We start from the raw sequence: 57,671 nt of genomic DNA on the forward strand, positions 1-57,671 counted from the left end.
ATGGGCTTCGAACAACTGGCAACCTTGAAGGCCGAATTGGCCGCACAGGCCGAGGAGGCCAAGCGCACGGCACGCGCCCAGGCGCCCCGCCGCACCACCCCCTCCGCGACTGCAGCGACTCCGGTCGACCCCGTGGTGCGGACCATTGGCAAGCTGCAACAGCGCTTCCCGCTGGCGTTCCCCAAGAACCCGGCGCCCAAGGTGCCACTCAGGATCGGCATCTTTGCCGATCTGCAGGCCCAGGCGCCGGATCTGAGCGAAGCCGAACTGCGCGACGCGCTGCGAACCTGGTGCCGGGGCGCCCGCTACTGGGCCTGCCTGACCGAGGGCGCGCCGCGCGTGGACCTCGCCGGCCAAGCCGCCGGGCACGTCACGGCCGCCGAGGCGAGCCGGGGACAACAGCTGCGCGTCGGCCGCCCGAAACAAGACGCCGCGCGGCTGAAGAAACACCCACCGCGTTGAACGGCCGCCGTCGTGCCGAGCACCGTGCGGATTTATACAAAATCTTGTATAGTTGCAACTGTAAGAAAAGGGATGCCGAATGACTGCGACGAAGCCCGTCGAGTTTCGCGGCAGCGCCTTGGATGACTTGCGCGCGTTTCCGGAAAGCGCGCGGCGCGAGGCGGGCTACCAGCTCGATCGGCTCCAGCATGGGCTCACGCCCGACGACTGGAAGCCGATGCCGACGGTGGGCGCGGGCGTGCAGGAGATCCGCATCCAGGACGCCGCCGGCGCCTTCCGGGTCATCTATGTGGCCAAATTGGCGGACGCGGTCTATGTGCTGCATTGCTTCCAGAAGAAGACGCAGAAGACCGCCAAAGGCGATCTGGAGTTGGCCGCCAAGCGCTACCGCGACCTGATGAAACAAGGAGGCTGAATCATGACAACACAACGGTTCGCCAGTGTCTGGGAGGCCATCGAGGACACGCCCGTGCAGGCCGAAAACATGAAGCTGCGCTCGTCCCTCCTCATGGCGCTCAAACGCCACCTCGAGGCGGCGGGCCTCAGCCAAGCCCAAGCGGCCGTGCTGCTGGGGGTGACGCAGCCGCGTGTGTCGGACCTGATGCGCGGCAAGATCAATCTGTTCGGGCTCGATGCGCTCGTCAACATGGCGAGCGCGGCGGGCTTGCACGTCGAATTGCGGGTCTTGGAAGCCGCCTAAGCGGTGCGCCTGGCTCAGCACAACCAAACCGCCTGATTTGGGCATTGATTGCCATGACCACCCGCTGGCTGGCCTGCCCCACCTGCGACCGCCTGTGCGACCACACCCGGTCCACGGCAGATACCGCCCTTCCCTACGCCACCGCGTCCACCTGGATCTGCACGCGCTGTGGCACGGCCCACCTCGTGGCCGACCTGCACAGCGACCAGGCCGCACGCGAGCAGCTCGAAGCGGTGTACGGGCAGCAACGCCTGTTCGACTAAGCGCGCGGCGCACACCCCGCCCCGTCTCCTCCCGCTGCATCGGCGTCCTTGGCGCGGTCCAACGCGTTCAGATGCGCACGCAGGGTCACGCTCTGGGCCGCATCGGCAATCACGCCCGCCGGCTGGGTCGCGCTGTACGCCCACAAGGCATCCAGGCACGCGAGCGCTGCCTGCACCCCCGCTTCCGTCACCGCTCCCGTGTGGATGTCCAGGGCGGCGCAGCGCAAGGGCTCGACATCGGGGCACTGGGGGTCACGCATGCGCAGGACGGCAAAGACCTCCGCATACGCGCGCAGGGTCGCCGGCACCTCGTAGGCCCGGCGGTGCGTGGGCGACACGTAGATCCACGCCCCCTGCTCCGTCGCATGCAGCTCACCGCCGCGGGCCACGTGTTCGAGGATGGCCCGCAAGGGGCCAAAGGAATTTTCGAGCCGCCACGGCTGCGTGCGCAGCGGCGTGGACGTGCTGGAGGCTTTGGGGCGGTACGGCTTGCGCGGGGGACGACTGCGACCCATGCAGAAAACTCCTAGTTGAGGGCGAGGCTGACCGGCAAGGAGTGGCGCCCGAAGGCCCGTTCGACCTCGGCAGTGGCCAGACGCAGGTCGCCGCTGCGCAGCCGTTCGATCCACGGTTCGGTTTCCGTCAGCGGCCCCGTCGCGCTGCGGCCGGCTTCTACCACCTCGACAAAGCGGGCGCGCTGGTCGATCACGTAGAGCTTGGTCTGCGTGCGGTTGGTCAGCGTCGTGCCAGCAAAGCGCTGGCGGAACAGCTTGGCGCGGCGCTTGACGCGTTGCTCTTCGGCCGCGCGTTGCTGGCGCCGGCGTTCATCGGCGGCCGCGACCGAGAAGTCAGTGGGGCCGCAGGCGAGGGCGGCCAGGTAGGCGAACAGCTTGCCGCCCTTCAGGTCCTGCAGATAACCGGCCACCACCGTCACGATGTCGGACAGACGCTTGCCGTGTTGTTTGGCCTGGCCCATCAGCTTGAAAACACCCGCCCGCGACAACCCTTGGCCAGTGAGCCAGGCCAGATCTTGGGGTAGGGCTCCGACCAGGGTGGGGCGTTGATTCTTTGAGAGAGTGGGTTCAGTTAACGTATGGCCGTCTGACATTTTGTCGTGCGGTGGCGTGTGGATAACGTCCTCTGGCACGTCGATCAGGCCCACCAGTTCACAGGCTTTGCGGGTCAGACGCACACGTGCCACGGCAAAGCGGCCGCTGCGGCTTTTACGCTCCTGGGGCAGGACTTCGATGAGTTCGAGTTGGCGGAGCGTGGCAAGGTGGCGATAGACCGTGCGTTGGTCAGCGCCAATGCGCTCGGCAATCACATCCTTGTGGGCAAAGATCGGTGCAAAGGGCTCGTTTTGGGGAACGAAGCGGCACAGTTCCGCGAGGGTCGCACGGGCGGCCCGAGGGACGCCGGTCACGTGCTTTGCAGAGTCATAAGCGCGCAGGATGCGGTTGGGTAAATTGCGGCGTTTGGGGGGCGCGAGGGTAGGGACGCGGTCAGCGAGCCCATGCTCGTCGAATGAGGTTTTTCGAGGGCGAAAGACTTCCTCGCCTGCAACCGAGCGTTGCGCGATAGACATAGCCACGTATCCATTTCGAAAAATGGTCAGACATCGCTTGACGTGGTTGCCTTATCCGCTACACTCCGAAGTGTCGATGCTCTTCCGGTTCCAGCCGGGGAGTGTAGCGGGCGAGGTTCCAGCCAAGCCCAATTTGCAAAAGCCTTCGGTTCCAGCCGAAGGCTTTTGTCTTTCCGGGTCTACTTAATTCATATTCAAGGCCTGAAAACACAAGACCTGGTGTTGATTCGTAATACCAAGTCGTTGATTTTTAAGGAATTATTTCTCTTTCTCGGCGACAACTGCTTCTGCCCGTCGTTCGAGCAGTGCTTTCAGCTCGTCCTGCACGGCCTTTGCTTCTTGTTCGTTGCTGAACTCCAGGCGTACAACATTCCGAGCGGTCCGTAAGTCGCAATACACCGTCCGGCCCGCACGGATCTTGAAGCCAGAAGCCCTCACGGTTGGTTTGGCTTTCTGCGGTTCTTGGCTCGCAAGCCTCACAGCCTGAGTTTGGTCGAGCTCCCCTTTCGCAAGACGCTGGACTGCCTCGACCACTTGGTTTGCGCGCCCCTTACGGGTCAGTGCTGACAGGTCCGCTCCTGCGTTCGCACCGAGCAAAGCTGGTATCTCGTCAAGCAAGTCGAGAACGGCTGGCGGGAGGTGCTCAAACGCCATGAGCGCTGATACAACTGAAGCCGGTGTCCCCGACTGCTCGGCCATCCTAGCCTGGGTGATGCCAGGAAACCGCTTCTGGATGTCACGGAAGCCGAGGTACTTCTCATAGTCCGTGAGGTCGGACTGGAGCAAGTTGGCGTAGAACGCGCCTAACGAAGCCTCCTCCTCCGTGACGTTCTCAAGCACGCAACGGATTGAATCTCGTCCCAGCTCCCGATAAACATCGCACCGGTGATGACCGGAAACAATCTCGAACCCCCCTTCTGCGCGAGGGCGAACAACCACGGGGTGGATCAACTTGTTGTTGCGGAGGTTCTCACGCAGTTCGACGAATTTCTCCGCAGGCATATGCCGGCGCCGGCCGGGAACCTCATGCAGCTCGGACAGTGGAATCTCCGCAGCCCCGCCGGCCTTCCTCGCCTCTTCCAACTCAGCAGTCAATTGTGCGATGCGCACTTCCGCCGAGTTGATGCGGTTTTGCGCATCCATCAGCCGCCCGGGCGAAGTTTTCGCCTCGGACGTACTGGGTTGACCTATTGGCCTAGGCTTGGCTTCGACGTTGGCCGTCTTCGCAAGCAACTTATCACCAATGCCCATTTAGACTCCTTCTTGCGACCAAGCCCGGACGAACTGAGCATCCAAGTGCTCAGCGAGCCGATCGAGCGGGTCCTTGTATCGATGGTACGCGGCAGCGCTGCCGTCAGGTTTCGACAGGTCGTAGACCGTTGAGAGCTGGGCTGACGCTCCTTTGGGGACCGTCGAATCGGGAATCTCAAACGGAAGCACGCGGTCACCGTATGCCTTTTGCAACCAGCCCTTCACCACGCGCGAGACGTCATCACTCTTTGATTTGGTGAGTACCACATTCACAAAATCGAACCGCTTGGAATCGGCTACGCCAGGAAGCTTCTTTGCAATGTCCGAGAACAGATGCCAAAACTGCGTTGAGCTCGCAAAGTCGAGGCCTTCCGGCGGACAAGGGAGTAGAATCGCATCGGACGCCAGTAGGGCGTTGATGGTCAAATAGCTGAGTGCGGGTGGCGTATCGATGACCACCACGTCGTAAGAATCCAGCAGAGGGCGCAGGCCCGCATTCATGATGTCCCAGAATGCGAAGGTGCTATCCCTAAGGACCTTTGCGGGAATTTCGAACTCAGCATCGAACAGTGAGGACGACGCAGGTACCAGATCCAGATTGTGCCAGTAGGTACTTTGCACCGCATAACTCAGGTCGGCCTGATCACCATAGATCAATGGTAATAGTGTCTGCTCGTCCGTAATTTCCGCATCTGGAGCCCATCCGCACAATTGAGTCGTAGTTCCCTGCGGATCGCAGTCAATGACGAGGACTCGCCGACCGAGGAGAGTCAGTGCTTGTGCTGCCGACACGGCGGTAGTGGTTTTCGCCACCCCCCCTTTGAAATTAGCAACCGTGAGAACCCGCCCACGTGCATGGGCAGGGCGGTGCATGCGCGTCGTGGTACTCCTGACCCAGGTGATCGCTTCCTCTAGCGTGAACTCCTTGCTTCGGCCGCTGCCTCGCGACTTGCCTGCTGGTAGATCACCTTTCGTAGTAAGGTATTGGAGGCGCTGCTTGTCGAGCCCACACAGTGACGCGACTTGAGCACTGGTAAAGGTGGGCGGATGCTTGCGAGGGTACGGCTCGAGCATTGCATCCCGGATCTGAGCCAAAATATCAGTTGCCTGAGCAGCTACACCCAATAAGGTATCAATGGACACCGACTGGTCAACCTCTGGCAGTCGAGTACTGATCAAGGCGTTTGTGTTCACGGCTCAGGCCCCGGTATCTGGTGGATTCTTCGGTTTTCGCAAAAATGCGCGCTGACCGAAGAATACGGGGCCTCCTCGTTAACTTCAAGTAAACTCTGAAGAATCCCAGGGGCGCACACCCAACTGCGGGGCAGGACGCCGCAGCTCCTACCCCCGCAGCGGGAAGCGTGCACATTTGCTGGTTGCCTTTCGTCGATGAGTTACAAGCGGCATCGAAGCGAGGGGACGGCTATCCCTCAGTAGACAAAGTTGTCAGGTGCCCGTTGATCGCACTGATAACCTCTTGTGCCGCACGCGGTAGAGGGCGGTTTTCTTTGACCAGAACACGGGCATACTGGTTTTCCGTGAGTGGATGAGCGATGGGTACGGCGACCAGTTGGCCTGCGTCTACTTCTTTTCGAATCGAAAAATCGGTGACAAACGCCACGCCACCGGCATGTTGCGCATAGGCGCGCAACGCCATCAGGGTGTTTGCATTGAAGCTCGGCCTGAGCATCAAGTTTTCCGCTTTGGCGATAGTGCGAATCAACAGGCCCAGACCGTACGTCTGCGGCATGATGCCAACCGGATAGCTGAGGGCGGTTGCGAGCGAGACAGGTCTTGCGCTTTGTGCAAGCGGATGGTCTGGATGCACTGCGGCCACGATGTGGTGGACGGCACTTGCAAGGAACTCAACGCCCTGTGTCGTGGGCGGGTTATAGGCCAAGCCGATGTGCGCGTCATTGGATAACACGTCGCCGATAATCTCGGCGGTGGCCCGCATATTCAAGACGATTTCAACGCCGGGGTATTTCTTCGCGAAGTCAGCCAGCACGTCTTCGATCAGCGTATCGATCAAACCTTCGCTCAAAGAGATCAGAAGGTTGCCGGTGTGCAAGCGCTTGAGTTGATTGACTCCATCGAGCAGCTTCTCGTGGGAAGCCTCCACGCTGCGCGCGTACTCGAGCAGGTAGGGCACCGCATCCGTCGGCATCAGTCCGGTGGCAGCTCGATCGAAGAGTCGTTCGCCGATCATCTCTTCAAGTTCGGTCAAATACCGACTCACCAGCGTTCGGCTCAGAGCTAACTGATCTGCCGCTTTGCGGACCGATTGGTGTTCGAGCAATGCTTGGAAAACGCGCATCTTGGCGCGCGTGATGTCGTACATGCGGTCTCCCTCGGATAACGTGGTCCTCTTTTTTATTGTTATCGGGTCTCGCAGGTGGCTTCATCCCCCGATGGAGTGAAATTAAGGTGTCCACATTTTTAGGCCACCCCGTCCACAAAATCGCGGACACCTACAGTATGTGTTTCGTGTAGAGTCCCGCCACGTTTCGCATAATGGCAGGGCGGTCGATGGTAGCAAACGCAACAGAGCATGTGTTGGGCAGCCGAGAAAATGAGGCGGCCGTGTACCGCCGGCTGAACCGGCGGGTCTTGCCGTTCTTGGCGGTCTGCTACCTGTTTGCGTACCTGGATCGCATTAACATCGGCTTCGCCAAGCTGCAGATGCAAAGTGACCTCGCGCTGAGTGACGCCGCCTATGGCCTTGGCGCTGGCGTCTTCTTCTTGGGGTACGTGCTGTTCGAGGTGCCGAGCAACCTGTTGCTCGCCAAGATTGGCGCTCGTCGCACGCTCAGCCGCATTCTGCTGCTTTGGGGTATCACGTCAGCGGCCATGCTGTTCGTCACCAATGTGGGGACGTTCTACTCGCTGCGCTTCCTGCTTGGTGCCTTCGAAGCTGGCTTCGCGCCAGGCATGATCTATTACCTATCCCAATGGTATCCGGGCGCTCGGGTGGCGCGTGCCATGGCGATCGTGCTATGTGCCGCACCGATCGGTGGTGCCATCGGCGCTCCCGTGTCGACCTGGATCATGGCGCATCTGGCAGGCACCAGCGGGCTCGCCGGGTGGCAATGGATGTTTCTGCTCGAAGGAGCCCCTTCCATTCTTCTCGGGGTAGCGGCGTATTTCTATCTGGTCGACAAGCCTGCCGACGCGACTTGGTTGACCGAGGCGCAGAAGGCCTTCATCGCAAGCCTGGTCGAACGATCCAACACCGGTCGGTCCGAGTCGTTCGCCAAAGCGCTCACCGATCCAAACATGTACGTGTTGGCGGCTGCCTATTTCTGCCTCATCTGTGGCTTGTACGCCGTCAGCTTTTGGTTGCCCACCATCCTCAAGTCCGCTGGGCTCACCGACTTGTTGAAGATCGGCCTGTACTCGGCGGTGCCATACCTGGTGTCAATCGTGGCCATGTACGCGCTCGGCCAGAGTTCCGATCGACGTGGTGAACGTCGGTGGCATAGCGCGGTCACAGCGATGCTGGGCGCAGGCTTCCTGGCCGCCGCTGCCTATTCGACATCATTCCCTGCTGCGTTGGCTAGCATCACGCTTGCCACGGCGGCTGTCTTTGCGTCGTACACCGTTTTTTGGGCCATTCCGCAAGAACATCTGAAGGGCACCGCTGCTGCGGGGGGCATCGCCTTCATCAATTCGATTGGTCTGTTTGGCGGATTCTTCAGCCCGACCATCGTCGGCTGGACGAAAGCCGCGACGGGTTCGCTGCAGGCTGGTTTGCTGGTGATCGCTACGTTGCTGGTCATTGGCGCAATCCTGCTGGCGGTCCGCCGCAGTGCAGCGGCTTCGAAACTGGTGACGCTATGAAGATTCTCGTTGCAGGTTTCCATCACGAGACCAACACCTTCGCACCGTCCCGTGCGACCTACGACATGTTTGTCCACGGGGATGGGTGGCCGGCAATGAAGCGGGGTAGCGATGTGCTGTCGTTGCGTAGCGCAAATGTACCCATTGCGGGTTTTCTCGCGGCCATGGAGGCCTCCGGACACGAGCTGGTGCCGGTGCTGTGGGCGGCCGCGAATCCGTCAGGGCCTGTCACAGAGGAAGCGTTCGAGCGGATCGCGAGCGAGATCGTAGCGGGAGCTCTGCTGCCGAACTTGGACGCCATCTACCTCGACTTGCATGGCGCGATGGTGACCGAGCACTGCGACGATGGAGAGGGAGAACTGCTGGCCAGACTGCGCGCAGCGACAGGCACCAATGTGCTGATTGTTGCGTCGCTCGATCTGCATGCCAACGTGACCGCGCAAATGCAAAAGAGTGCGGACGGGCTCGTTGCGTATCGAACCTATCCTCACGTGGACATGGCCACCACAGGTATGCGAGCAGCACAGCTACTCAAAGATCTGATGTCGGCCAAGGCGCCGGTTGCCAAAGCGTGCCGGCGCCTGCCGTTCCTGATTCCGATCAACGGCATGTGCACGAGTGAAGAACCTGCGCGCGGTGTCTACATGCGGTTGGCACAGGCGGAAACGGGCGGTGTGCTCTCACTCTCGTTTGCGCCTGGCTTTCCCGCAGCCGACTTCCCGGAGTGCGGGCCGACCGTTTGGGGCTATGGCGTAGATGCGGCAGAACTCGACAACGCTGTTCAAGCGCTGTACCGAGACATCCTCGATAGGGAGCAACAGTGGGGAACCACGTTCCTGTCGCCCGATGAAGCCGTGCTTGCCGCAATGCAGATTGCAGGGCCCGCGCAAAATCCGGTAGTGATCGCGGATACGCAAGACAATCCCGGCGCGGGCGGCGACTCAAATACGACGGGCATGCTGGCTGCCCTTGTGAGGCACAACGCTAGGCGGGCCGCAATTGGTCTCATCTACGATCCTCAAGCCGCACAGGCAGCCCATGCCGCAGGGCTTGGAGCGCAGATCCGACTTGCGATTGGAGCGGATTCTGGTGAGCCCTTTGAGGGGACATTCACGGTGGAGAGTTTGTCCAACGGCGAGTGCGTCTTTGACGGTCCGATGATGAACGGCCTGCAATTGCACCTGGGCCTGTCGGCCTGCCTACGCATTGGCGATGTCCATGTCGCAGTGTCGTCCGCACGTGCGCAGATGATGGATCGGAATCAGTACCGCATGGTGGGCATTCAGCCCGAGCTGATGAAGATTCTGGTGAACAAGTCCTCGGTACATTTCCGGGCAGATTTCGAGCCGATTGCCGAGGCGGTGCTGGTGGCCAAGGCGCCAGGTGTTGCGCTGGCCGATCCCGGCGAGCTTCCATGGACACGGCTGGCGCCTGGAATGCGCGTGCGACCGGGTGTGTAGAAACAAAGCGAAATAGAACGCTCGCCGGCGCGGTCATGCCGCCGCCGTCGTATAGCGCCGTTCGCAACGAATAGACACGGGGAAGGCGGAATTTTCCGCAAGCGTCTGGCGCTGATGAAGCGCGAAAACGGGCAACCGCACGAGCCAACAAATGAAGCGTCGGCCGTGTTTCTAAAATAGCCCGAACTGGGGGAATTACGCGCTTCGTCGCGCCAAACACGAGCGGGTTGCCATGGGCAACTTCAAGTTCGTTCGGCGTCGGCGGGCGGCATTGTGTGTACCACCAGTACTGCGTATGTCATGCTAACCAACGCCATTGAACGCTGCATTGTCGCTGCAGAAGATGTTCATTCTATTGCCGACTTCAAAGCTTGGGTCCGCCATGATGTTGGCCTTGTCTTGAGACACGAGTGCTTGGCATGTGGGCACGGGCGGATCACGTCTGCCGGGGTTTCCATGGACCACGTCGTCCTGGTCGATTACCCAATCGCGCATCTGCGGGCGATCGAGAATTCCGCCGGGGGCATCGATACCCCGTTAATGCGTCGATGGCTGGCTACGCACCGGCCGGTCTACTTCGATACGCACGCCCCGTGGCCTGGCATCGATACTGCCTGGCTCGCCAAATTCACGAAGCATGACCTGCGCAACGCTGCAGCCGACGCGGTCTTTGACGAGAAGAACTTTGTCGGCACCTATTTCAGCTTCCACCGGTTGCCAGAGATTGATCCCCCAGCACTGGATGCGACTCTGCATGACTTGACACCGGTCCTCCATGCAGCACTTGTACGAGCAATCTCCAATGCCGAGCAGCAGTGGATTCTTGCCGCACGAGGCCTTTCGGACATGACAGAGAAGGAGCGCGAAATTGCGGAATGGATCGGGAAGGGTAAGAGCAATGCGGAGATCTCTGCGTTGATGGGCACAACAGAGAGCACGGTCAAGCATCACCTGAGCCGGATCATGGACAAGATGGGCTGCTCGAATCGGGCCGGAGTTGCTGTGTTTGCGTCCCGATGGTTCGCGTCGCCGCTAAGCCTCGGGACGAAAGTGCTATAGCAAGAGTTGGGTGGCGGCCGATATGCTCGACGCTCTTTAGTCAGCGGATTGCAAGGACAACAACGACAGCTCGCGTGTCGGTTTGCCGTGTCAGGGAATTCTGGTGCACTAGCTGTGTGTTCCCGGCCGCAGGCAGAGAGGTTCCGATGGAACTCATTACGGAGTGACCTGACCGGATTGTGTCAGAGGGCTGAGCGATAAAATCGTTCTGAAATCAAAATAATCGTTTTGATTTCACGGTCGCGAAAACGGTGTATGATTTGCTCAATGCAGCGACGAAAGTCCCGTTCTGCGGTCCAGGCCATGGAAAATACGCCTGTGCAACTGGCAGAGGGGATATGTACTTCACATTTAGGGAACTGGCGGCTGTGGCGCTTACCGGCTCGAACAACTACTTCCTGAACCTTCAAAAGGACGAGGGGAAGTGGATCATCGCCGTCAGCGTACTTGATGCCGACAAGAGAGCAACGAAGCAGTACCAGGTGCAGACAAATCGGGGCAAGACCAAGACTTGGCGGTACCTAGAGGATGCACTGCTGTTCGTGAATGAGTATTGCGAGAACTGCCAGAACTTGTCGATCGCGATTGAAGGCAAGGTCTGGGGACTGAAGGCAGAAGGAGAGGACCGAGCGGTCCAATCGTAAAAGCGGCCGGCACCAGTGTTACGAGCACCGATGCCAGCCTGACCATCGTAAAACCCGTGAGAGGCTCAAATGGCTGCGCCCATTATAGCGTTTGCTCGCCTTGTGAAAACGTGTGTGCGTAAGTGAGGTCACATGGTTGACTTCAATGCGCTCGCGCAGCAGTGCGCTCCCGGCGTCCATCCGACGACGCTGCAGGCCGTTGTCCGCACGGAATCCGGCTTCAACCCCTACGCGATCGGTGTCGTCGGCGGCCATCTGACTCGCCAGCCGAAAACGCGCGCAGAGGCGGTTGCAACCGCCAAGGCCCTGGCCGCCCAGGGTCTGAACTTCAGTATGGGCTTGGGCCAGGTCAACAAGGCCCACCTGCCACGCCTTGGCCTGAGCTACGAAACGGTTTTTGACGCCTGCGCAAACCTGCAGGCCGGCGCTCACATCCTCCAGGAATGCTATCAGCGCGCTCACGCGCAACTCGGCCCTGATCGCGCGTTGAACGCGACCATCAGCTGCTACTACAGCGGCAATTTCAATCGCGGCTTTCAGGTGGAACGCGCGGGCACGAGCTACGTGCAACGCGTGGCCGCCAATGCGACCACAGCTAATCCGCCTGTCGATGTAGTCCCGGCCATTCCCGTTGTGTTGGATCGGGCCGCCCCCCGCGCGCCCAGTGCCCCAACGCCTGTTCGCTCCGCTCGACAGGCGAAAAGCGCCGCGCCCGAAGCAACCACCGCGACAGCACAAGACCAAGACGAGCGCGCCAGAGCGCGCGCGAAGTGGGACGCCTTTGGCGATTTCCGCCCGCAGTGAATTCCCCCCGGATTCAAACCAGCCGCATCGTCGGCATTCCCGTAGGAGAACGCAGTTGAAATCCCTCCCTAAAATTCCCCTGACCCTGGCGGCCCTGTTTGCAGGTTTGTTGTGCTGTGCACCGGCGTTTGCCGGTGGACTGGACTCCGGCACGCAAGCTGGGAACACCTTCAAGATCTGGTTCTACAGCTTCTGCGGCATCTGCGCCGTCATCTACCTCCTTTGGGTGGGTCTGGAGCTTTGGAGCGACAAAGCGCGATGGGCCGATTTCGGCCTGGCAATCGGCAAGGTGGCCGCGGTCGGCGCGGTCGTCATCATCGCGCCGTGGGCCTGGAACCTCTTCGTCGGTTGAGCCATGACGGAGAAGCCGAAGTACTCCGCATACGCAGGCTTGGGCAGGGTCGCGATGTACTGGGGCGTCCCATTGATCCCGCTGCTGATCGTGGTCGGCGCGTTCGTTTTTCTGGCGTTGTTCGCCGCTGCCTTCATGGGCCCGGGTGGGCTGCTCTTTGGCGCCCTGGCGGTCCCCATCCTGCTGTTCCTGCGCAAGACGTGCGAGACCGACGACCAGGCACTGCGCATCCTCTGGCTCGAAGTGCTCTGCGTGCTCCGCCGGCGCTCCTGGCGCATGTTCGGCCGCACTTTGACCCTGGCGCCGATCCGCTACGGCCAACACCTCAGCGTTTATCGCCGGCCCTTCCGCAAGGCGCCCGCCGAGCGCGCTCAATAAGGATTCCACCATGCAAGCACGATTGACCAGCGACTTTGGCAAGGTGCCGCCGATCGAGGCGTGGCTGCCGCGCATCGAGATGCCCATCACGCGCCGCGTCACCCACTACGAAGACGGCCGGATGATGCTCTGCATGCGCTTGACGGGCATCCCGTTCGAGTCGGCCAGCGACGCGCTGCTCACCAACCTGTTCGATAACCTGAGCGGCTTCTACGCGGGCATCGGCCGCGATCACGGCAACCGCCTTTCGATGTGGGCCACGTTCAAGCGCCGCAAAGTGTCGTTCCGCCAGGCCTATCAATTCCAGTCGCAGTTCCTGCAGGACTTCACGTACAAGTATCTGCAGCGCTTTCACAACGGCAACTACTTCGAGAACGCGTTCTACCTGTCGCTGCTGCTCAAGTACGACGATTTCGATGACGGCCTCAAGGCGATTGAGCAACTGGGCGACGAAGCCTTCAAGTCCCTTCGCGACTACGACCCTGAGTATCTGGAGACGAACCAGCGCAATGGCCTGCCGTTCTCCGAGCCGTATCGCTTCATCGGTGAGCTGGTCAACGGCACAGACCTCGCCGTGCCGATCACGGCCGGTCCCGGATACGAAACGATCCCGGATTCGTGGTTGCACTTCGGCTATGACCTGCTCGTCATCCGCACCGACACCGCCGAGAAGTTTGCCACCTGCTACGACCTGAAGGATTTTCCCAAGAGCGGGTGGGGTCAGTTGAACCCATTGCTCACGCTCGATGCCGAGTTCACCATCACCCAGTCGTTCGGCTGCTTGACGGCTGCCGGCGCCGACAAGGCCATCGAGGGCCAGATCAACAAGCTGGAATCGGTCGGCGACAAGGCGCAGCACCAGATTGCCGAGCTTCGACATGCCCAGGCTCTGATCAGTGCCGGCGAACTGGCATTCGGCCAATACCACGGCGCGCTAGTGGTCTACGGCGACACGGCCAAGGAAGCCATCGACCGCGGCGAGCTGGTCAAGGTGCGTGCCAAGGGCGAGTGCGGTGTCGGTTGGGTGCGGGCCACTGCGTCCGCACCGTACACGTACTTCAGCCAGGTGCCGGGCGCCAAGATCCTGCCGCGTCCGATGCTCAAGAGCTCGCGCAACCTCGCATCGACGTTCTCGGTTCACGACTACTCGGCCGGTAAATCCAAAGGTAACCCGATCGGCGATGGCAGCGCCGTCATGCCGCTGCAGACGGTCTCGAAGAAGCTGTACAGCTTCAACTACCACGCCACGCGCGACGACGAGTTCAACATCGGCGAGAAGATCGCCGGCCACACCGTCATCCACGGTGCCACCGGTGTGGGCAAGACGGCCCTGCAGCTGGCCATCGCGTCGTTCTTCATGCGCTTCGATCCGATGGTGTTCGGCCTGGACTACGGCGGCGGCATGAAGATCTTCTTCAAGATGCTGCGCGGCACATATATCTCACTGCAGCGCGGTGTGGCGACCGGGCTGGCGCCATTCGAGCTGCCGGACACGGGATACAACCGCCAGTTTCTGTACGACCTGGTCAACATCTGCGCACGCGATGCCGACGGGAAGCTCACCGCTGAAGAGAAGAAGCAAATCAAGGATGCCGTCGACACCGTGATGGCCCTGGAGGATCTGTCGCAGCGCACTTTCAGCCGCCTGCTCGAATCCATTCCGAACATGGGCGGCGACAGCCTGTATGTGCGTCTCGGCCAGTGGTGCCATGCCGAAGACGGTCCGCTTGCTTGGATGTTCGACAACCCGCCGCAGTCATTGGTCGATGTCACTGACGAGCGCCACGTGTGTTTCGACGTGACCGAATTCCTGGTCGACAACTACGCACCGTCGGAGCCGTTGTTTGCCTATCTCTTCCACCTCAAGGCGCTGATGCAGCAGGAGGGTGGCTTGATGATGTCCATCATCGAGGAGTACTGGGCGCCGATCAAGTTCAAGCGCACGCGCGAAGAGATGGCCAAGACGCTCAGTGCGGGGCGCAAGGAAGGCGAATTCCTGGTGCTGGTGTCGCAGCAGCCGGAGCAGGGGATGGCGAGTGAGATCTGGCCGCAAATCCGTAGCCAGACGGCCACCAAGATCTTCTTGCCCGATCCGGAAGCGGAATACAGCAGCTATCAGCGTACCAACATGACGCCCAAGGAGTTCGCGGAGTTCAAGCGCCTCTCCAAGACCTCGCGCACGTGCCTGATCAAGCAGAGCAACCAGTCTGCCTTTGCGACGCTCGACCTGTATGGGTTCCAGGACGAGATGGTGGTGCTCTCCGGCAACAAGGAGAACAACAAGCTGCTCGACGAGGTGATCGCAGAGGTGGGTGATGACCCCGACGTGTGGCTGCCGATCCTGCAGGACCGGGTGTTCGAGGCCACCACCCGCAAGAAGCTGATAGCCGAATGCGGCAACGACGCGTCGATTTGGAAACCGAAGCTCGACGAGGCCATGCAAGCGCGCCGGAGATTGCGCCCGAGCGCAAACGAATCCATGCATCGCCAACTTGCCTGAGCACGGGTCGCGCGGACAGCGCCGCCCGGCAATAAGAGCAAGAGGCTTCCGGGGGGAAAGGGCATATCGCCCGCACTACAAACCGGAGAAGCAAGAATGGAAATTCAGCAGTGCAACGGGGTGCTCGCGCGGCACGGGGGGTTGCTCACCCAGGTGTTGCCGTGGTTGTCGCGCCCAAAAAAGCCGATTCACCCAAAGGCCAGGCGTGCGCTGATCGCCCTGGCGGGTGCGATGTACCTGTCCACAGCCAATGCGACGGGTATCCCTGTGCTGGATGTGTCGAATCTTGGTCAAGCAGTGTTGATGGTGCAGAACCTCAAAGCCCAGATCGACCAGCTCAAGAGCGAGTACGAAGCACTGACCGGTAATCGCGGCTTAGGGACGATCCTCAATGATCCGCGCCTGCGCAGCTATCTGCCTGACCAATGGCAGGCCGTGTATGACCATGTCAAGAGCGGCAATTTGCAAGGCATCTCGAACGCGGCCTTGCAGATTGCCGCATCGGAGGGGCTAACCGGCGCGTCGACGGCCGGGCAGCAGCGCTACTACGACGTGATCGCAGCCAACAAGGCGATGGCCATGCAGGCCTACAACGCGACGCTCGCGCGTCTGAACAACATCCAGGCGTTGATGCAGCAGTCGAACCTGACCCAAGACCCGGCAGCCAAGGCAGACCTGCAGAACCGGTGGTCCGCTGAATACACGATGGTGCAGAACGAGCAGACCCGACTGAACCTGATGTCGCAACTACAACAGAGCGAACTGCGCCTAGCGGAAGAGCAGCGCGAGCGTGAAGCGAAACGTGAGTTCCTGGGAGGTGTGCAATGAAGCGAATTCTGATGCTTGTTCTCGTTGGTGCGGCGTTCCTTGCAGGCTGTCAGCAACAGTCTTGGGATGAAAAGAAGGAAGAAGCCGCCAAGGCGGAATTCCTGGGCAAGAAGAAGTGACGCTCGTCCACCGCCTGGTTAGTCGCATACCGCAGTAGGGAGGCGCAATGGAAGATCCATCTTCGTGGAAGATCCAAATCTTCACCAAGATGTTTGCCAGGTTTGATCAGAACCTGCTGAACGTCATCAACTCGGGCTCGGCCAAGATCATCACGCTGATCACACCGCTGATGGCAACGGGGTTCGCCATCTACGTGATGCTGGTGATGGTCTCGTATTGGCGAGGCCACAGCCACGAACCAGTGCCGGACTTCATCCAGCGCATGGCGGGCTGGGCGGTGGTGCTCACGCTTGGCATGAACATTGGCTACTACAGCCAGTATGTCGTGCCGTTTTTCAATGGCCTGGGCGATGACATCGCTCGTGCGTTGACGGGAACGCAGGACACAGGCGCCGCTATGGACACGCTGGCGACGACGTATGTGAGATCCATGTGGTTCATCCTGGAAAAGGCCCATGGTCCGGAGAGCATTTTGAATGCGGTGGTGTTCGTCTTCCTGACGTTCCTGCTGGGGCTCCCATTCATGGGCCTGTCCGCTGCTTACATCATCCTCGCGCGGTTCGCACTTGGGTTGTTGCTGGCGATTGGACCGATGTTCATCTCAGCCGCGTTGTTTCCGGCCACGCGACGCTTCTGTGAATCGTGGATTGGCCAGTGTTTGAGTTACGGAATTCTCGTTGCCTTGATGGCAGCCGCGGGAATGATCCAGATCGCCTTCGCCTCTTCGATCGCCCCTGACAAAGCGAATCTGGCCTCGCTCGTGGAGATCTCGTTGATGGGGGTGGCGTTCTTTGTGATCACGCTCAACTTGCCCGGTCTCGCGTCTCAACTCACGGGTGGGGTCGGCATCTCCAGCATGGTCGGCAAGATCAGCCAGGCAGCGCGGATCATGAAAGCGATCCAAGGCGGCTTGAAGGGCTCTGGCGGTAAAGGCGGCAGCGGTGGCGGCTCGATGGAAGGCACGTCGGGCTCCTAACCAAACTCCACGACTGACTCTTCCATGAGAACACTCATCGTCATCTCGCTGGCGGCGGTTTTGGCCGCCTGCAGCAGCGCCCCAGAGGCACCCCAGCCGTCCGGCGCATGGCAACCGATCAATCGAACACTGTCGAAGTAAGGACGGACATGTTCAATCTTTTGAGAAACAAGCTGCAGGGCAGCACCCCTGGCGGAACTGCGCCCATGCCCCGGGTCGATGACCTGGAGCTGGGCAAGTGGTATCTGGAACAGTGCAAGCAACTCGCCAAATCGCGTGTGGAATCGCGTGAGCGGGTGGCCGACGCCGCATTGCTGGCGGTCAAGTGGATGGGTGCGATTGCGATTGTCGCGGTGGCCGGTGCGGCGGCCGTGGTGGTGGTCAAGCGTCCCAATCCGCCCCCGGTCCTGCGTGTGGACAACGCGACTGGCAAGGTCGACGTGCTGCCGACCACGGTCGATGGCAAGGTCACCTTCACCGAGAAAGAAGACCGCGCGGATCTGCGTAAGTACGTCGAGCGGCGAGAGGGCTACGACTGGGAAACCATCCAGGACATGCACGACGCCGTGATGGCGATGAGCGCCGAGAAAGAAGGCGAGCTATACGACAACTTCATCCGCGGCGACCACTCGCCGCTCAAGGTGCTCAAGAACGAAGCGCGCGTGATCCCCAAGGTCGGAGCGATCAGCTTCGTCGGCACGACCGCCCAGGTGATGTTCTCCCGCAAATACGTGCCGCTCAATTCGGCCATCAAGCCGGAGACCACGTACTGGGTGGCCACGATCTCGTACCGCCATGACGGCGTGCCCGAGAAGCGCGACCTGCAAGACATCAACCCCACCGGTTGGAAGGCCACCAGCTACACGGTGACGCGCGACTGGTCGCGCAGCGGCGAGGACACCAGTTCGCCGGAAGGAGCCCACCCATGAAGCGATGGATTCCTGTTGCCGCCCTCACGCTGGCGGCGATTCCAGCGGCCGCGCGCGTGATCCCCGGCGCGTGCGGGTTCGAGAGCCACATCCAGTGCGCCGTCTACGACCCGAATGAGATCTATGAGGTGGCCACCACGCCCGGCAAAGCCATCATGCTGCAGCTCGAACCCGGCGAGACGATCGAGGACGACGGCGCCGGCATGGGCGACGGCAAGGCCTGGAACGTCTCGGCCAACAAGAACTGGATCCTGCTCAAACGTGCGGCGCAGCGGCCCGACACCAATCTGATGGTCGTGACGAATCGCCGGACCTACACCTTCGACCTGGTGACGGCCACGCGCGGTACGCCTGCCACGTGGGTGCTCAAGTTCGACTACCCGGACACGCGGGCCCGCACGGCGGCAGAGGATGCTCGCAAGCGCGCGCAGGTGCTGGCAATGACACGCATCGGTGCGAGCACGTTCAAACCGCGCAACGCGGATTACCAGATGCGCGGTAACACCGAACTGGCGCCGACTGCTGCCTGGGACGACGGCACCTTCACGTATTTCCGCTACGCCACCGCACGGGAACTGCCGCGCATCTACGTCAAGCGGGCCGATGGCTCCGAGGCGCTGCCGGCCTATCACATGGAAGCCGACACGATCGTCGTGCACGAGGTCGCACGCGAATTCCTGGCGCGCCTGGGCAATTCGGTGCTGGGCATCCGCAACGACGGCTATTCCCCTGAGGGCCACTACAACGCCGCCGGCACGACGGTGCCCGGCACGGTGCGTCTCACGAAGGAGCACTGAATGACCTGGATGCACAACGTACTCAAACGCTGGGCAGTCCTGATGCTGCCTGCCGTGATCGCCTCCCTGGGCCTTGGCTATGTCTTCGGCGCGTCGCTGCGCCTGGCGGTATCCGTGGCTGCTCTCCTCGTAAGCGTCCTGCTTGGACACCTCCTCTTCAAGCTGGTGGACACGAGCTTGTCCCGCAGGGCGAGAGCCAACGCGCCCTTTGCGTGGGAAGTCTGGATCAATGACGTCAAGGTCGGCACCGTCACCGATGCTGAGTATGCGGCGATCCAATGCCTGGCGTTGCACGACGGCAGCATTGCGGTGGCTCAGCTGCTCAATCTTGGCCGGGTTGCGATGGTGATCGTCAGCAGGCTATTCGTCGGCCTGACGCTGGGAATCGCGTGGAGCGCGATTGCGCTGGCGCTCCTGGAGCCGGAGGCGCATATCGCGATGATTCGGGCACTGTCCAACGCCGACCCAGCGGCGCTGACGCACTGGACGCGCACGCTCGTGCAATACGGCGCGCTGTTCATGGTGGTTCAGATCTGCGCCATGGCGGTGATGGGCGTTCGCTTTGGCTTCCGCAATCACTACCGCGCTGCGATCGCCACGATGCTGCGCCAGCACTTCAACACGCCCGCCGATGGCGACATCCGCCTTGTCCGGATGAGCTTGCGCAGCGGGCTGCCCACCCCTCAATTCGGTTACGCGCATGACTGACCCCAACGAAATCAACCCCGCGCCGGCCGAAGAGCGCGGCATCCCCTCGGTGCGCCGAGGCAAGAAGCAGACCAATAGCAAGAAGCTGGTCATCCTGATCGTGGTGGTGCTCATGCTGGCCATGGCCGCAGGCGGCGCCGCCTTGTTCGTCAAGCGGCTGACCGACATGAAGCTTGCAGAGAAGGAGGCGGAACGCACCAAGCCCAAGGAGCGTGCGCGTTCCGATCAAGACAACGCCGATCTGGAAGCGCAGAAGCGGCGCATCAAAGACGAGGAAGCGCAGGCCAAGGGCGCGACCGCTGCTACGGGCCTGGGCGGGCTGGCCACCCCCGCTGGCGCCCAGGCAGCCAACAGCCTCGGCACGTCCGGTACCGGGAGCACGGCTGGGGGCAATACCCAGTCGGCTGGCGCGACGCCCGGCAACGGCACTCAGCAGCATGTCGAAACACCGGCAGAACGCCGCCTGGCGGGCAATGTGACGGTGCTGGCACAACGCAAGGGCCAGGCGGCGCCGACACCTGGAGAAGGTGGTGCGTTGTCCGTCCAACCTTCACCTTCACTGGGTGGCGGCGGCAGCAAGAACAGCCTGGATGAGCAACTGACACCGTCGGCAGCCTCACGCGCCGGCGTGGTCCGCGCGGGCTTCCTGCCCGACCTGCGTTACCTGCTAAAGCGCGGCACCATGCTCCCGTGCGTGATGGGCACCAAGACCGTCACGACGTTCCCGGGCATGACTTCGTGTTCGTTGGTGCGCGATGTGTACAGCGCGGACGGCAGCACACTGCTCCTGCGTAAGGGCGCCGAGGTGACGGGGGAGCAGCGCTCGGCATTGCTGCAAGGTCAGGCGCGCATCTTCGCGCTGATGACGCGCATCGACGATGGTCCGGTGACGGTGCCATTGGATTCGCCGGTAACGGATGCCTTGGGTGCCAGCGGCATGGACGCCTACGTCGACAACCACTTCTGGCAACGCTTCGGCGGTGCCGCCATGGTGGCTTTGATCAGCGACTTCGGCCAGGCCGTGGCCAACCAGTCGACCAGCTCCAGTGGCTCGACCACGGTCAACTTGTCCAATACGACCCAGGCAACGCAGAGCCTGGCAGCCGAGACGTTGCGCAACACCATCAACATCCCGCCGACGGGCTACGCCAATCAGGGTGCGCTCATTAATATCTTCGTGGCGCGCGACATCGACTTCAGCAAGCAGTACGAGCTGGTCTCGGCCGTGCCGTCCCTGGTAGGGGGTGCTCAATGACGACTGCGCTCGAACATGACAAGTCCACCACGGTGCGCAGTCTGCTCAAGCAGATGGGCATTGCGCGATTCCTGGCCACGCCTGGCGTGACCGAAATCAAGATCAATCGCCCAGGCGAGATCTGGACCGAAAGCCGTGCGGGTTGGCAGCGCTATGTGGCGCCTGAGTGTTCTTTGGACATGGCTCGGCGCCTCGCCAACACGCTGGTGAACTTCAATAAAGGCAAGGGGCCGCTGACCGAACAGGACCCGATCAAATCGGTGGTGCTCCCGGATGGCGAACGCGGCCAGGTGGTGATTCCGCCGGCGTGCGAGGCCAACACGGTGTCCTTGACCATCCGTATCGCCAGTGCAGACCGGTTTTCGCTCGACGACCTCATCGGCTTTGGCGTGTTCGAGGGCTACCGGGACGTCTCGCCCCACACGACCGTGCCGGAGGGTGTCGATCTGGAGCCGTTCGAGCTGGCGATGATGGCCGCCAAGGAACAGCGCGACATCCGCCGCTTCTTTGTGCTGGCCGTGCTCAACGGCATGAACATCGTCCTGGTGGGCGGCACGGGCTCCGGCAAGACGACGCTCACCAAGGCGCTGGCCGACATGGTGCCGTACGACACCTGCATCGGCACGATCGAGGACACGCATGAACTGTCCCTGCCTTATCACCCGAACCGTACGCACCTGTTCTATAGCGACACACTGCCTGCGAGGGAGGTGGTCAAGTCGACGCTGCGCATGAAGTTCGACCGGGTGTACCTGTCCGAGCTGCGCGGCGATGAAGCATGGGACTACCTGACCCTGCTCAATACGGGCCATGAGGGTGGCATGACCACAGTGCACGCCAATGATTGCATCTCCGCGCTCGCGCGCATCGCGACGCTCATCAAGCAAAGCCCGGTCGGCCTGACCTTGGACTGGAACTACCTGCTGGGCGAAGTCAAACGCACGATTGATGTGGTGGCCTTCATGGACAAGAAGACCAAGCGCATGACGCAGCTGTACTTCGACCCGGTGGAGAAGTGGAAGCTGCAGCGGGGGCTGGCATGAAAACGCCGCAATTCATCGTCGCCGTGGTGGCCGGGTTGGTCCTGGTGAGTGGCTTCGCGATCGGTGGCCAGCTGGCTGGCGCGACGCTCTTTGCCAAGCTGCAGAAGCTACCGGATTCTGCTGTGGGCGTGACCACGCTGTACCGCTACTGGCAGGTCTATGCGGACGTGAAACCGGTCAAGCAGGCCTTGGGCGTATGCAGCCTGGTGGCGGCCGCCATCACGGCGGTCCCGTTCGTGTTCATCGGCATCGCGCTGGCCAAGCTGCACAAGGAGCGGGAACTGCACGGCAGCGCCCGTTTTGCGACGCTCGCCGAGATCCGCAAGTCTGGCCTGGTGGGGCGTGAGCAATGAGCCAGGAAGCCCACCCCGGCGTCATCGTTGGCTGGCATCCGCAGCTTGGGGCCTTGATCTATCACGGCCAGCAAGGCGTGCTGCTGGCGGCTGCCACCCGAACCGGTAAGGGGGTCGGCTTCGTGATCCCGAACCTGCTGCACTACCCGCATTCGGTGGTGCAACTCGACGTCAAGGAAGAGAACTTCAAGTACACGTCGCTGTACCGGCAGCGTAACGGCCAGGAGGTGTACCTGTGGGCGCCGTTCTCAGAGACGGGCCACACGCACTGCTGGAACATCTTCGATGCGGTGTGGCAGCGCCCGGAACACCTGCAGATTGGCGACATCATGTCGATCGGAGACGCACTGTATCCGGCCAAGGTGGAGCCCCGTGCACGTTTCTTTAACGACAACGCACGCAGCTTGTTCCTGGGGTTGACGCTGTACTTGCGCGAGACGCCCGGGATGCCGGTCACGCTGGGCGAGATCCTGCGCCAGAGTTCGGGCAAGGGCAAACCGATCAAGGAGTACCTCAAGGGGATTCTGGAAACGCGTTCGCGCACGGACACCGACCTCGCGCCGCTCTCGTGGCGCTGCGTTGACGCGCTCAACCGCTTCCTGAACCAGCCAGAGACGACGCTGGGGAACGTGCTGTCGACGTTCAACGCGCCGCTGCAGATCTTTACCGATCCGGTGGTGGAAGCGGCCACCAGCAAGTCCGACTTTGATCTGGCCGACGTGCGCAAGCGCCGCATGACGATCTATGTCGGCATCGCTCCGGGCAAGCTCGCCGAGGCCTCCGCGCAGTTGTTGGTCAACCTGTTCTATTCGCAACTGATCAACCTGAACCTGCGCGAGCTGCCGGAGAGCAATCCGGAACTGAAATACCAATGCCTGCTGCTCAACGACGAATCCACGGCGCCCGGCAAGATTGAAATCATAGCGCAGGCCAACGGCTACATGGCCGGCTACAACCTGCGCCTGGCCACGGTCATCCAGTCGGTTGCGCAGGTGACGGAGTGTTATGGGGAGCAGGGCGCCCGCTCGCTCATCACCAACCATGGCGCACACCTGCTGTATCCGCCGCGTGAGCAGAAGGATGCCAATGAGTACTCCGAGATGCTCGGGTACTTCACGGCCATCGCCCGCTCCAAGAGCCGCAACCGCGGTGCACGGTCGAATAGTACGGGGGAGAGCGAATCGGGCCAGAGGCGCGCCTTGATGCTCCCCCAGGAACTCAAGGAGATGGGGCAGGAGAAGCTCATCGTGACGTTGGAGAACTGCAAGCCAATCCAGGCTGAAAAGGCGTTCTTCTACAAGCACAAGGTCTTCATCGATCGTCTTAAGGAAGTCAGCCCGTCACTTGCAGCCTTGGGTGACGAGATGCCCAACGAGGAACAGTTGAAAGAGGCCTTCCTGACCAAGGGCGAGGGCAGTATCGCGCTGCCGCAAGTTGACTTCCAGGCGTACTGGCATGTGTCGCCGGCGCAGGCCTCAATGCAGCCCGATGACAGCCGGCCGGTCGAGGTCGATGAGCTGGCCATCCTGGAGGCCTCCGACATCACCAATGCAGACGCGATTGTGCTGGCCATGCGCCAGGTGATGCCCGAGTTCGACGAGGTGATGGCCCTCGTGCTCCGAGATACCCCCCGATTCGATGCCCAGCAAGTGGATGACAGCCGACCCGTGCAGCCGGACGAGCTGGTCTTCCTGCAGGCGTCGGACTTCACCAATGAGGACGAAATCACCGAGGCCATGTGCGGCGCCATGCCGTACTTCGGCGAGGTGATGGCGATCCTGAACACCGCAGGAGCGAATGCCGCATGAACACCATTGATTTCGACAGCCCGGAAGCCATCAAGGAGCGCGCCGACGAGCTTCGCGCGCAATTAACGGCCGTGGACTGGCGCAAGCAGCGCACTGACCTCGACCCCATTGTGGAAGGGTTGCGCGATTTGGCCGAGCGCGATTGGTACGCCGCGGCGGATGTCTGGCGGGAGTCCGGCACGGATGCACCGTTGCCAGAGTTCATCGACCCCGCAACCGAAGTGGCGCTGGAGCTGCGCTACCAGTCGGCCGAACGTGGTCTTCACCGCGAGCTGCGGGAAACGCCGGCAACGCCCGTCGACCAGAAGATCGACAAGGTTGCAGTGGGGGAAGCGGCCAACGAGCCGGATGCCAAGAAGCCGGCCAATGAGCCGGAGAAGCCGGTGGCCGATCGGCTGACCGATCTTGATCTGGTCTCGGTCAAGGCCACACGCAAGACCGATCGGGCGCGTGCCGAAGCCATGCTGCGGGAAGTGGCAGAGCAGGCGCGGGCGGCTACCAAGGGAAAAGAGCAACTGGGGCCGGCAGCCAAGAAGGAGAGGGACGCCGCTGGCGGCGCGCTGGTGAGCAAGTCCGGCACCAAGCCCATCTTCAAGAAGACCGGTTACGAGATTCCGCAAAAGGTCGCGGCGCTATATGTCGCGCACGAGGGAAAGTTTGTTGACCGCAAGACCGAGCAGGTGCACTTTGAGGACAAGGGGCGCTCGCTCTCCACCGAGAGTAATGACCGCACCGTCCTCGCAAACATGGTGGAGGTCGCCAAGGCAAAGAACTGGGGCACGGTGACGCTGCGAGGCAGTGAAGAGTTCCGGCGCCAGGGGTGGATCGCCGCGGAACTCGCCGGCGTGAAGAGCAAAGGCTTTAGACCGCGTGCGCAGGACCGTGCGATGTTGGAAGCGGCACGGCAAGAGATGCGCATCAGTGCCGGCGAGCGCAGCAAGGAGAAGGAAAACAGTCTTGACGCCGACGACAGCAAACCGGCCGAGCGTTCGGCCGAGAAGCCTGAGCCGACAAGCGCCGCTGCGCCGACGCCGGCAGCCGCCCCGGACAAGGGCGGAAACCAGAAGGAAAGCATCGGCATTGCCGCAGCCCGCATGGTGTTGGAACGCCAGATTGCGAACTGGCCAGCGGCCACGCAGGACAAGTGCCGCAAGGAGTTCGATCAGGTGATTGCCAGCGCTGCCGCCTACAAGGATCGCAAGGTCGACATGCCGACCCCGAAAGTTTCCGAAAAAACCATGGCGCAGCGCCGGTCTGCGCAGCGCCCTGACGTAGACCGAACCAGGGCGGCTGCACCGGGCCAGCCAGGACAGCCTGCCAAGTCCCACGAGCGCGCGGCGGTCGAGCAGGGCATGGAGCTGGACCGCTGAAACCAGACCAACTTTGAATTCTGAACCGTAGAGGAGCCCCTAAATGATCATTGCAGTAATGAATTACTCCGGCAACGTGGGTAAGAGCATGGTGGCGCGCCATCTTCTGGCGCCGAGGCTGGGCGACGCGTCGGTGATCTCCATCGAGTCAATCAATGCCGATGACAACGATGGACCCACCATGCGGGGTAGTGAATTCGGATCCCTGCAGGAGAAGCTCCTGGCACTGGACGATGCCGTGGTCGATATTGGCGCGTCCAATGTGGAAGACCTGGTGAACCGCATGAAGAGCTACAGCGGCTCACATGAGGACTTCGACATGTTCGTAGTGCCGACGGTGCCGGATGCGAAACAGGAGCGTGACACGCTCGCGACGATTAAGGCGCTGTCCGATGAGATCGGTATCGAGCGTGAGCGCATCCGTGTTGTGTTGAACATGGTCGATCCGCGCGATGCCCTGCGGTCCAAGTTTGCCTCGCTGTTTGCATTCCACGACGAACATCGCGGCTTTGTGCTGCGCGAAGACGCGTCGATCCACGAGAACGAACTGTTCGGTAAGTTGGCCAACAGCCCGATCACCATCGGTGACTTGCTGGCCGACGCCACGGATTACAAGGCCATGATCCGCGAAGCGCAGACGTCAGAGCAAAAGACCGAACTGGCACGCAAGGTCGCCATGCGTCGCCTGGCGGTGGGTGTGAACGCTCAACTCGATAGCGTCTTCGCGGCGCTGATGCGCTAAGCCATGGCGGAAACATCTGCACAAGAGGCGCTGTTGGCCGAGCTGCTGGGCGACGTGCACAAGCTGCGTGAGGAAGTCGCGGCGCTCGGCCAGGTGGTGCCGCAGGCACGGGAGGCCATCGAGCGCGCTGGCGAGTTTGCAGCGCTCAAGTTTGCGAAGGAGACCACCCGCGTGGACACGCTCCTGGCTGAGCGCATCGTGCAGATGGCCGCCGCAGTCAAGGACGCGAGCGCCGCGCGCGAGATGCTCGTCGGCGCGGTCACTGTGAAGGCCTCTGAGCAGGCACGGTCGCAACTGCTTGAAGTCGTGCGCGACGTGCTTGGCAAACCGGCTACCTCACCTTCAGCCAAAGGCGTCGGCCGATACCTGGACCGCATTGTGGTGGGGCTTTGCAGCGCGGCCGTGGCGAGTGTGCTGACCACCTGGATTGTTGTAGGACTTGTTTCACATTGACTCCATGAAATTGCCTCTCCATTCCTTGGTTCGAATCGGCACGCTCGCCATGCTTGTTGCAGCGGGCCACGCGAGCGCGAGCGACTACGGTTGCAAGGTCCTGCTGTGCCTGGCCAACCCTGCCTCCAACGGAGGACCCAAAGGGGTTGCCGAATGCGTTGACCCCATCAACCGCTTGTACAACGACCTCGCACATGGCCGCCCCTTCCCGCGCTGCGAAGAGGCGGAGGCCACCGGCAATCGGGCGGTACCGGTCAACGATCCGTTCGACCCATGTCCCTCGCCGCTGCAGCCGGCCGAACCCGATCAATACGTGGTGCAGGGTCAGTCCTCGGCAAACAGTGTTTTTGGTTACAGCCAGACGGCGGCGCCGCAGCTAGGCGCTACTGCAGGACAGCGGGCGTGTGTCGGCAGGTTTGTCGGCCGCTATCAGATGGGCGGCAACGACGATGGCACGACGATCAACGTGTACGACCGGGTTGTCTGGCAGAAGGCTCAGAGTCCGCGTGCCATTGATCTCTACCAGGACAACGTCTGGCAGCAGCGCGTGCATTGGTAGGTGGCGTCCAACACACCAGTTGGGGGGAGTTTATGCAGAAGAAGCAAGAAGATCGGCCGGCGGTGGACTCGGATAAGCAGCGGCAAGCGACAAAAGGTGCAACTCGCGGGCGACGCTGTCTGTCGGGGAGAAAGAGTGTTGAACGTGTTCCTGTACGTCTTAGTGAGGATGTCGACGCAGGGGTGACAGATGATGATTTGCTGTCGGACTGGAAAGCTGAACGCACAGCATTTGGATTGCTGCTCGTCGGATATGCGTTCCTGATGAGTATGGCCCCGCTCCTTGCTCGCTTTCCCAATGAAACGGCGCAGATGGCTTGCACCTCGATACGGCACATCGTGGATTGGCGCGTCTGGGTGGTGAGCGCCTCTGCGATGTGTCTGGCGGCGGTTGCCGCCATCGTGCTCAAACGGCGGCGCTAGACCGCCAGTACAGCCTGACAGCAGGTGGAGGAAACCCGCTGCCAATCGACCATCCGGGGATCTGGACGCACCCAAACCAATTGAATAGGCCCGACCGCTGATGTTGGCGCCGGCGCGGCGCATGCCCAGATGTCGACTGCCAATGACACACCAACACAACTTTTTGGAGGACATCGATGATGAAACTTCGGACGCTTGCCACGCTGAGTGCGCTCCTGGCGACGACACAGGTATGTGCTCAAGTTCCTAGTGCCGACCTTGTCAAGATGAGTTCGATTCAGGTCCAGCAATTGGAGCAACTGCATGCCATTCACGCGCTGCTGGCGTCGCAGGGAGCGCCGCGTGAGCCGAAATATTGCTACTTCGACAGCAAGGCGTTCTCGATTGGCTCGAAGCTCAACGGACAAACGTGTGCCCCTGCGGTCGCGTCTGGCGAGCCATCGCGTTGGGTTGGGGATAGCGAGGCGACCAAATAGGAAGCACCGCTTGACCACAGGTAGCAGAAGGCCAATACCAATGCGTATTTCGGAGGAGTGAACCGATGACGAAGAGCAACGCAACATCAGTTTCGAATGTCGAGCTGGAGTTGCCCATGTCGCAGCCAGGGCATGGCCAGGATGTCCGCGACCTTCTTGCCACGTTGGTAGCCACGCAACTGGAAACGCTGGCAACGCTCAAGGCGATTGAAGCAAAGTTGCCAGCCTCACTTTGGTAAGCAGCTTGCGACCGCCGATTGAAACGCGACGAAGCGAATTCCCATTGTGCCGGCGTGAGCCGGCGCTTTTTTAGGTGATAACAATAATGAAGATCAAACGCTTTGCCATGCTGGGGACTGTGGCCGTTGCTTTCCTGGCCAGTCACGCTATCGCCGACGTTGTGACGGTTGCACAAGTGCTGCCGCTGGAGGGATCGGTGGAACCCTCGACGCGCGCCACTGCGGATGCGGCGCAGGTGTACCTTCGCAAGGTCAATGACGCTGGCGGTGTGAACGGCCACACCATCAAGGTGGTGACCCTCAATGCTTCCGGCAACCTGGAAACGGCGGCGCAACGTGCCGGAGACGTCATTCGGCAACAGCACCCCGCGGCTTTCCTCAACTATTACGGATCTGCACGTACTGCTGCGCTCATCAAGAGCGGTGTCCTGGATGCAGGCCGCACCCCCGTGATCGGTGCCATTGTTTCGTCGACTCAGGTGCGCCAGATGCCCGAGAACCATTGGGTGTTTTATATCCGCGCGGGCCTGAAGGCCGAGGCGGACCGGATGGTCAGGCAAAGTGTGTCGCTTGGCGGCAAACGGATTGCCGTGCTGTATCAGGCAGACGCCTTCGGTGAAGATGGGTTGCACAAGAGCATGGCGACCATGCAAGCGCTTTCGATCAAGCCGGTGCTGGCGGTGCCGTTGGAAGCGAAGATGATGGAGACGGGCAAGCTGGTCAATCTCGCCGAAACTGTCCTGAAAGACGACATCGACGTCGTCCTGATGTTCTCCGATAGCGTGAACATCGGCAGTTTCCTGCGGGCTTACCGGGAGCGGGGTGGCAACGCGGTGGTGACAACGGATTCCACCCCATCTGCCGACGAGCTGGTGCGGGCATCGAGCCCGGACCTGGCGCGCGGTGTGTGTATCGCAGAGGTGATGCCGGCGCTCACCAAGCGCAACACCAGGTTAGCCCGCGCATTTGTGGCCGACATGACGGCAGCCGGCCGCCTCGATCTGGCCAGATCGTCGACCGCGCTGGAGGGCTACGCATCGGCTAGGCTGTTTGTTGAAGCGTTGCGCAAGGTCACTGGCCCGGTGACCGCAGACGCGATTCGGGGGGCGCTGCAGACACGTGGCCCCTTTGACCTAGGCGACTTCGAGCTCAATTACGGCCCGAGGCAGTACGAGGGCTCGCAATACGTTGACATCGGCATCATCGGCCGCGAAGGGCGGGTGCTGAACTAGGAACAGATGACGGGAATCGATGCGCTTGATTCGGAATACCGGTAACAACACCATCCTGCGTCAACTCACGAAGGCAGAGGCGGAATCGGTTCGGCGGTATTGCGGCGCCGGCATGCAAACGCAGGCGCACGACGCACAGGTTGTCGAGGCCATCCTTGCCGAGATGCATAACGGCAAGGAGCCGCGCTATTGGCTGGAGTGCGATTGCCGGGATGGAGAGGCGATCGAGGAGCGGCCGCGCATGACCGCGCGCATTCGAGCCGATGGACCTCGGCACTTCGTGCGCATTGCTGGACGTGATGCGCATTCCTGCGTGCTCAAGACCTTTCGCACCGATCCCTCCGAAGACGAGGACGATCCTCAAGGAGAGCCAGGCAAGCACCCGGCGCTGCACCCAATCCGGAACTCGCTGGACTATCTCGATAAGGTCTACGAAATGGGGGGCAAGCGCCCCAGCAAACGCGCGGGTGGCGGTAGTGGTCCGAATCGCGGACGCCGTTTGCCAAAGCTCGGGCGCATCCTTTACACCCTCTTGGAACAGGCAGGATTCAGCGCGGTTTCCACGGATGACCTGGACACCAGTCAAGCATCCTTGACCCATTGGGACCGCCTGGAGCGATTTGCCGTTGAGGAAGAGGTGACAGAGGCGCTCACGCTCTGGGACATGATGAAGACCCGCGCGTGGACCAAACCGGTCGATTTCATGGCCGACATCGACAAATTGCAGTGGCCCAAGGGCAAGAAGCGCATGGGCTATCTCCTCTTTGTCGCAGACAAGGTGACTGCGTCGGCCGCCACCAAGTTGACCCGTCTGAAGCCAGCTGTGGTGTCGCCGGCAAGTGGGATTCGAATCGGGGGCCGGGACCAGAACTTTGCGAATCCGCCGTACTGGGTGCTTGCAGTCATCGATCGGGACGACAACGGCGTCGCTCGCGTGCGCGAAGCCTTCGCTCAGCATGCCTTCAAGATGAACCGACCAATACCTCTGGACAGCAGTTATGAGCGGCAGACACTGAAACTGCTTCTGGACGCCATGCAGTGGGTGAAAAAGAAGGGCGTCACAGTCACGCTCAAGAAGCCACTGTTCGATAGCGAGGTGACATTGGCCGATGGCACGATCACGCACTGCCGCGCGGATTTCGAGCTGGAAGTCCATGCGCCAATGGGAGCGAATGGGGAGTCGCGTCGCGTCCTGGTCGAAACCATGGGGGCGGATTCGCAGGAATACCTGGACCAGAAGGCGGCCACGCACGCCATCATGCGGCAGCGCGGTGCGATCATCGAGCACGAAGTCCGGAACGACGGCGAGCAGGCCGACCGGGACGATAGGTTGCGCAAGCGCGTGTATGGTCGTCTGATGGCGTTGGCTGGGATACCGCTCGCGGCGGGGCGCGCCTAGTGTGATTCCACGATGCGAGCGGCAAAGATCTGACATAAGAAACTTTCAGATCGGTTCCCATCCGATGGGGGATGCGCACCACATTGTGTTCCTCTACCATCCCGCCCCAAGTCCAAGAAGGGGCGCCTGACATCTTCCGTTGATGGCCATGCAGCGACCCCGCTAAACAACAGGTTTGGGGAGTTCTGCAATGCGCGAGCCGGTATCGGCCAATGCGCGGCCCGCGCTTGCGCAGCCGCGTGCCGCAGTACAACAACAAGAACCAGGCATTTCGGGCGGGGACGACACCCTTGTCAGTCGTACTGACCGCGCCAGGCGCTCGGTTCTCGCCCGCACCATTGCAGGTGCTGTTGCCGTCCTCAGCTGGCTGGGCCCCGTACAAATTTCGTGGCAGGCCGCTCAACAGAGCGCGGCGATCATTGCGACACATGGCAACGATGCCAGCGAGTCACTTCGCAACCTGATCGCGTCGTGGCAAACCACGGGCCGCATTCTCGTTCGTTGGGGTATCCAGCAGGCCGAAGCCGCGCCAATTACCGACCCCACCGCCCCCATTCGTTTCACGCCCGCCATTACCCAGACGACGACGGGTGTCCCGACCATCAACATCACGACGCCGAACCAGGCCGGTCTGTCGTACAACCTGCTGCAGTCGCTGACGGTCGACAATGGCGTGGGCCTGGTAATGAACAACAGCCTCACCGGCGGCGGCACGTTCCTGGGTGGCAACGTCGCAGGCAACCCGAATCTCGCTTCCTCCGGCCCAGCGTCAACCATCCTGACGCAGGTCACGGGCACGGCACCGATCCGTATCAACGGTACGGTCGAAGTCTTCGGCGCGCCGGCAAGCGTCATTTTTGCGGCACCCGCGGGCGTCTATCTGCAGGGTGCGGGCTTTACGAACACGCCCGCAGTGAGTCTTGTCACCGGCACGCCGCAGTTCCTGAACGGCAGTGGTGCCCCGGTCGGCTTCGACCAAGCAACGGCGATCGGCTATACGGTCAACGGCGGCCGCATCCAGATCGACCCCGCGGCGGGTAGCCCCAATGGTGCGGGCATCGAGGGCACAGTGGGGGCGATCAATCTGATCGGCCAGACGATCGGCGTTAACGCGCCGCTGTATGCCGGCAACCAGATCAACCTCATCGCCGGTAACCAGCAGGTGACGCCCGTGGCCACGGGCACCGGCCACGCCGGCTCCGATTGGCAGGTCAGCAGCACCGGCCAGAACAACGCCGCTAACAGCGCGACCGCACAGAACGGCCTGGCCATCGACGCCACGGCGTTCGGCGCCATGACGGCAGGGCAGATCAAGCTCATCAGCACGGCGCAGGGGTTGGGCGTGCGGGCGGCGGGCGATTTGGCCGCCAACACGTCCAACGTCAATATCGATGCGAACGGCAACGTGACGGTCGGCAATGTCTACGGGCAGCAAAACGTCGGCATTGTCTCGACCGGCGGGGTCTCCACGACGGGCACGGCGAAGGCGCAGCAAGACGTATCCGTTTCCGCAAGCGGCGATGTCAACGTCGGCGGCGCCACGCAGGCGGGCAACAATCTGACCTTGAACGCGGGTGGCAGTGTCACAGGTTCCGGAAATCTCTCGGCAACTAAGGCACTTGCTGCGACGGCGGCCAACAGCGTCAATCTGACCGGCAATCTCAACGCCACCGCCATCACCACCACGGCCCAAGGTCTGGACGGCACAGGCGACGTCACGCTGGGCGGCACCGTCTCCGCGCCGGGCGCCATTGCGCTGACAGCGGCGCGCGACGCGAGCGTCGCGGGGCAACTAACCGGTGGCAGTGCCACGACGATCAACGCAGGTCGAAATCTGGCGGTGGCCGGCGCCATTGGCAGCGTTGGCGACCTCACACTGGCGGCCGCCAACGGCACGCTGTCCACGACAGGCTGGGTCACAAGCCAGGGCAACCTGAACGCCAGCGCCGGACAAGACGTGAGCCTCGGTGGCACCACGGCCGTGAATGGCAACGCGACCATCCACGCTGCGGCCGGCAACATCACAACGGCCGGTACGCTCGATGCGGCGAAGGACATCGCGCTCACCGCTGGGCGGACCGCGACGCTCGGCGGCGCCACCCAGGCCGGCGGTAACCTGAACGTCACCACTGGCAACACCGTCAGCGGTGCCGGCAATCTCACCGCGAGCCAAGCGATTGGCATTCAGGCGGGCGGCAGCATCGGCGTCAACGGCGACGTCAAGGCGAGCCAGATCGCGATGCAGGCGGCGGGTCATGACGGTATCGGCGACATCACGCTGGGTGGCAACGTCAGCGCACCGGGCGCGATTACACTCTCGGCCGCGCGTGATACCACCATCAACGGCAGCACGGTCTCTGACAGCGACCTGAACCTCGCGACGCAACGCAATCTCACCGTTGGCGGTACGGTCGGCAGCACTACGGGCAACGTCAGTCTGACAGGGCGCACCGGCGCCGTGACCACCAGCGGTGCCGTCCTGACCCCCGGCAACCTGAACGTCACCTCCGGCACCGACACGAACCTGGGCGGTCTTGTCAGCGCAGCGGGCACCGCCACCGTCACCGCAGGCAGCAACCTGACCACGTCGGGCCAGATCGGCAGTAATGGCACGCTCGCGCTCAGTGCGGGACAAAACCTGACGGTGGGCGGCCAAGTCGGCAGCGGCGTCGATGCCAACTTGCAGGCGGGCAACGCGGTTTCCGTGAGCGGCGCGGTGTCTAGTACGGGCAACACCAGCGTGACGGCAGGCCAATCCATCACGCTGGCCGGCGACGTCGCCGCTGGTGGCAATGCGTCACTCTCTGCCAGCCAGACGACTACGGGCACGGGTACCTTGAGCGCGGTCCAGACGGCCACCGTCACCGCAGGCAGCATTGACCTTGGTGGCCAAGTCAAGGGCAACCAGGTCAACCTGACCGCCAATGGCACTGGCACTTTGGGCGACGTGCACCTAGGCGGCGCTGTTAGCGCACCGGGGACCGTCTCAGTCTCCGCCACGCGTGATGCGACCTTGAATGGCGGAGCGGCGGCCGGCACTGACCTGCAGGCCACGGCCGGACGCAACCTGACCGTCAACGGCACAGCCGCCAGTGTCGGGGGAAATGTCAGCCTGAACGCGCAGACCGGGCAACTGACCAGCACCGGTTCTGTCCTCGCCTACAACGGTAACGTCAACGCCGGCGCGGCCCAGGACTTGAACATCGGTGGCGCCGTCTACGCTGGGAAGAACGCGACGCTTGCGTCGCAGGCCGGCAGCACCACCGTTTCGGGCAACCTGGCGAGCCAGGGCAAGACCAACATCAGCAGCGGGCAAAACACAACCCTGACCGGTCAGCTGCAAACAGGTTCCGACCTGCAAGCCGGTGCCACTAAGGCGCTCACTGTTGGCCAACTGAACTATGTCGGCGGCAATGCGACACTGCGTGGTGCAAATATCACGGTCGGCTCGCAAGCGAACCAGGCCAATGTCGTGCAAGGCACGCTGGATGCGGTTGCCACCAACGGTTTGACGCTCACCGGTAGCAGCAATGCAGCCAACCTGACGCTGGGTGGTGCGGCCGTCAACAACCAAGGCTCGACGCTTGCCACCCAGCAGGCCACCGTCACCACCGGTACGCTCAACAACACTGGCACGCTCGCGGCGAACCAATTGACCGTCAACGCGACCGATGTGGTGAACCGCGGAACCGTCGGCGGCCAGACCGTCAACCTGACCGCGGCCAATAGCGTCGATAACGCGAATGGCCTCGTGGTTGGCACGCAGACACTCAACGTCACTACCAACACGCTCAAGAGTAACCAGGGCGGTACGTTCTTCGCGGGAGACCTGAGCGGGCAATCCCCAACCACGGGAAACATGACCTTCACGGTCAACGGCGGCGCGGGCAGCTTCAACAACGCTGGCGGCCAAGTACTGGCGGGCAACAACCTGACGGTCAACACCCCGAATCAGGGGTTCGATCCGTCGGCGGCCGCCACCGGCACGCTCAATGCCAACAACCTCCTGACGGTGTCGGTCCAGTCGATCAACAACACGCAGACGTGGAACGTGCAGGGTTCCAACGTGGCGATCAATGCTGCGCAGGGCATCACCAATAGCGGCACGATTCAGAAGGCGGGCGACCTGTCGTTGTCCACTGCCGGCACGTTGGCCAATAGCGGTCAGATCGTGGGCGGCGCCAATGTGTCGCTGTCGGCCGGCAATCTCGCCAATTCCGGGACGATTCACGCTGATGGCAATCTGGCGCTCGCCGGCAATATCCAGAACAGTGGGACGACTGAGGCGCTGGGCAATATCACCGTCACCGGTTCCAACTACGACAACCGGGGCGGCAAGACCCAAGCCAATGGCGACCTCAAGTTTGACCTGAGCGGCACGCTGAACAACGTCGCCAGCACGATCGGCGCCAACGGCAATATTCATATCGCCGCGCAGAACGTTATCAACGATCGTAGTGGCCCGGTGGATGCCGGCAGCAGTTTCGGCAAGGTGCTCAACGACTCACTGCTGAACTCGACGATCATTGGCAGCTACGCACCGTGGGTGAGCACCGGCAGCTGCGACACCTGCTCCAGCCCGTATGCGCCCGGCCCGACCACGAACCTGACAATTGGCGATCTGGCACGCACGCCGGACGGCGCATCCGTGCAGTTGGCGACGGGTTACATTGGCGTCTATTCGGGGGGCGGCGACAATGGCGCCTCGCTCGGCTATGTCGACATGTGGCATCTGCTGCCGGCGGGGGCTCAATCGGGCACGCAGTCTGTAGCGCTGCCGACTGTAGACCGCACCATCATCCGCCAAGCCGACGGCACCGCCGGTCAGATCGTCGCCGGCAAGGCGATGGACATCACTGCCGCCAGCCTTTCAAACAAGGGCGGCTTGATTCAGGCGGCGGGCAATGTCACGCTCAACGTAGGCACGCTGGACAACAGTCGTTCTGCAACGCTGACCAGCAGCGTGACGGATGTCGTGAATGCGGGCGAGTACGCGGCGTTCATCGCGCAGCTCCAGCACATGGGGCAGAGCGGCTCCAATGGCGTTGTTGATCCGTTCCAGCCGCGCCAACTGCAGTACGGCCAGCCGCAGGGTTATCCGTCGAGCTGCGATAGCTGCACCACGCCGGCACCGACGGCGTCCCAGGTGACCTTGAACCAGGATGCCTCCGGCAACACGACATCGGCGCCGAGCCAATCCTCGGTGACGCAGACGCTGGGCAAGGCGGGACAGATTCTGAGTGGCGGCAATCTCTCGCTCACCGGAAACGGTGACCTGGTGAACGCGGGGGACATTGCAGCCGCCGCCAAGGTCACGATCACGACGCCCGGCACGTTCACCAACCAAGGCGCCTATATCAGCCAGGTCACCACTACGCCGGGCTGCCTGCCGGGAGCCGCTACCTGTAAGGAAGGTGGTGCTCATGTGGATACCCTCGCCTGGCAACAGACCCCCAATACCGTAGCAGCTGGTGACACGCTGACCGTCAACGCCGCGAACATCCAGAACAACAATGGCACGTTGGCCGCTGTCGGCAATGTAACGTTGACGGCCACCAATGTGCTGACGAACACGTCCGGCGCGATCCAGTCGACGGCGGGTGATGTCACCATCAGTGCACCGACGGTGGTCAACACGACCATGGCACCCGTGACGCTGCACAAGAGCTACGGGAACATGAACCCGAGCTACGCGGGTGGCTGTAACGCCGGGGGCACCTACAAGGAAAGCCAGTGTGCATCGGATGAGATGACACAGGCGGGCCCCGCGGGCGTCATCTCGGCCGCACGCGACGTCAAGCTGTCGGGTACTACGCTGACCAACAACGGGGCGCTGATTACCGGGGGCCGCAATGTCACGGTCAGCATGGCCGGTGGCATTGACAACACCAGCATCGCGCTCAACGCCAACTGGCATGGGTTGTGGGTCGAAGAGACGGGGCTGTTCAGTTCGGATATCCGCCACAACACCAGTGGCGTTGCGGTGCTCGGCAACTTGGCTTCCGGGATTCAAGCCGGCAATGCACTGTCGGTGACCTCCGGTGGACAAGTGCTGAATACCGGCAACTTGCTGGGCAGCACCGTCGACGTGAGCGGAGCCGCGCTAACCAACGGCATTACGAATCCGAATCAACCGACACCGCCGACCGTGGCAGGCAGGCAGGTGATCTCGTTGGCGCCGCCTCCGGGTCCGACTGGAGCGCTGCCGGCAGCAAGCACTGCGGGTAGTGGCCCGACCGCTCAATCGGGAGCCGCGGCTCCGACCACGTCCGGTGCGTCCGGTGGTGCGCCGCAAGCGAATGTGGCCCCCGTGCAAGCGCCGGTCTGGAGTTTCCAGCCGACAATCGTAACGACGCCTGCGGCACCAGGCAGCTCGCAGGTGACCTGGCACTTCAACGCGCCGGCGGCTGGCAATACGACCAGTGCGCCGACTCCCAGCGTCAACGGTGCGACCTATCTGAACCAGAACCCGGCGACCTCGGTGTTGGCGGGCGTGACGCCGAATTCCCTCTTGGCGCAGTTGCCAGCCAATCTGCAGCCGGGCAGCACACCGTTCTACTTCGATCCGTTTACCGAAGACCAGAAGCTGTTGCAGGCCGCTCAGCAGCAGACCGGCCAGAGCAGCTTCATCAGCGGCCTGACGTACGACAACCAGAATCAGCTGTCCGTCACGGATCAGGAAAAGCTGATCCTGTACAAGGACGCAGCTGATTACGCGAAAGCACACAACATCCAGCTCGGCCAGGCGCTGACGCAACAGCAGATCGCCGAGTTGGATAAGCCGATGTTGTGGTACGTCACGCAGCAGGTGCCAGACCCGAACTGCAATACGGTCGCCAGCACCGCTTGCCCGATGGTGAGCGCACTGGTGCCGCAGCTTTACTTGCCGGCAGGCTACGCGGATGCCGTCACCCAGCCGGCGGGTGGCGTGATCGCGGGGCAGAACGTCAACCTGAACGTCGATGGCACGCTGCGCAATAGCGGCCAAGTCACCGCCAATGACACGCTCAACGTCAAGGCCGGCACGATCGACAACGCGCCGAATGTGGTGGACATCGGTACGTCGGCCTACAAGGTGGATGGCGGATGGCTGCAAGTGACCGGCACGCAGGTGCAGCCGGGCGGGTTCATGAGCGCGGTGAACCTGAACGTGCAGGCCAATGCCATCAATGCGATCAACGATGCGTTCATCGTGCGCAATGCGGATGGCACGAAGGATCAGGCCGCGACTGATGCGCTGATTTCGCAGTTGTCGTCCAACCTCGGGTTGAAGTACACGGCTGGAACGGCATCGGACGACATCCACCAGGATTTCATCAAGGAACAGGGGCCATTCCCAAGCTGGGTCGGGGCAGTCGCTGCAGTAGCGATCTCGATCGTGACGATGGGCGCCGGCGTCGGTGTGATGGGAGTCTTGCTGTCCGGCATGCTTTCCAGCATGGCCAGCCAAGTGCTGACGACCGGTACGATCGATTTCAAGCAAGCCGTTATCGCGGGGGTGGTGGCGGACGTTACGGCAGGGCTTACGGATGGAGCGCTGTCTGCGTTGGACCTGAGTGGCGCGGGCGTTTCGACGATTGGTAGCAACATTAGCGTTGGAGACTGGGCCACGGCTGGGACCAATCTGGGCCGATTCGCGGAAGCTAGTCTGGTGCGTTCAGCTATCAGTGCGGGCGTGAATACTGTCGCGTATGGTGGCAGCTTCGGGCAGGCGTTTACGAATGGTCTGGTGGCTGATGCGGCGGCGCTGGGTGCGAATGCGATTGGGGCGGAACTGCCCGGCATCGGCGCGGCAGGCGCGACGCCAGGAAGTATTCTCGCCAACGTGACGGCTCACGCGTTGCTCGGCTGCGCCGCCGCAAGTCTGTCCGGCAATGAATGTGCAGGTGGGGCGATTGGCGGGGCAACGAGCGCGCTTGTGGCGAATCAAATCGCGACTGCCGTAACCGATGGCCAGGGCAATCCTTCCGCCGCTCAATTGGCGACCATCACTGCGTTGTCGATGATCGCCGGTGGCGGCGTGGCTGCAGCGTTGGGGCACGATGCGCTTTCCGCGGCAACCGCAGCCCAGAACGAGGTGCTGAACAATACGTGTGGCAGCGAAGATCCAAACGGATGCGGTAAGAAGCTGGCCGCGCACGGTGCCGCGGTTGGCGGTGCTATCACGGCAGCAGGCTCTGTAGTGGTCGATGCCGCGACTGGCGGATTGAACATCATCGCGACACCGCTAGAAGTTGCGGGTGGTGCTGCACTCGGTGGTGCGGCTGGGGGACTGTTCGGGTCGCTCCTTGACAGGCTTGCTAGTGGTCGTCCGCTCTTCAGCTCGGGCAGCGAGGTAGATGTCTCGACCGGAGATGGCAATGGGGCAAACAGTGGTAGCAGCAAAGGCCCCCCTAAACTTCCCAAAGACACGGAGCAGATTACGAATCCGCCTCAGGCTCCGGTAATTCCTCCAGATTGGGAGAGCAGACCTGGCAAGAATGGTGGCGAGGTGTATTACCCTCCTGGCACAGAGCCAGCGGACGGTGAGCACGTTAGAGTAATGCCGCCGGGCACATCTCCTATGCCGGGTTACGAGAATGGATATTGGCGTTGGGTAAATGGAAATAAGCAGCCTATGGACCCATCGACGGGCAAGCCCGGCAGAGGACGAGGGGATACTCACGTACCCTTGCCTCCGGATTCTGTCCCACCACCGCGTCGTTAATTTGCGGCCACAAGAGGATTGTTGTGGCGCTGTTGGAGTCTCTTATGTACGAGTTACCAAGTGATTTTGACGAGGGGCTTCTATCTGGTTGTTATCTGGAGTTAATTAGTTTTGGACCGTCGATCACGAAGCTTGATTTCGCACGTCCCCAGACGACTCCAGGTACCACCTATAAGGTGGCATTCTGCGTAGAGGCAGGGCTGTCGTATTCCCTAAAAGGGACGTGTGGCACCCGGGATTTCGCGAGCCCGGATAGTTGTGCTCCCTTGATCGGATTCTTATTGAAGGACGTTGTTGGCGTAAGTCGAGTGGGTGCTGGATCGCTTCGAATAAATTTTGGCGAGGATGGGTATATCTCAATTGAGGCAGATGATATGGCCGAGTTTGAGTCTTATTCGATATACCTTGACAATGGGGGTGTAATTGTTGTTTGAGATTCGACGATGAAACCCTTCATTACTAATGCGAGTGAAGGCGGCCGTTATCTACTGCGTTTGCAAACCGAAGGGGTGCACAGGGATCAGATAGCGGACGCTTTCTCTAGCAGGAGTATCGTTGCTTATGCGCTTCCGGAAGGGCATACGCTGAAATGTGCGTGGCAGTGCCGTATTTTTCTAGATAATAACGATGTTTTTGAATTCTCTTCCGCTTGTACTGAAGTTGCAGGATGGCAGGAGGTGGGTAGTTTAAATATAGAGCGGATTCGGATGGTTGAAAATTCGGCAGATGCCATATTCAGAAGGGTCGGTATTGAGAATTTCGCCATTGTCTCTGTTGACTGTCTAGTTTATGAAACGCCAGACGTTTATGCAGAGTGCGGCATTGTTCTCCGTGCTATTTCTGGTGAAGAGGTGATCATTGCTGCTGGCGTTTCTCATGGCTCAGTTTCCGTGCAAGCGCCGTTTAGTTCGCTACCTTTCGATCCGGAGTTTTCGCTGCCTGACTACACGCGCGCGAAGTTCTAAAAGTCGGTTGGGTAAGTCGATTGTTGTGACCGGTGATATTGGAGGCACGTATAGCTTGCCATTGGCATTTGTTCTGGGTGCGATCGATGGGACAGTTCCTCTATCAAGCGAGCTACGGGGGCGGCAAACAAAATGCGCCTAGAGTCAATCGAACCGCATCTTGCGGGAAAAATTAGAACGTCTGACAGTGGTCGGCAGCGGAAGGTCATGTTGTTTGCGTGCCAGTTCGCAATGAACGCTGCTCCAGTCAACAATGCAGTTGTGACGCAGGCATTGTTGGCGCTGGAGCACGATCAGCGCTTTACCGCTGAACAGATTGCGGAATTGCATCGCCTGCTGCAGGAGCTTGACGAGAGATATTTTGATCTACAGGACCAAGCCAACGATGATGCGGAAAAGAAAATTGAGGCGCTTCATTGTTTTGGGCTGGCGCGGGCTGTGTCGGCTTTGCTTTTCAGTCAAGACCCAGACCCTATGGTGGCCTCGATGGAGGTGGTGTATGAGGCGTCCGCTACAACGGATAAACCTGTGGACTTGTTTGATGCAGCCATTCAGCTGCTGTCCGGCCCGTAGCGCAAATGGCGTGGGCATTTTTATCGCTATCTAGGTTTGTATGGCAGTAGACAGTGCCTTGGGCTCACGGTGATACGCCGAAGCGGCGGGGCCTGGCCCAGCCAATCTTCCGCTAATCATTGCTTGGCGTGCGGGTGATCCGACGTCGAGCGGGTTTAAAGAAACATATTTGTGTCGATGCCAACTTCAACTGTTTTCGTTCACCCGACAAAGCGAGAGCGAAAAGTGAAGGCTGGTTTCTATTGGCCTGCGTTGTTGTTTGGAACCGCTTGGGCGTACTCGGAAGGCTTGATTGCGCACGGCGGCCGACTGGTAGCCACAGACGCGATGGCTGCCCTGATTGCCCTCTATGGAGACCAAACCGGTCACCCATCGGCGATTGGCGGTGCTTTGCTGCTGTTCATCGCAAAAAACTTCTACTGCGCAATCCGTGGGAGCCATTGGGTGCGTAGATCGTTACTTCAGCAAGGCTATAGGGCACTCATACAGCGACCCGGTAGCCAAGTCAGCGTCGTGTGACGCGATGTAGGGGCCAAATGCCACCACATCAACAGAAAGAGCAGTTTCAGGGGGAAGTTTCCGTGCAGTCACAACACCGCCCAACCAAGCTGGCCGCGCTCATTGGCCTATGCGCCGTTTTCGTGCCACCGGTCGCCGTGGCGGCCGGCATCGTTACCGATGGCGGCACCGCCACGTCGGTAAGCACCGGAGCCAACGGCCGCCAGACCGTCAACATCGCCCCCAGCGTTGGCGGTGTCTCACACAACACCTACACGTCGTTCAACGTGGGGACGGCAGGCGCCGACCTGAACAACACCACGGTCGCCGCCCGGACGATCGTCAACCAGGTCACGAGCACGAACCCCTCGCTCATTCAGGGCAATATCGCCGTGCTAGGCCCGCGCGCTAACGTGATCATTGCCAACCCGAACGGCATCACGGTAGACGGCGGCTCGTTCACCAACACCGGCAACGTCGCGCTCACGACGGGTCAGGTGTCCTTCAACGACTTCACAAACGGCACCGGCCAGCTGCAACGCAACGTGGTGCTCAACACCAGCTCGGGCGCGATCAACATCGGCCCGGGTGGTCTGGCCGGAGCGATGCTCAACCTGGAACTGATCGCCAAACAGGTGCGCGTGGCCGGCGCCGTGCAGAACAGTTTCACCAACCCCAATAGCAAGGTCCGTATCGTCGCCGGGGATAGCCGGGCTGAAGTCGACACCAGCGTCTCGCCCACCGACAACCTGGACCCCTGGGTCAGCTACAGCAGCACGGGCAGCGGTACGCCGCTGGGCTACGCCATCGATATTGCGTCGGGCGGATCACTGACCGGCGGCCGCATCGAGCTGATCGCCACCGACCAAGGCGCTGGTGTGCGCCACGCTGGCTCTGCCTTCGCCACGGCAGGGGACTTCGTGGTTAGCGGCTCCGGGGATCTGCAACTTGTCAGCGGCACCGTGCGGGCAGCCAACGACGTGCTGATCGGCTCAGCCGGTCTGACGGGTGGCGGTGCACTGACTGCCGCGCGCAACCTCCAGATCGCTTCCAATAAGGTGCACCTTGACAGCAGTACCCTGTCGGCGGGCACGACGGGCCAGACCGGTAGCATCGTGATCGGCAGCGCGGGCCAAGTTCACACCGAGCCCGTCACCATCGACCACAGCACGCTGAGCGCAACCGGTGGCGTTGGCCTGTTCGATGCAGGTGCCGGCGTCTCGATGACGGCGACCCAGTTGAATGCCACGCAGAACGTGATCTCGCAGGTCAATTCCCTGACGCTGGGTTCTGATGCGTCTGGCACGAGCGAGTGGACTTCGCAACAGGGCACGGTCGCGATCACCGCGCCCGGCGCAGTGCAGCTCACCGGCAGCAAGATCGATGGCGTGGGTGGCACATCCGTTCAGGCGGGTTCAATCGCACTGATGTCCGGAAGCGGCAACGCGAGCACCGCGCAGTCCTCGGGAGGCGACGTTACGCTCAACGCCACGGCTGGCTACAGCCAGACCGATTCCAGCGTCATCGCCGCAGGCAACGCCACGATTCACGGCAGCAGCGTCGCCATCGCGTCGTCTGCGTTGCCGGCCGCCGTCGCGGCCACGGCTGGCGGCGTACTGATCCAGAGTGATACCGATCTGACGAACACGGCTGGCCTGATCCAGGGCCAGACGCGCAATACCGGTGCAGCAGCCTCCGAGGGTGCCGTCACGCTGCTCGCCGGCGGCACGATTCGCAACGATGCGTCGGCAGGTACGCAGGGCATCCTCTTCGGCAAGAGCGACGACGTGGTGCTGCGCGCCGGTGGCGACATCGTCAACCACCAGAGCCGAATTTTGTCGAACGCCAAGCTGACTCTGGCTGCCCAGGGCGATGTGCAGAATCTGCTCGACAAGACCATTGGCGCGAACGGCGAACAACCGGCGACCTGGACCAGCAGCGGCACCCGCTGGCTCTTCTTGCGCAACCACAGCACGGGCTTTGACGTGGACTACGGCAGCATTCCGGCAGTCGGGCAGGTTCCGTACCTCGTCTCGCAAACCGGTACTACGATCACCGGGCGCAACGTCAGCAACATTGGCGGGCAGATGCTGGCCAACGGCAGCGCCGACATCAGCATCACGGCCGCGAACGTCTTCCATAACGAAGCGCTGGCCAGCGGCTCAGCGCACTTCAGCCGCAGCTGCATGATCTTCTGCCGCAGCAGCGCATCGAGCACCATTGCGACCACGGGCGGCGCGATCTCCGCTGGCGGAAATCTGACGATCCATGCGGGAACGCTCGCCGAGAACATCGGCGGCCAGGTGCTTTCGGTCGGTGACATGACGGTCACGGCGCCCAAGGTGCGCGCGGTCGGTATCACAGGCTACACCGCACTCGCCCGTGACCGCGGCTTCAAGGCGTTCTTTGGCGACAACTGGGCACGCCTGTACGCCGCCGATGTGGGCGGCAACTGGCTGGCCATCGGCGGGGCGTTGACGATCAACGGCCAAGGCCAGATCGAAGGTGGCAGCTTTGATGGGCAGACCGTCACGGCCCGCAACGGCATCGTGACGCTGCGCGCCAGGTCGCGTCAGCCGGTGGCCATTGATTCGCACGTGGGCTTGACCTCGTGGCTGTGGCAGTGAGGCGATGTGGCTGTGGCAGTGAGGCGATGTGTATGTTGCTGAAATTCACGCCGCTGGCCCTGGCAGCACTGCTGCTTGCAACGACCACCCACGCCCAGACCCCGCCGCTCGAAGACCCGGCCCAGCGTGCCTTGCGCGAACGCCAGGAGGCCGAGCGCCGCCGCGAGGCCAACCAACCTCCGCCGCAAATTCAGGTGCCGCAGGCTGTGCCGGACGCCGCGAACGTCGAATCCGTCGCTGAGCCCGGCACCACCTTTGCCATTCACCGGATCCAATTGAGCGGCAATACGGTGCTGGACGACGCCACGGTGGCGGGCATCACCCAGCCGTTTGTCGATCGCGATCTGGGCACCAACCGCATCAACCTGCTGCTTCGCAGGCTCACCGAAGCGTTCGTGCAACGCGGCTTCGTCACCACGCGCGCCTACTTGCCGCCGCAGAACCTCAAAGAGGGCGTTCTGACCATCGCCGTCGTGCCGGGCAAGGTGGAGAGCCTGCAGATCAACGGGAAGACGGTCCGGACCTCCGTGCCGAACCAGCCGACCGCCAGCGGTACGCAGAACGGTGGCTGGCTGACCGACGCCGGTACCGTCTGGTCCATGCCCACCGTGGGTGAGACGCTAAAGCTGACTGACCTAGAGCAGGGTGTCGACCAGATCAACCGCCTGCGCCGCAACCAGGCCGAGGTGCAGATCCTGCCCGGCCAGAGCCCTGGCGCCTCGGTCATTGCGCTGACCAACCAGCCGGGCGACCGCTTCCGTTTCAACGTTGGAACGGACAACTACGGCAGCCGGGCCACCGGCACCACGCGTTTGCGTGCCGGCATCGATGCAGACAATGCGCTCGGCTTCCAGGAGGCGCTGTCGCTGTCCTACATCGGCACGACCGACACCAATGCCGCCATTGCCTCGGCGGCGGTGCCGTTCGGCTACAACACCTTCAGCTATACCGGCTCGTTCTCGGAGTACAACAACCTCATCGGCGATACGGCGCTCGTCTACGGCCGCACCTTTGCGCACACCTTTGGTTGGAACCGCGTAATCGAGCGCGACCAAGCCGGGCGCACCGCGTTTGACGTTACGCTCACGCACCGGCGCACTGAGCGCGAGGTCAACAATCTGCTGCTCGATCCGCAGTTTCTGACGGTGGTGCGGGTCGCCATCAACGGGCTGCGCAAGTTCGCCGTGAACAACCAAGGCGGCTATGCCACCTGGGAAGTCGGCGTCACGCGCGGCATGCGCACGCTCAGCGCTAGCCAGGATGCCCCAGATATCAGACGTGACGAAGCGCACAGCCAGTTCTGGAAGCTCGATGGCAACGCCAGTACGCAGTTGCCCCTTCCGAGCCTTGGCAAGGCTGCGTTGGCGTACCGCGGCCAGGTGTCTGCGCAGTGGTCGAATGTGGCGCTGTTCGGTTCGGAACAGATCTTTGCGGGTGGCATGAGCTCCGTTCGGGGCTTCCGCGAGGGCCTCATCAGCGGAGACCGTGGACTGACCTTGCGCAACGAAGCCGTGTGGGCGAATGCGCCTTCGGCTGGGGGCGTGCGGATCGAGCCCTACGTCTTCCTGGATGGAGGCCAGACGCAGTTGGTGGCCACGCAGCACTGGCAGTACGTGGCGGGTACCGGTGTAGGGGTGCGGCTATCGGCGGCTTATGGCAAGAACGTGCTGACCAGTGAGTTGCTGCTTGGCCGTGCGCTGGTGCAGCCGGCCGAGCTCGGCGCCAAGCCGACGGTCCTGTTGGCGACCTTGAACTGGACTTATTGAGCAACGGGTACGCCAATCCGACACCTAGGATCATGAACATGAAGATTCCCAAAGGCGCAACGATCAAGGCTGCATACCGTTCAGCCTTTCAAATTCCATTGCGTCACCCTTTGCTTACGGTGCTCACCACCGTTGGTCTTCTGATGCTGACCGTAGCGGGTACCAACGGGGAGTTCCGACCCTGGTTTTCATGACGCTGCTCATGATGGGGCAGACACTAGTAACGGTGCCGCTGCAAGTGGCCGGATATCGACTCGTCCTGCGCCGAGAGACGAATAACCAAGCGTGGTCGCTTCAGACGGTCGCCTTCTGTCTTCTTGCGGTGTTGTCGGGCGCAGGGTTCATGTTGATCGCCAAGCTGCGATTGATGTTGGGCTTGATCGGTGCGGTTGGTCAGTTTGGGCTCTATTACCTGTACTACCGCCTCATTCTGGCTTTGCCCGCTTTGGCGACGGATGCTGGACGTTCCCCTCTCCGCCTTTCGTGGAATGCGACGGCAGGGCGCGTCTGGTCGATCTTTGTCGTCATGACCGCTGGCACGGCGCCCATCATTGTGGCGTCCGTGCTGATGCTGACAACGGGACAGGTCTCTATGGTTGGCGTTTCTCAGACGCCGATTGGATCGGTGTTACAGGCGGCGACCGCAGTGATCTCAACGTTCCTGGTCGTGGGGTCCATTTCGGCGATCTATCAGAACTTGCTGGGCGGGTTGGACTTCCCTAGTGGACCTGATGAGGTAGCACCGAGCGACGCTGTCCCACTTGGCTAAATGGCACGCGCCGCTATTGTCGACGCCGACTTTGCACTGAACTTATTGACAAGGATTTCTGACATGAACACAACGATCCACCGCTTCGCCATAACTGCATTGGCCGCAGCATCGATTTCATCCGCATGGGCTGACGCCCTGCCGGCGGGTGCTGTGGCCGTCGTCAACGGCACGCAGATCACGCAAGCCCAGTTGGACCGAGCGATTGCACAGACTGGCGTGGCCGCGAATCCGAACGTCGTACAAGCGCTCAAGCAGCAGCTGATCGCGCGTGAACTGTTCCGCCAGCAGGCTGCCAAGAATGCAGCCTACGAAAAGCTGCCGGCGGTGAAACAAGCCGTACAGGAGGCGCATGACGCGGCCATCACTCAGGCTTGGCTGAAAGACAACATCAAGCCCGCGCCGGTGACGGATGCGCAAGTCAAAGCGCGCTATGACGCGATCGTCTCCAGCCTGGGCGACAAAGAATACAAGCCACGTGTGATCCAGGTGGGCGACGATGTCACCGCCGCGCAGGTCATCGCGCAACTGAAGCAGAGCGGCGATTTCGCCAAGTTGGCACAGCAGTACAGCACGGCGCCGAACAAGGCGCGTGGCGGCGAGATGGATTGGGTGAGCTTCAAGGTGCCGGCCGAAGAGGGCAAGACGCAGAACTTGCCGCTGGCACTTGCGCGCGAGATTTCTGCACTGCAGTTGGGTGCGACCAGCGCTGCCCCAGTCGAAGTGGGTAACCAGCGCTACATCGTGAAGCTCGATGCGATGCGGCCGACGCAAGTGCCTGCATATGACGCCGTAAAGCCGGCCATTAAGCAGGCGTTGGAGACGGCGGAACTCGAACGCGCCACGGTACAGGTAGTCGGAAACTTGCTGAAGACTGCCAAGGTCGTTCAGTGAGGCCCGTCAACTGCAAATCTCGGTGACGCGGTCCGGTAGCCGGTCATGGATGGCAACCGGCCGGCATTAACGGTCAGCACAACCTTCACGCACAAGGAGCGCGCGTGCAACAAGTTTTGAGTAAAACCTTTGGTGGGCTCTCCCGCCCGTATTACTTCCGACATTTTGTATTCGGCCTGATCTTTCCCGTCTTCATCTTCTGGATGTTGTCGCACGCGAAGCCATCGTCCGGGCAGCACGCGTTCCCCTTCACGCTCGTGATTATCGCGATCCTCAATACCGTTCTCTATCCCTACGCACGGTTCGTCTACGAGGGCGTGATTGGCTTCTTGATGGGCTCGAACGTGTTGTTCGTCAATGCCTTCATCGCCCTGTGGTGGAAGTTGGTCACGATGGCACTTTGCTGGAGTCTGGCGATCTTCATCGCCCCGATCGGCCTCGGCTACCTGTACTTCCATCACAGCAGGGCGCGATAGCCCGCTGGCTGCAAAGGAAATCGCTTTGGGACAGAAGGCAACGCCTCCCATGATTTGGCACAGCGGCGGCTGGGTCCGGTCGGCACCGTCGGTCGCGAAACCGCTAAAGCAGACGGCGGCTCCGACGCCGGATCGGGCTGCGAAGCGCGAACTTTGGTTGACCCGCGCCTGGAGACGCAGAGCTGACGGGGCATCGACGCTCTACGCGGGTGATTTCCGCATCCTGGTGTCCTTCACGGGTCGCTCGTGGAGTTACAACATCGAGACGGTTAAGGGCGAGCCGGCGAGTTGGTCGAAGTCCGGCTTCGCCAGCCTGCCAGACGCCAAGATGGCCACCTTCGACAAGATCACGCGCTTGCAAAGAGCGTCAGCGTAAGTCGCCCACCCATACGTCGGCGGCTTCGTAGCGCCGCTTACCGCCCGTTTTGCGGCAGCGTGACGAGGAACAGCAGGTGACCTTGCGCACTTCAGTGATTTGCGCGGATCTTTCTGGGGTGCTACATACCACCAATGGTCGCCGGCGCACCCCCACTCCAGTTTGCGAACGTTATTCAGTGGATGGAAACCCAACAGTTGTTGGAACGGTAAACAGCGCGCAGCTCCTTCAAGAACTCCAACCTTCGCCTGCGCGCGCCCGAAAACATCCGAATCTGGCGAGGCCATCGCCGCCCATCGTTCCTGCCGAAGAAATGATTGCGCGCTTCGGCGGACTTGAACCGTAAATGCGACACCCTCAAAACCTTGCGGTCATGCAGTGGCGCTGACACAAACATGCGCCATGGATGCATGTCGAACAATACGCCAGGCGGATACTGCAGCGAATTGCCTCCGCGCTGTGGAGGGGCGCCCATCCACTCGAATACAAGAATGACTTCGTCCGCCTCGTGTTGGTTGTGCCGGTAACCAGGTCGCGAATCGTAACAGTTCAGACCGCTGTCCCCGTTCCATGCAGAGGTACTGAACGGAATAAATCGCGCCGATTTGATAATCCTGATTGCTTGCCACAAACCTGTATGGTGAAATAGCTGCATTTATATTTTGAACGTCTGGCGAGTTTTAAGAATAATCATGCTACAAAATCGGACCAAGTCTATTGCGTTTCTGTACCTGTTCGCTGCATTGCTGTTATACGTTGCGGTCACCTTGGCGTTGGCGGCGTTGGCTGTGCCGGCCGGCGACAAGGATTTTCTGCACATGGATAGAACGTTTGGCCCGCTGGCCAGCAACGTGCCTGGTGCAGCGATTTGGCCAGCGATCATGGACCTGCACGGCAAGCTGGGCGGAGTCTTTCCGACACCGCTGGCGGTTCTGGCGTGCCTGATTCTCCTGAGCATGGCCGCGCTCTCCCGGGCGAAAAGCATCAGCCGGCAAATGCGGAAGGATGCGGCGACTGCGCGCGACGAAGCTATTCGGCAACGCGTTCGTAAGCACGGCGCATAGTCACGCAGCGCGGCGTTCAGTTGCGAGCTTGCGCGCCACCGGCTGTCGGCCAAATTTCGGCAATCAGCTTCCTCCAATGCTGACTGATTTTAGATGCGCGAATATCTGTATTCAAAAAATCTAATTATTTCGCTTCCTTAAACTGGTGGCGACTATTATTTACTGTTTTGGGTGTGGCGTACATTTAGAATAATGCGCCCGCCTTGTTGCAGTACGTCGGGCGTCTAGCAACAACTGACATGCCACTGATGGACGCCACGACCCTTCTTCAGAACCTCTTTGCACCAACACGCCGCCTATACACGCTGGAGGGGGACGGGGCGCTTGCAGACCTTGCGGTGGAAGCCTGGCTCGGTCGGGAGGCGCTGTCCGAGCTGTTTGAATGGCGCGTGGTGGCCGTCAGCGCCAATGCGCGCATCGCGCTCAAATCGTTGCTGGGCCAGCGCGTCACGCTGGTCACGACGCTGGCCGACGGCACGCAAGCCAAGCGTACGGGTCTCATCCGCCTGGCTGAAAAACTCGGTGCGGACGGCAGCCTCATGCGCTACCGCCTGACTGTCGTCCCCTGGTTCTGGATCACCACGCAGCAGCGCCACAGCCAGGTGTTCCAGAACCGGCCGCTGGCGGACATCATTGAACAGATGCTGTCGCCGTACGAGCCGTACGCCTCGTGGCGCTACGCGGCGGGTGCCGAAGCGCGCATGAGCGATTTCGGTACACGCACGCACATCGCCCAGTTTCGCGAGACCGACTATCACTTTGTCACGCGCTTGCTGGCCGAGGCAGGGCTCGGCTTCACCACGGTGGAAGACGATCAGGCGCATGGCGGCCACACGTTGGTGATCTTTGCCGACAGCGCACAACTGCAGGAAGACGCGGAATCGGCTGCGGCGGGCGGTATCCGCTTCCACCGCGCGCACAGCCTGGAAGAGCGCGACGCCATCCAGCAGTTGGCCTGCCACAGCCGCACCACCGTGGGCGGAGTGGCCGTGGCCGCATGGGACCCGGAAGGCAAGCAGAACGCGCGTGCGCATGCGCCCGCGCGCTTCGCCACCAGCGCGGGCAGCCCCGACGCTTATCTGTCGATCAGTCCATCGCTGGCCCCCGATGCCGGCAACGCACAGCGCATCGCCGAGCAGGTCATGGAAAGCCTGGAGGCGCGTGCGCTGCTGTTCTCGGGCCGTGGCACGGTGCGCACGCTGCGCAGCGGCACGCGTCTGCAGGTGGTGGACTGCCCGCACCTGCCGCAAGACGTGGAAGGCGCCTATCCGCTGTTGATGGATCTGGTCGAGCACTGCGGCATCAACAACCTGACCGTCGATACGCACAACGCGCTCAGCCAGCGTTTGGGCGGGCTCGACGCCGCGCTGGAATTCGACACGCCGCCCAGCGCGCCGGAATCCGGCCCCGGCGTCTTCGGTTTCCAGGAAGCAGAAGGCTCCGTCGAGCGCAACGCCCCAACTGGCGATCTGCTCAAAGCCGCACGCACGCACGGCTACGCGGGAATGTTCCGCGCAAGCGATGCACGTCGGCCGTGGCGCCCGGCCGTGACACACCCCGACACCGGCCGCCTGTATGCCGCGCCCACCGCGCAGGGCGTGCACAGCGCCATCGTGGTCGGCCCGGACGGCCAGACGCAGGCAGGCGGAGACGGCGAGCACCACGCCACCCCCGCAGGTGAAATCCGCGTGCGTTTTCCCTGGCAACTAGGCGAGCGCGCGGATGACCGCAGCAGCCGCTGGGTGCGCGTTGCGCAGCGGCAGGCAGGTTCCGGTATGGGCTGGCAATGGCTGCCGCGCATCGGGCAGGAAGTGCTCGTCAAGTTCAGCGAAGATGACATCGACCAGCCCGTCGTGATCGGCTCGCTTTACAACGGTCAGGGGGAAGCAGGCATTGCGCCCACGCCGGGCGGGCAGGGCGCATCTGACCAAAGCGACAGCACGGCCCTCTACAAGCAAGGCAGCGACAGCGCTGCGAGCGCGCAAGGCAACGTGGCCGGCGGCCACAGCCCCGCTTGGCACGGCATGGGCATGGAGGCCGAGGGCCACCGCAACGCCGCCGCCCACACCGGCTTCAAGAGCGCGGAACACGGCGGCAGCGGCTACAACCACCTCGTCTTTGATGACAGCGACGGCCAGTTGCGTACGCAGCTCGCCACCACGCAGCAATCCAGCCAGCTCAACCTCGGCCATCTCGTCCATCAGCAAGACAACCGGCGCGGCAGCTTCCGTGGCCAAGGCTTCGAGTTGCGCACCGATGGCCACGCCGCCGTGCGCGGCCAGGCAGGCCTGCTGCTGACCACCTACCGCGACGCCAGCAACGGCAAAGCCGTGCCCACCGGCGACAACGCGGCAGGCATTGCGCTGATCAAGCAAGCCAAGTCGCTCACGGAATCCCTCGGCCAAGGCGCCGTCACGCACCAGACCGCCGCGCTGGCCACCGCCAAGAACGACGATGCCCCACTGGCCAAGCAAGCCAAAGCCGCAGCCGGCATGGTCGACGGCAAGGCGCTCGACGCCGCCAAACAAGACGCCAGCGCCGACAACACCGCCACGCAAGGCAAAGTGCCGCACCAAGGCGAAGCCATCGCGCACCTGGCGGGCCGCGCGGGCCTTGTGATGGTGGCCGGGCAAGACCTGCAACTCACCAATGGAGAGAGCATCGCGCTGGGCAGCGGCCAGGACACCAACCTCGCCATCGGCAAGCAGGCACGGATGCACGCTGGTCAGGCGATCGGCGTAGCGGCAGGTCTGTCGAAAGCTGGCGACAACAACATCGGCCTGCAACTGACGGCCGGGCAAGACAACATCGACGTGCAAGCCCAGCACGACGTGCTCAAGCTGATGGCCAAGCAGGACCTGAAGCTGGTGTCGGCCAATATGAACGTGGATTTTGCGGCGGCCAAGCGCATTCGCATCGCCACGGCCGGCGGGGCATCGATCACGCTGGAGGGCGGCAACATCACGGTCGAGTGCCCCGGGCCGATTACCTACAAATCAGCGGAACGCAAATTCGACGGACCGGTGAATCAGTCCTATCCGATGCCGACGTTCCCGCAAAGCGTCTGTCTCGAATGTCTATTGAAGGCGGCCACCTCGGGTTCTCCCGTGGCGCGAGTGTAGACAGGTCATTGAAGAGGACTTTTATGTATTTCGCGGTTGATTCCCGTGATCCTGCTGTGTGGGTAGACGGCTTGTTGCAGACGATCGACGCTGCGCCAGATGCGCACTGGTTTGCCCTGGTCGATGGTGTGTTCGACTACGGCCGCAAGCCCTTCGCCGCACCACTGCAATCCTTTCCATTGTACGGGGCTACCAGCAGGCTGCATGAGTTGCTGCCGGCCTCGCCCTATCTGTTGCCGCTAGACCGGCGTGCCGGTGTGGACTTGGGCAGCATCCTAAACGCGCTGGGCAAGCACTGTCAGGGGCGCCCGATGCTCAGCTTTGTCGCGTCGTGGCAACCGGCAGAACACCTAGTGCGCCTGTGGCAGCCCTGCTTACAGCCGATGGTGGTCGAGGATGGGTCGCGTTATCTACTGCGCTTTGCCGACACGCGCGTCCTGCCGGCACTTCCGGGAGCAATGAACCCTACTGGATGGTCGCAAATCACTGCGCCGCTACTGCACTGGTGTTACGTCGATCGGGCCGGCGAACTGGAAACGCTGTGGCTCTCAGAATCGCATGCCGAACCAGCGACGTATCCGATTGAGCAACTCGTGTTGCCACAAGCAGACATTGACCGGATGATCGACGCAGCCATGCCGGACGCCATCCTCGACCTGATCGATAGGGAATCACCGGGCAGCCTTCCTGATACGGGCAGGGCTGACGGCTACCGCCTTGTCTCCCAAGCCTGTGCGCTGGCCAAGAAGTACTCGATCGACTCGACACCGGACACTGTTGAACTCGCGGCGCACGCGCTCGAGACCAATGGAGCAGACCTGCGGGAGCCAGGGCTCTTGGCTTTGCTGGGCGATGCTCACCGTGAGCCGGGGGCGTTGCAGAGTTATTTGCGTGCGGCCAAAGACGCGGCTATCGAGATGGGATCAGCATGAATGCAAAGACGATAAAACGACTGTGTGCAGTAGTACTTGCAGGCGCGCTGCTAGGTCTCACTGCGTGCAGCAAAGCGGATGCGCCAAAGGCGAACGTAGAAGACGAAACGCTGGGCGGCGCCATCGGCGTGCTCAACTACACCGACATTCCGATCGGGTCGGTCTACGTCAATGGGGAGTGGGCCGGAGGGATGGTGCCACATGCTGGCGGAACCAAATGGATCGGTAGCGCTTCCGTGCCCAAACATTGGGACCCGAACTTCAAGGTGACGATCAAGTGGAGCGACGACGAACTGTACGAGAAAGACAAGAAGGCACTCTACGAGAAACAAGTTCCTGTCGAGAAGTATCCGCCGAAGGGCGGTTCGTATTTCTATGTCGCGTTTTTCCCGAATCACGAAGTCAAACTGTATTTGACTGACTGGGGGCCGGGCTGGGAAGGCGACCCATATCACCTTGAAGACCCAACTGATGCGTGCTTGAAGCGAAAACCTCCGCAAGAACGAGAGACTTGCTACGCACCCGAATACCGTGAGGAATACAGAGCGCTGCAGAAGCAGAAAGCGAAAGGCAAATAGACCGGGGCCCGCTCCGCAGCCACCTTCGCAGACAACTCACCTTCACGCCGCTCCACGATGACCACCGTTCAATTTGCTCCGCTGTGCCCTGACACGCCCTTTGAACTCTCGCAACAGGAGATGTCGCGCAAGCGATCTCTTCAGGATATCAACCTGAAGGTCCCGCCTCCCTGCGAGGAAGAGTTGCACTTCGGGTTCTTCTTCGACGGCACACGCAATAACAGGGACAACGACCGCCCGCGACAGGCACAAAGCAACGTGGCACGGCTAGTTGACTTGTTCGAGGTAAATCCAAGGCCGACGGAATTGAAGCGCTACCGCTTTGCAAGCTATGTCGCAGGCGTCGGTACCCCGTTCTATAGGGAGGTCGGTGACCTGGGCATCGGCATCCACGCCGTCGCAGGAGCAGCGGCCGGATGGGGTGGCGAATGTCGTATCAACTGGGGCCTGTTGCAAATGCATAATCACTTGCATTTTCATTACCATGGCCATCCGCTAACAAATGCGCCAGCTGACCGAGATTTGGTCAAGCAAATGAGCGCCGACATCAACGCGTCCGAGATCCAGATATCGAACCTCGGCAGCAGCGCAACTATCGAACGCGAACTGCAGGGCAAGTATCGCGCCCATGGCGAGTTCGACCGCAACCTGCGTGCGACCGTTGGCTCGTTTGCTTCGCTCATATCGGTCGCGCGCACCAACTGGCGCGAAGTCAACACCAAGGGCCGGCGTCGTGTGCTCAACGAGCGTAAGGCAGCGCTGGCCAAAGCTCTGGGCAACCTGCCCAAGGAGCGCAAACCGATAATCAAGCGCATTCGTCTGCACGTCTTTGGTTTCTCGCGCGGCTCGGCGCAGGCGCGCGTGTTCTGTAACTGGCTTCGCGATGCCTGCGATGCCAATGGAGAGAAACTCAGCCTTTGCGGCATTCCAGTCCAGATCGATTTCTTGGGACTGTTCGATACCGTCGCATCAGCAGGGATCGCCCAAAGCATGATCGAGACGATGGCGTCAGGGCATGGCGCTTGGGGCCAGAAGCGTTGGATGCGTATCCCGGGCCCGGATCTCGTCAAGCGGTGTGTGCACCTAGTGTCCGGTCATGAAGTGCGGGGCTCATTTCCACTGGACAGCGCGCACGGCGACAACGTGGAGGAGTTCGTCTACCCGGGGGTGCACTCGGACCTGGGGGGAGGCTACGAGCCTGGCGAGCAAGGACGAGGTCGCCGCGTGGATTGGACACCCGATGACAGTGCCAAACTCTCGCAAGTGCCGTTGTCGCACATGTACCGCGAGGCGGTCATCTCCGGTGTGCCGTTGATGAGGCCATCTTCGGCACCGCGTGAATTGCAAGACCAGTTCAAAGTCGACCCGGACCTGATCAAAGCCTTCAATGCGTACCGCACAGCGACCTCAGACACCGGCGCAACGACCACTCCGGACCTGATTCATCACCACTATGGCTACTTCCTGCGCTGGCGCCATCGGTGGCTAGGCAAGGTGGGCAGCATGCCTAGCGTGCAGCACGCCGCCAAAACAGATCAGACCGACTTGCTGACCTCCGATGCCGAATTGGCTGAGGAACTGAAGTGGGTCAAGCGCTATTCGAGCTACCAAAGTTTGGTGCCGAGCTGGGCCAAGGGCCACTATCTCGGCTGGATCATGGAAGGCGGGAAGTGGTCGGTCGAGGCCGGTGCAAGCAGTTTGGGTGCGCTGATATCTGGAGTCGCCGGCGTGGGCGGTCGTCCCGCTTTACAGAATGCTGTACCCGAAGCGCCGGGTGGGCCTATCGCCTATATTCCCGCCGTCGGCGCTGTGCAAGGCGCGATGCTGTTCTTTCGCGCCAAGCAGGCACTCGGCTTAAAGTTCGACAGTTGGGGTGCGGTGCAAGGCGCATGGGAGAACACGGACGTGCCGCATGCGGTCGACCTGTTCTTCTCGCGCTACGTGCATGACTCACGGGCTTGGTTCAAGCCGCTGGGCGACGACAACGACGTCTGGTATCGCAAACAGCAGAGCGCGCTCGATGTGGTAGCCGCCAAGGATGCTGCGCTCAAGAATCCGCCTCCGGTGAAGATCACTGCGCTTACGGCCAAGGTCGGAGTGCCGCCGCCCCCATCGTTAACGAAAGAAGAACAGCAGCAGTTGCAACTGCAGGCCCATCTTAAGCAGCAACGCGAAGCCAAAGGACAGTCGGAAGAGGACGCACTCAAAGATCCGGCCTATACCGAACAGTTGCCGCAGCAAGCCAGTGGCCGCGAACTGTGGCAGATGTGGGGCTTCCTGCGATGGCGTACCGTCTATGGCGACAAGTACATGGACTATCGTGCTGCCTTCCCTCAACTGGCGGGCCAGGACGCCGCAACACTCCGGAGACGCATGAAATCACTTGAGTCGCAGCTCAAGCAGATGCGATCTCGCTCAGAAGAACTTGGAAAAACATTGAGCGGAATGGGTAGCACTGGCATGCCGCCTCAGGACATGTTGAACGAATGGGGCGGACTGAATCAGGGTATTCAAGCTACTGAAGAAGAGATGGTGGCCATCACGGCGTTCATGGAGGAGTTGGACAGCAACGGTGGTTAGAAGAGTGGCTGTCCAAAATGACGCTGTGAACATAAAGATAGATAAATGGGGTGAGTTTCAGATTGTGTTGGTCGAGTCAGGCCAAGAAGAAGCGGAACGTTTATCACGTTGCTCCCAGAGCCAAGGCAGTTCAAAGTCAGTGGGTCGATGATCCCTCGCAAGGGCTGACCATGCTGCATTCGGCCTTACCCGATCTGCTTTAGATGGGATGGCTCGGTTCGAGAAGGGTACTGTGTGATTCGCTGCGGACGTTGCGCGCCAGCACGCGCACGCGCGACCTGCTTGTGATCGCGCTACCTGTGAAGGGGTTTTGGATCTCGCGCATGCCATAGTGCACGGTGCCGGGCGAACCGTTCACCGGCTCCTGCGGGAACGTCTGCATCGGGCCATCGAGCACGCCCGCGAGCGCGCCGCGATGCAGACCACCACCCAGGAGGACAGGGCGTAAAGATCTTGTTCCTGTCTGCGGGCAAGCCTTGGTTCAGATTGAGTGGGCCAAGGAAGCTACCGCTCAAGGCAAGGTCATGACCGCGGATCAGCAGCGTATCCAGGAGCTTGAGACCGGCAAAAAACGTTCTCGCGTTTTGGTGCCGACCGACGGATCGAAACGCAGCCGATACGCCGGCACACCGAGCACGAACACCTCCAGCAAACGCGTCTTCTCACGGCTGCTTAGACGCACCGGGTCCCACACCCAGGTCCAACTAAACCGCTTGCCGCAGGCACGGCACTTGAGC

General features: G+C 61.5%; 52 protein-coding genes. 46 read left to right on the top strand and 6 right to left on the bottom strand.

Translation table 11 applies throughout. The features are described 5' to 3' along the window. The 4 genes from ACN9M1_RS27330 (at nucleotide 1) to ACN9M1_RS27345 (ending at nucleotide 1,425) form a co-directional block, all read left to right on the top strand. Entirely contained in the window at nucleotides 1-462 is a 462-nt protein-coding gene (locus ACN9M1_RS27330; protein WP_045204934.1) for a ProQ/FinO family protein, read from the top strand. 79 nt (nucleotides 463-541) lie between these two features. Further along, nucleotides 542-877: a type II toxin-antitoxin system RelE/ParE family toxin gene (locus tag ACN9M1_RS27335; protein ID WP_045204933.1), complete on the top strand. Its 336-nt coding sequence runs from the start codon at nucleotides 542-544 to the stop codon at nucleotides 875-877. A 3-nt stretch (nucleotides 878-880) separates the two neighbouring features. Beyond that, a complete protein-coding gene (locus ACN9M1_RS27340; RefSeq protein WP_045204932.1) occupies nucleotides 881-1,162 on the top strand; it encodes a helix-turn-helix domain-containing protein in 282 nt (93 codons plus the stop codon). A gap of 53 nt (nucleotides 1,163-1,215) precedes the next feature. Beyond that, complete coding sequence (locus tag ACN9M1_RS27345; RefSeq protein WP_426400995.1) at nucleotides 1,216-1,425, top strand: hypothetical protein; 210 nt, start codon at nucleotides 1,216-1,218, stop codon at nucleotides 1,423-1,425. Here the strand turns inward: ACN9M1_RS27345 and ACN9M1_RS27350 are convergent. From ACN9M1_RS27350 to ACN9M1_RS27370, 5 genes are all read right to left on the bottom strand, one after another. Then, on the bottom strand, nucleotides 1,422-1,940 hold the full coding sequence (locus ACN9M1_RS27350; RefSeq protein WP_426400996.1) for a hypothetical protein: 519 nt from the start codon (nucleotides 1,938-1,940) through the stop codon (nucleotides 1,422-1,424). The two genes, ACN9M1_RS27345 and ACN9M1_RS27350, sit on opposite strands and share 4 nt — an antisense overlap. A gap of 11 nt (nucleotides 1,941-1,951) precedes the next feature. After that, entirely contained in the window at nucleotides 1,952-2,848 is an 897-nt protein-coding gene (locus ACN9M1_RS27355) for a hypothetical protein (protein ID WP_426400997.1), read from the bottom strand. 420 nt (nucleotides 2,849-3,268) lie between these two features. Further along, entirely contained in the window at nucleotides 3,269-4,261 is a 993-nt protein-coding gene (locus ACN9M1_RS27360) for a ParB/RepB/Spo0J family partition protein (RefSeq protein ID WP_045204926.1), read from the bottom strand. Further along, on the bottom strand, nucleotides 4,262-5,440 hold the full coding sequence (locus ACN9M1_RS27365; RefSeq protein ID WP_045204985.1) for a ParA family protein: 1,179 nt from the start codon (nucleotides 5,438-5,440) through the stop codon (nucleotides 4,262-4,264). It lies immediately after the preceding gene. Between the two features lie 244 nt (nucleotides 5,441-5,684). Beyond that, entirely contained in the window at nucleotides 5,685-6,602 is a 918-nt protein-coding gene (locus ACN9M1_RS27370) for a LysR family transcriptional regulator (protein WP_426400998.1), read from the bottom strand. A gap of 188 nt (nucleotides 6,603-6,790) precedes the next feature. Here ACN9M1_RS27370 and ACN9M1_RS27375 point away from each other — a divergent pair, with 188 nt between their 5' ends. From ACN9M1_RS27375 to ACN9M1_RS27580, 42 genes are all read left to right on the top strand, one after another. Then, nucleotides 6,791-8,101 (top strand): MFS transporter, encoded by a 1,311-nt coding sequence (locus ACN9M1_RS27375; protein WP_426401000.1) that lies wholly within the window; start codon nucleotides 6,791-6,793, stop codon nucleotides 8,099-8,101. Further along, on the top strand, nucleotides 8,098-9,561 hold the full coding sequence (locus ACN9M1_RS27380) for a M81 family metallopeptidase (protein WP_045204923.1): 1,464 nt from the start codon (nucleotides 8,098-8,100) through the stop codon (nucleotides 9,559-9,561). The genes ACN9M1_RS27375 and ACN9M1_RS27380 overlap by 4 nt, the downstream gene beginning before the upstream one ends. A 300-nt stretch (nucleotides 9,562-9,861) precedes the next feature. Then, nucleotides 9,862-10,620, top strand: coding sequence for a helix-turn-helix transcriptional regulator (locus ACN9M1_RS27385; protein ID WP_045204922.1), 759 nt, complete (start codon nucleotides 9,862-9,864; stop codon nucleotides 10,618-10,620). 338 nt (nucleotides 10,621-10,958) lie between these two features. After that, nucleotides 10,959-11,264: a hypothetical protein gene (locus ACN9M1_RS27390; RefSeq protein ID WP_045204921.1), complete on the top strand. Its 306-nt coding sequence runs from the start codon at nucleotides 10,959-10,961 to the stop codon at nucleotides 11,262-11,264. Nucleotides 11,265-11,396: 132 nt separating this feature from the next. After that, nucleotides 11,397-12,068, top strand: coding sequence for a lytic transglycosylase domain-containing protein (locus tag ACN9M1_RS27395; RefSeq protein WP_426401001.1), 672 nt, complete (start codon nucleotides 11,397-11,399; stop codon nucleotides 12,066-12,068). 55 nt (nucleotides 12,069-12,123) lie between these two features. Beyond that, a complete protein-coding gene (locus ACN9M1_RS27400) occupies nucleotides 12,124-12,420 on the top strand; it encodes a hypothetical protein (RefSeq protein WP_426401002.1) in 297 nt (98 codons plus the stop codon). A gap of 3 nt (nucleotides 12,421-12,423) precedes the next feature. Then, the gene (locus ACN9M1_RS27405; protein ID WP_045204919.1) at nucleotides 12,424-12,798 is read left to right on the top strand and encodes a VirB3 family type IV secretion system protein; all 375 of its coding nucleotides are present in this window, start codon (nucleotides 12,424-12,426) and stop codon (nucleotides 12,796-12,798) included. 10 nt (nucleotides 12,799-12,808) lie between these two features. Beyond that, nucleotides 12,809-15,298: a transporter gene (locus ACN9M1_RS27410; RefSeq protein WP_426401003.1), complete on the top strand. Its 2,490-nt coding sequence runs from the start codon at nucleotides 12,809-12,811 to the stop codon at nucleotides 15,296-15,298. A 96-nt stretch (nucleotides 15,299-15,394) separates the two neighbouring features. Then, nucleotides 15,395-16,126 carry a P-type DNA transfer protein VirB5 gene (gene virB5, locus ACN9M1_RS27415; protein ID WP_082076095.1) on the top strand — a complete coding sequence of 244 codons (732 nt, stop codon included), beginning with the start codon at nucleotides 15,395-15,397 and terminating at the stop codon, nucleotides 16,124-16,126. Then, nucleotides 16,123-16,245, top strand: a complete 123-nt coding sequence (locus ACN9M1_RS27420; protein ID WP_426401005.1) for a hypothetical protein — start codon at nucleotides 16,123-16,125, stop codon at nucleotides 16,243-16,245. Before virB5 ends, ACN9M1_RS27420 begins: the two co-directional genes overlap by 4 nt. 47 nt (nucleotides 16,246-16,292) lie before the next feature. Further along, nucleotides 16,293-17,222 (top strand): type IV secretion system protein, encoded by a 930-nt coding sequence (locus ACN9M1_RS27425; RefSeq protein ID WP_045204917.1) that lies wholly within the window; start codon nucleotides 16,293-16,295, stop codon nucleotides 17,220-17,222. Between the two features lie 206 nt (nucleotides 17,223-17,428). Next, the gene (locus ACN9M1_RS27430; RefSeq protein ID WP_426401006.1) at nucleotides 17,429-18,151 is read left to right on the top strand and encodes a type IV secretion system protein; all 723 of its coding nucleotides are present in this window, start codon (nucleotides 17,429-17,431) and stop codon (nucleotides 18,149-18,151) included. After that, entirely contained in the window at nucleotides 18,148-18,948 is an 801-nt protein-coding gene (locus tag ACN9M1_RS27435) for a TrbG/VirB9 family P-type conjugative transfer protein (protein WP_426401007.1), read from the top strand. The genes ACN9M1_RS27430 and ACN9M1_RS27435 overlap by 4 nt, the downstream gene beginning before the upstream one ends. Further along, nucleotides 18,949-19,656: a hypothetical protein gene (locus ACN9M1_RS27440; RefSeq protein ID WP_426401008.1), complete on the top strand. Its 708-nt coding sequence runs from the start codon at nucleotides 18,949-18,951 to the stop codon at nucleotides 19,654-19,656. Continuing rightward, entirely contained in the window at nucleotides 19,649-20,911 is a 1,263-nt protein-coding gene (locus ACN9M1_RS27445; protein ID WP_426401009.1) for a TrbI/VirB10 family protein, read from the top strand. Before ACN9M1_RS27440 ends, ACN9M1_RS27445 begins: the two co-directional genes overlap by 8 nt. Next, nucleotides 20,908-21,954, top strand: a complete 1,047-nt coding sequence (virB11, locus tag ACN9M1_RS27450; RefSeq protein WP_426401010.1) for a P-type DNA transfer ATPase VirB11 — start codon at nucleotides 20,908-20,910, stop codon at nucleotides 21,952-21,954. The genes ACN9M1_RS27445 and virB11 overlap by 4 nt, the downstream gene beginning before the upstream one ends. Beyond that, nucleotides 21,951-22,307: a hypothetical protein gene (locus ACN9M1_RS27455; protein WP_426401011.1), complete on the top strand. Its 357-nt coding sequence runs from the start codon at nucleotides 21,951-21,953 to the stop codon at nucleotides 22,305-22,307. Before virB11 ends, ACN9M1_RS27455 begins: the two co-directional genes overlap by 4 nt. Continuing rightward, a complete protein-coding gene (locus tag ACN9M1_RS27460) occupies nucleotides 22,304-24,115 on the top strand; it encodes a type IV secretory system conjugative DNA transfer family protein (RefSeq protein WP_426401012.1) in 1,812 nt (603 codons plus the stop codon). The genes ACN9M1_RS27455 and ACN9M1_RS27460 overlap by 4 nt, the downstream gene beginning before the upstream one ends. Next, nucleotides 24,046-25,485, top strand: a complete 1,440-nt coding sequence (locus ACN9M1_RS27465; RefSeq protein ID WP_426401014.1) for an LPD7 domain-containing protein — start codon at nucleotides 24,046-24,048, stop codon at nucleotides 25,483-25,485. The genes ACN9M1_RS27460 and ACN9M1_RS27465 overlap by 70 nt, the downstream gene beginning before the upstream one ends. Before the next feature lie 43 nt (nucleotides 25,486-25,528). Further along, nucleotides 25,529-26,227, top strand: a complete 699-nt coding sequence (stbB, locus tag ACN9M1_RS27470; protein ID WP_426401016.1) for a StbB family protein — start codon at nucleotides 25,529-25,531, stop codon at nucleotides 26,225-26,227. 3 nt (nucleotides 26,228-26,230) lie between these two features. Beyond that, nucleotides 26,231-26,680 carry a hypothetical protein gene (locus tag ACN9M1_RS27475; RefSeq protein WP_045204911.1) on the top strand — a complete coding sequence of 150 codons (450 nt, stop codon included), beginning with the start codon at nucleotides 26,231-26,233 and terminating at the stop codon, nucleotides 26,678-26,680. A gap of 4 nt (nucleotides 26,681-26,684) precedes the next feature. Beyond that, a complete protein-coding gene (locus ACN9M1_RS27480) occupies nucleotides 26,685-27,239 on the top strand; it encodes a hypothetical protein (RefSeq protein WP_426401018.1) in 555 nt (184 codons plus the stop codon). 32 nt (nucleotides 27,240-27,271) lie between these two features. Beyond that, entirely contained in the window at nucleotides 27,272-27,661 is a 390-nt protein-coding gene (locus tag ACN9M1_RS27485) for a hypothetical protein (protein WP_426401019.1), read from the top strand. Between the two features lie 176 nt (nucleotides 27,662-27,837). Further along, nucleotides 27,838-28,137, top strand: a complete 300-nt coding sequence (locus ACN9M1_RS27490) for a hypothetical protein (protein ID WP_045204908.1) — start codon at nucleotides 27,838-27,840, stop codon at nucleotides 28,135-28,137. 65 nt (nucleotides 28,138-28,202) lie between these two features. After that, entirely contained in the window at nucleotides 28,203-28,376 is a 174-nt protein-coding gene (locus ACN9M1_RS27495) for a hypothetical protein (protein ID WP_426401020.1), read from the top strand. 86 nt (nucleotides 28,377-28,462) lie between these two features. Beyond that, a complete protein-coding gene (locus tag ACN9M1_RS27500) occupies nucleotides 28,463-29,608 on the top strand; it encodes an ABC transporter substrate-binding protein (protein ID WP_426401021.1) in 1,146 nt (381 codons plus the stop codon). 19 nt (nucleotides 29,609-29,627) lie between these two features. Next, nucleotides 29,628-31,007: a hypothetical protein gene (locus ACN9M1_RS27505; protein ID WP_045204906.1), complete on the top strand. Its 1,380-nt coding sequence runs from the start codon at nucleotides 29,628-29,630 to the stop codon at nucleotides 31,005-31,007. 190 nt (nucleotides 31,008-31,197) lie between these two features. Beyond that, nucleotides 31,198-39,714, top strand: a complete 8,517-nt coding sequence (locus ACN9M1_RS27510; protein ID WP_426401022.1) for a hemagglutinin — start codon at nucleotides 31,198-31,200, stop codon at nucleotides 39,712-39,714. Nucleotides 39,715-40,157: 443 nt separating this feature from the next. After that, nucleotides 40,158-40,679 (top strand): hypothetical protein, encoded by a 522-nt coding sequence (locus tag ACN9M1_RS27515; protein ID WP_426401023.1) that lies wholly within the window; start codon nucleotides 40,158-40,160, stop codon nucleotides 40,677-40,679. Nucleotides 40,680-40,910: 231 nt separating this feature from the next. Next, nucleotides 40,911-41,252: a hypothetical protein gene (locus ACN9M1_RS27520; RefSeq protein ID WP_426401024.1), complete on the top strand. Its 342-nt coding sequence runs from the start codon at nucleotides 40,911-40,913 to the stop codon at nucleotides 41,250-41,252. 581 nt (nucleotides 41,253-41,833) lie between these two features. Further along, on the top strand, nucleotides 41,834-44,377 hold the full coding sequence (locus tag ACN9M1_RS27525) for a filamentous hemagglutinin N-terminal domain-containing protein (protein ID WP_426401025.1): 2,544 nt from the start codon (nucleotides 41,834-41,836) through the stop codon (nucleotides 44,375-44,377). 32 nt (nucleotides 44,378-44,409) lie between these two features. Further along, nucleotides 44,410-46,143 (top strand): ShlB/FhaC/HecB family hemolysin secretion/activation protein, encoded by a 1,734-nt coding sequence (locus tag ACN9M1_RS27530; protein WP_426401026.1) that lies wholly within the window; start codon nucleotides 44,410-44,412, stop codon nucleotides 46,141-46,143. Nucleotides 46,144-46,181: 38 nt separating this feature from the next. After that, complete coding sequence (locus tag ACN9M1_RS27535; protein ID WP_426401027.1) at nucleotides 46,182-46,337, top strand: hypothetical protein; 156 nt, start codon at nucleotides 46,182-46,184, stop codon at nucleotides 46,335-46,337. After that, nucleotides 46,334-46,912, top strand: coding sequence for a hypothetical protein (locus ACN9M1_RS27540; protein ID WP_426401028.1), 579 nt, complete (start codon nucleotides 46,334-46,336; stop codon nucleotides 46,910-46,912). Before ACN9M1_RS27535 ends, ACN9M1_RS27540 begins: the two co-directional genes overlap by 4 nt. A gap of 63 nt (nucleotides 46,913-46,975) precedes the next feature. Then, a complete protein-coding gene (locus ACN9M1_RS27545; RefSeq protein WP_426401029.1) occupies nucleotides 46,976-47,806 on the top strand; it encodes a peptidyl-prolyl cis-trans isomerase in 831 nt (276 codons plus the stop codon). 104 nt (nucleotides 47,807-47,910) lie between these two features. Then, the gene (locus tag ACN9M1_RS27550; RefSeq protein WP_316683880.1) at nucleotides 47,911-48,282 is read left to right on the top strand and encodes a hypothetical protein; all 372 of its coding nucleotides are present in this window, start codon (nucleotides 47,911-47,913) and stop codon (nucleotides 48,280-48,282) included. Between the two features lie 49 nt (nucleotides 48,283-48,331). Beyond that, on the top strand, nucleotides 48,332-48,658 hold the full coding sequence (locus tag ACN9M1_RS27555; protein WP_413705547.1) for a hypothetical protein: 327 nt from the start codon (nucleotides 48,332-48,334) through the stop codon (nucleotides 48,656-48,658). Between the two features lie 692 nt (nucleotides 48,659-49,350). After that, nucleotides 49,351-49,722 (top strand): hypothetical protein, encoded by a 372-nt coding sequence (locus ACN9M1_RS27560; protein ID WP_426401031.1) that lies wholly within the window; start codon nucleotides 49,351-49,353, stop codon nucleotides 49,720-49,722. Between the two features lie 248 nt (nucleotides 49,723-49,970). Next, a complete protein-coding gene (locus tag ACN9M1_RS27565) occupies nucleotides 49,971-52,844 on the top strand; it encodes a type VI secretion system Vgr family protein (RefSeq protein WP_426401036.1) in 2,874 nt (957 codons plus the stop codon). Between the two features lie 23 nt (nucleotides 52,845-52,867). Then, the gene (locus ACN9M1_RS27570; RefSeq protein WP_426401032.1) at nucleotides 52,868-53,776 is read left to right on the top strand and encodes a DUF4123 domain-containing protein; all 909 of its coding nucleotides are present in this window, start codon (nucleotides 52,868-52,870) and stop codon (nucleotides 53,774-53,776) included. Then, nucleotides 53,773-54,354, top strand: coding sequence for a DUF3304 domain-containing protein (locus ACN9M1_RS27575; protein WP_426401033.1), 582 nt, complete (start codon nucleotides 53,773-53,775; stop codon nucleotides 54,352-54,354). The genes ACN9M1_RS27570 and ACN9M1_RS27575 overlap by 4 nt, the downstream gene beginning before the upstream one ends. Before the next feature lie 57 nt (nucleotides 54,355-54,411). Beyond that, nucleotides 54,412-56,934 carry a T6SS phospholipase effector Tle1-like catalytic domain-containing protein gene (locus ACN9M1_RS27580; RefSeq protein ID WP_426401035.1) on the top strand — a complete coding sequence of 841 codons (2,523 nt, stop codon included), beginning with the start codon at nucleotides 54,412-54,414 and terminating at the stop codon, nucleotides 56,932-56,934. A gap of 199 nt (nucleotides 56,935-57,133) precedes the next feature. Here ACN9M1_RS27580 and ACN9M1_RS27585 read toward each other — a convergent pair whose 3' ends face one another. After that, complete coding sequence (locus tag ACN9M1_RS27585) at nucleotides 57,134-57,316, bottom strand: hypothetical protein (RefSeq protein ID WP_426400953.1); 183 nt, start codon at nucleotides 57,314-57,316, stop codon at nucleotides 57,134-57,136. Nucleotides 57,317-57,671 lie beyond the last annotated feature (355 nt).

Origin of the sequence: Ralstonia sp. R-29, from assembly GCF_049913345.1 — a bacterium.
Lineage (GTDB): Bacteria > Pseudomonadota > Gammaproteobacteria > Burkholderiales > Burkholderiaceae > Ralstonia.

Bases quoted from the DNA above. Each gene is read 5' to 3' on its own strand.
- ACN9M1_RS27370 (WP_426400998.1), bottom strand. From the start codon at position 6,602: ATGTACGACATCACGCGCGCCAAGATGCGCGTTTTCCAAGCATTGCTC.
- ACN9M1_RS27485 (WP_426401019.1), top strand. From the start codon at position 27,272: ATGCAGAAGAAGCAAGAAGATCGGCCGGCGGTGGACTCGGATAAGCAG.
- ACN9M1_RS27340 (WP_045204932.1), top strand. From the start codon at position 881: ATGACAACACAACGGTTCGCCAGTGTCTGGGAGGCCATCGAGGACACG.
- ACN9M1_RS27445 (WP_426401009.1), top strand. From the start codon at position 19,649: ATGACTGACCCCAACGAAATCAACCCCGCGCCGGCCGAAGAGCGCGGC.
- ACN9M1_RS27335 (WP_045204933.1), top strand. From the start codon at position 542: ATGACTGCGACGAAGCCCGTCGAGTTTCGCGGCAGCGCCTTGGATGAC.
- ACN9M1_RS27520 (WP_426401024.1), top strand. From the start codon at position 40,911: ATGAACGCTGCTCCAGTCAACAATGCAGTTGTGACGCAGGCATTGTTG.
- ACN9M1_RS27535 (WP_426401027.1), top strand. From the start codon at position 46,182: ATGAAGATTCCCAAAGGCGCAACGATCAAGGCTGCATACCGTTCAGCC.
- ACN9M1_RS27580 (WP_426401035.1), top strand. From the start codon at position 54,412: ATGACCACCGTTCAATTTGCTCCGCTGTGCCCTGACACGCCCTTTGAA.
- ACN9M1_RS27330 (WP_045204934.1), top strand. From the start codon at position 1: ATGGGCTTCGAACAACTGGCAACCTTGAAGGCCGAATTGGCCGCACAG.
- ACN9M1_RS27530 (WP_426401026.1), top strand. From the start codon at position 44,410: ATGTTGCTGAAATTCACGCCGCTGGCCCTGGCAGCACTGCTGCTTGCA.
- ACN9M1_RS27575 (WP_426401033.1), top strand. From the start codon at position 53,773: ATGAATGCAAAGACGATAAAACGACTGTGTGCAGTAGTACTTGCAGGC.
- ACN9M1_RS27565 (WP_426401036.1), top strand. From the start codon at position 49,971: ATGGACGCCACGACCCTTCTTCAGAACCTCTTTGCACCAACACGCCGC.
- ACN9M1_RS27435 (WP_426401007.1), top strand. From the start codon at position 18,148: ATGAAGCGATGGATTCCTGTTGCCGCCCTCACGCTGGCGGCGATTCCA.
- ACN9M1_RS27515 (WP_426401023.1), top strand. From the start codon at position 40,158: ATGAAACCCTTCATTACTAATGCGAGTGAAGGCGGCCGTTATCTACTG.
- virB5 (WP_082076095.1), top strand. From the start codon at position 15,395: ATGGAAATTCAGCAGTGCAACGGGGTGCTCGCGCGGCACGGGGGGTTG.
- ACN9M1_RS27350 (WP_426400996.1), bottom strand. From the start codon at position 1,940: ATGGGTCGCAGTCGTCCCCCGCGCAAGCCGTACCGCCCCAAAGCCTCC.
- ACN9M1_RS27540 (WP_426401028.1), top strand. From the start codon at position 46,334: ATGACGCTGCTCATGATGGGGCAGACACTAGTAACGGTGCCGCTGCAA.
- ACN9M1_RS27430 (WP_426401006.1), top strand. From the start codon at position 17,429: ATGCCCCGGGTCGATGACCTGGAGCTGGGCAAGTGGTATCTGGAACAG.
- ACN9M1_RS27505 (WP_045204906.1), top strand. From the start codon at position 29,628: ATGCGCTTGATTCGGAATACCGGTAACAACACCATCCTGCGTCAACTC.
- ACN9M1_RS27560 (WP_426401031.1), top strand. From the start codon at position 49,351: ATGCTACAAAATCGGACCAAGTCTATTGCGTTTCTGTACCTGTTCGCT.
- ACN9M1_RS27490 (WP_045204908.1), top strand. From the start codon at position 27,838: ATGATGAAACTTCGGACGCTTGCCACGCTGAGTGCGCTCCTGGCGACG.
- ACN9M1_RS27455 (WP_426401011.1), top strand. From the start codon at position 21,951: ATGAAAACGCCGCAATTCATCGTCGCCGTGGTGGCCGGGTTGGTCCTG.
- ACN9M1_RS27510 (WP_426401022.1), top strand. From the start codon at position 31,198: ATGCGCGAGCCGGTATCGGCCAATGCGCGGCCCGCGCTTGCGCAGCCG.
- ACN9M1_RS27395 (WP_426401001.1), top strand. From the start codon at position 11,397: ATGGTTGACTTCAATGCGCTCGCGCAGCAGTGCGCTCCCGGCGTCCAT.
- ACN9M1_RS27360 (WP_045204926.1), bottom strand. From the start codon at position 4,261: ATGGGCATTGGTGATAAGTTGCTTGCGAAGACGGCCAACGTCGAAGCC.
- ACN9M1_RS27375 (WP_426401000.1), top strand. From the start codon at position 6,791: ATGGTAGCAAACGCAACAGAGCATGTGTTGGGCAGCCGAGAAAATGAG.
- ACN9M1_RS27570 (WP_426401032.1), top strand. From the start codon at position 52,868: ATGTATTTCGCGGTTGATTCCCGTGATCCTGCTGTGTGGGTAGACGGC.
- virB11 (WP_426401010.1), top strand. From the start codon at position 20,908: ATGACGACTGCGCTCGAACATGACAAGTCCACCACGGTGCGCAGTCTG.
- ACN9M1_RS27475 (WP_045204911.1), top strand. From the start codon at position 26,231: ATGGCGGAAACATCTGCACAAGAGGCGCTGTTGGCCGAGCTGCTGGGC.
- ACN9M1_RS27410 (WP_426401003.1), top strand. From the start codon at position 12,809: ATGCAAGCACGATTGACCAGCGACTTTGGCAAGGTGCCGCCGATCGAG.
- ACN9M1_RS27420 (WP_426401005.1), top strand. From the start codon at position 16,123: ATGAAGCGAATTCTGATGCTTGTTCTCGTTGGTGCGGCGTTCCTTGCA.
- ACN9M1_RS27480 (WP_426401018.1), top strand. From the start codon at position 26,685: ATGAAATTGCCTCTCCATTCCTTGGTTCGAATCGGCACGCTCGCCATG.
- ACN9M1_RS27345 (WP_426400995.1), top strand. From the start codon at position 1,216: ATGACCACCCGCTGGCTGGCCTGCCCCACCTGCGACCGCCTGTGCGAC.
- ACN9M1_RS27380 (WP_045204923.1), top strand. From the start codon at position 8,098: ATGAAGATTCTCGTTGCAGGTTTCCATCACGAGACCAACACCTTCGCA.
- ACN9M1_RS27385 (WP_045204922.1), top strand. From the start codon at position 9,862: ATGCTAACCAACGCCATTGAACGCTGCATTGTCGCTGCAGAAGATGTT.
- ACN9M1_RS27425 (WP_045204917.1), top strand. From the start codon at position 16,293: ATGGAAGATCCATCTTCGTGGAAGATCCAAATCTTCACCAAGATGTTT.
- ACN9M1_RS27405 (WP_045204919.1), top strand. From the start codon at position 12,424: ATGACGGAGAAGCCGAAGTACTCCGCATACGCAGGCTTGGGCAGGGTC.
- ACN9M1_RS27440 (WP_426401008.1), top strand. From the start codon at position 18,949: ATGACCTGGATGCACAACGTACTCAAACGCTGGGCAGTCCTGATGCTG.
- ACN9M1_RS27555 (WP_413705547.1), top strand. From the start codon at position 48,332: ATGATTTGGCACAGCGGCGGCTGGGTCCGGTCGGCACCGTCGGTCGCG.
- ACN9M1_RS27390 (WP_045204921.1), top strand. From the start codon at position 10,959: ATGTACTTCACATTTAGGGAACTGGCGGCTGTGGCGCTTACCGGCTCG.
- ACN9M1_RS27495 (WP_426401020.1), top strand. From the start codon at position 28,203: ATGACGAAGAGCAACGCAACATCAGTTTCGAATGTCGAGCTGGAGTTG.
- ACN9M1_RS27585 (WP_426400953.1), bottom strand. From the start codon at position 57,316: ATGCAGACGTTCCCGCAGGAGCCGGTGAACGGTTCGCCCGGCACCGTG.
- ACN9M1_RS27500 (WP_426401021.1), top strand. From the start codon at position 28,463: ATGAAGATCAAACGCTTTGCCATGCTGGGGACTGTGGCCGTTGCTTTC.
- stbB (WP_426401016.1), top strand. From the start codon at position 25,529: ATGATCATTGCAGTAATGAATTACTCCGGCAACGTGGGTAAGAGCATG.
- ACN9M1_RS27460 (WP_426401012.1), top strand. From the start codon at position 22,304: ATGAGCCAGGAAGCCCACCCCGGCGTCATCGTTGGCTGGCATCCGCAG.
- ACN9M1_RS27545 (WP_426401029.1), top strand. From the start codon at position 46,976: ATGAACACAACGATCCACCGCTTCGCCATAACTGCATTGGCCGCAGCA.